At 61.7% G+C, this 42,968-nt stretch carries 33 protein-coding genes, 1 tRNA gene and 3 pseudogenes; 19 read left to right on the plus strand and 18 right to left on the minus strand.

All coding sequences use genetic code 11. The annotated features are described in order from the left end of the window. Positions 1–18 precede the first annotated feature (18 nt). A pseudogene (locus F3J14_RS16410) lies at positions 19–207 on the plus strand (cation-efflux pump); the annotation flags it as partial. A gap of 27 nt (positions 208–234) precedes the next feature. On the opposite strand, the gene F3J14_RS16415 reads toward F3J14_RS16410, so the two are convergent. The 3 genes from F3J14_RS16415 to F3J14_RS16425 form a co-directional block, all read right to left on the minus strand. Further along, positions 235–705: an Lrp/AsnC family transcriptional regulator gene (locus F3J14_RS16415; RefSeq protein WP_006477376.1), complete on the minus strand. Its 471-nt coding sequence runs from the start codon at positions 703–705 to the stop codon at positions 235–237. Between the two features lie 79 nt (positions 706–784). Next, complete coding sequence (locus F3J14_RS16420) at positions 785–1,444, minus strand: exonuclease (protein ID WP_006760444.1); 660 nt, start codon at positions 1,442–1,444, stop codon at positions 785–787. After that, positions 1,441–2,085 carry an MBL fold metallo-hydrolase gene (locus tag F3J14_RS16425; RefSeq protein ID WP_166723902.1) on the minus strand — a complete coding sequence of 215 codons (645 nt, stop codon included), beginning with the start codon at positions 2,083–2,085 and terminating at the stop codon, positions 1,441–1,443. The genes F3J14_RS16420 and F3J14_RS16425 overlap by 4 nt, the downstream gene beginning before the upstream one ends. 658 nt (positions 2,086–2,743) lie before the next feature. Here F3J14_RS16425 and F3J14_RS16430 point away from each other — a divergent pair. Next, positions 2,744–3,355 (plus strand): septal ring lytic transglycosylase RlpA family protein, encoded by a 612-nt coding sequence (locus tag F3J14_RS16430; RefSeq protein WP_166723903.1) that lies wholly within the window; start codon positions 2,744–2,746, stop codon positions 3,353–3,355. Positions 3,356–3,451: 96 nt separating this feature from the next. Here the strand turns inward: F3J14_RS16430 and rsmI are convergent, their stop codons facing one another. Then, complete coding sequence (rsmI, locus tag F3J14_RS16435) at positions 3,452–4,330, minus strand: 16S rRNA (cytidine(1402)-2'-O)-methyltransferase (protein ID WP_166723904.1); 879 nt, start codon at positions 4,328–4,330, stop codon at positions 3,452–3,454. Positions 4,331–4,376: 46 nt separating this feature from the next. Between rsmI and F3J14_RS16440 the strand changes: the two genes are divergently transcribed. The 11 genes from F3J14_RS16440 (at position 4,377) to vsr (ending at position 19,785) form a co-directional block, all read left to right on the plus strand. Beyond that, on the plus strand, positions 4,377–4,805 hold the full coding sequence (locus F3J14_RS16440; protein ID WP_211080362.1) for a YraN family protein: 429 nt from the start codon (positions 4,377–4,379) through the stop codon (positions 4,803–4,805). Between the two features lie 126 nt (positions 4,806–4,931). Then, positions 4,932–5,516, plus strand: coding sequence for an SIS domain-containing protein (locus F3J14_RS16445; RefSeq protein ID WP_105832030.1), 585 nt, complete (start codon positions 4,932–4,934; stop codon positions 5,514–5,516). 17 nt (positions 5,517–5,533) lie between these two features. After that, positions 5,534–6,331 (plus strand): BON domain-containing protein, encoded by a 798-nt coding sequence (locus F3J14_RS16450; protein ID WP_166723906.1) that lies wholly within the window; start codon positions 5,534–5,536, stop codon positions 6,329–6,331. Next, complete coding sequence (locus F3J14_RS16455; RefSeq protein ID WP_166723907.1) at positions 6,328–6,687, plus strand: c-type cytochrome; 360 nt, start codon at positions 6,328–6,330, stop codon at positions 6,685–6,687. The genes F3J14_RS16450 and F3J14_RS16455 overlap by 4 nt, the downstream gene beginning before the upstream one ends. A 66-nt stretch (positions 6,688–6,753) precedes the next feature. Continuing rightward, positions 6,754–6,829, plus strand: a tRNA-Ala gene (locus tag F3J14_RS16460). Positions 6,830–7,004: 175 nt separating this feature from the next. Then, entirely contained in the window at positions 7,005–8,216 is a 1,212-nt protein-coding gene (locus F3J14_RS16465) for an integrase arm-type DNA-binding domain-containing protein (RefSeq protein WP_166723908.1), read from the plus strand. A 584-nt stretch (positions 8,217–8,800) separates the two neighbouring features. Then, positions 8,801–10,126 (plus strand): DNA cytosine methyltransferase, encoded by a 1,326-nt coding sequence (locus tag F3J14_RS16470; RefSeq protein ID WP_166723909.1) that lies wholly within the window; start codon positions 8,801–8,803, stop codon positions 10,124–10,126. A 14-nt stretch (positions 10,127–10,140) separates the two neighbouring features. Continuing rightward, positions 10,141–12,273 carry a hypothetical protein gene (locus tag F3J14_RS16475; RefSeq protein WP_166723910.1) on the plus strand — a complete coding sequence of 711 codons (2,133 nt, stop codon included), beginning with the start codon at positions 10,141–10,143 and terminating at the stop codon, positions 12,271–12,273. Further along, entirely contained in the window at positions 12,270–13,802 is a 1,533-nt protein-coding gene (locus tag F3J14_RS16480; RefSeq protein ID WP_166723911.1) for a hypothetical protein, read from the plus strand. Before F3J14_RS16475 ends, F3J14_RS16480 begins: the two co-directional genes overlap by 4 nt. Continuing rightward, the gene (locus tag F3J14_RS16485; RefSeq protein ID WP_166723912.1) at positions 13,799–19,342 is read left to right on the plus strand and encodes an ATP-binding protein; all 5,544 of its coding nucleotides are present in this window, start codon (positions 13,799–13,801) and stop codon (positions 19,340–19,342) included. Before F3J14_RS16480 ends, F3J14_RS16485 begins: the two co-directional genes overlap by 4 nt. 11 nt (positions 19,343–19,353) lie before the next feature. Continuing rightward, entirely contained in the window at positions 19,354–19,785 is a 432-nt protein-coding gene (gene vsr / locus F3J14_RS16490; RefSeq protein ID WP_166723913.1) for a DNA mismatch endonuclease Vsr, read from the plus strand. 116 nt (positions 19,786–19,901) lie between these two features. On the opposite strand, the gene F3J14_RS36200 is transcribed toward vsr, so the two are convergent. From F3J14_RS36200 to F3J14_RS16520, 6 genes are all read right to left on the minus strand, one after another. Continuing rightward, positions 19,902–20,867, minus strand: coding sequence for a site-specific integrase (locus tag F3J14_RS36200; RefSeq protein ID WP_211080361.1), 966 nt, complete (start codon positions 20,865–20,867; stop codon positions 19,902–19,904). Next, complete coding sequence (locus F3J14_RS16500) at positions 20,854–21,069, minus strand: hypothetical protein (RefSeq protein WP_166723914.1); 216 nt, start codon at positions 21,067–21,069, stop codon at positions 20,854–20,856. The genes F3J14_RS36200 and F3J14_RS16500 overlap by 14 nt, the downstream gene beginning before the upstream one ends. A gap of 141 nt (positions 21,070–21,210) precedes the next feature. After that, a complete protein-coding gene (locus F3J14_RS16505; protein WP_166723915.1) occupies positions 21,211–22,320 on the minus strand; it encodes a hypothetical protein in 1,110 nt (369 codons plus the stop codon). A gap of 138 nt (positions 22,321–22,458) precedes the next feature. After that, positions 22,459–22,992 (minus strand): hypothetical protein, encoded by a 534-nt coding sequence (locus F3J14_RS16510; protein ID WP_124668256.1) that lies wholly within the window; start codon positions 22,990–22,992, stop codon positions 22,459–22,461. Positions 22,993–23,290: 298 nt separating this feature from the next. Beyond that, a complete protein-coding gene (locus F3J14_RS16515) occupies positions 23,291–23,653 on the minus strand; it encodes a restriction endonuclease (protein ID WP_166723928.1) in 363 nt (120 codons plus the stop codon). Between the two features lie 53 nt (positions 23,654–23,706). Then, positions 23,707–25,320: a hypothetical protein gene (locus F3J14_RS16520; protein ID WP_166723916.1), complete on the minus strand. Its 1,614-nt coding sequence runs from the start codon at positions 25,318–25,320 to the stop codon at positions 23,707–23,709. A gap of 200 nt (positions 25,321–25,520) precedes the next feature. On the opposite strand from F3J14_RS16520, the pseudogene F3J14_RS16525 reads away from it, so the two are divergent. Further along, positions 25,521–25,742, plus strand: a pseudogene (locus tag F3J14_RS16525) (transposase); the annotation flags it as partial. A gap of 833 nt (positions 25,743–26,575) precedes the next feature. On the opposite strand, the gene F3J14_RS16530 reads toward F3J14_RS16525, so the two are convergent. From F3J14_RS16530 to F3J14_RS36205, 4 genes and pseudogenes are all read right to left on the minus strand, one after another. Next, the gene (locus tag F3J14_RS16530) at positions 26,576–27,007 is read right to left on the minus strand and encodes a hypothetical protein (RefSeq protein ID WP_166723917.1); all 432 of its coding nucleotides are present in this window, start codon (positions 27,005–27,007) and stop codon (positions 26,576–26,578) included. Positions 27,008–28,304: 1,297 nt separating this feature from the next. After that, positions 28,305–29,429 (minus strand): annotated as a pseudogene (locus F3J14_RS16535) (IS3 family transposase). A 1,389-nt stretch (positions 29,430–30,818) separates the two neighbouring features. Next, on the minus strand, positions 30,819–32,279 hold the full coding sequence (locus F3J14_RS16540; protein ID WP_166723918.1) for an LAGLIDADG family homing endonuclease: 1,461 nt from the start codon (positions 32,277–32,279) through the stop codon (positions 30,819–30,821). Positions 32,280–32,971: 692 nt separating this feature from the next. Then, entirely contained in the window at positions 32,972–33,937 is a 966-nt protein-coding gene (locus tag F3J14_RS36205; RefSeq protein WP_348771999.1) for a hypothetical protein, read from the minus strand. 137 nt (positions 33,938–34,074) lie between these two features. Between F3J14_RS36205 and F3J14_RS16550 the strand changes: the two genes are divergently transcribed. Further along, entirely contained in the window at positions 34,075–34,410 is a 336-nt protein-coding gene (locus F3J14_RS16550; RefSeq protein ID WP_166723901.1) for a hypothetical protein, read from the plus strand. A gap of 94 nt (positions 34,411–34,504) precedes the next feature. Then, positions 34,505–35,533, plus strand: a complete 1,029-nt coding sequence (locus F3J14_RS16555) for a hypothetical protein (protein WP_166723920.1) — start codon at positions 34,505–34,507, stop codon at positions 35,531–35,533. A 515-nt stretch (positions 35,534–36,048) separates the two neighbouring features. Here the strand turns inward: F3J14_RS16555 and F3J14_RS16560 are convergent. Then, positions 36,049–36,729 (minus strand): CGNR zinc finger domain-containing protein, encoded by a 681-nt coding sequence (locus F3J14_RS16560; RefSeq protein ID WP_247682228.1) that lies wholly within the window; start codon positions 36,727–36,729, stop codon positions 36,049–36,051. Between the two features lie 79 nt (positions 36,730–36,808). On the opposite strand from F3J14_RS16560, the gene F3J14_RS16565 reads away from it, so the two are divergent. Next, a complete protein-coding gene (locus F3J14_RS16565; RefSeq protein WP_166723921.1) occupies positions 36,809–37,801 on the plus strand; it encodes an arginase family protein in 993 nt (330 codons plus the stop codon). A gap of 48 nt (positions 37,802–37,849) precedes the next feature. On the opposite strand, the gene F3J14_RS16570 is transcribed toward F3J14_RS16565, so the two are convergent. The 3 genes from F3J14_RS16570 to F3J14_RS16580 form a co-directional block, all read right to left on the minus strand. Next, positions 37,850–39,250, minus strand: coding sequence for an enolase C-terminal domain-like protein (locus F3J14_RS16570; RefSeq protein ID WP_166723922.1), 1,401 nt, complete (start codon positions 39,248–39,250; stop codon positions 37,850–37,852). Between the two features lie 67 nt (positions 39,251–39,317). Beyond that, entirely contained in the window at positions 39,318–40,658 is a 1,341-nt protein-coding gene (locus F3J14_RS16575; RefSeq protein ID WP_166723923.1) for an MFS transporter, read from the minus strand. A 209-nt stretch (positions 40,659–40,867) separates the two neighbouring features. Beyond that, on the minus strand, positions 40,868–41,791 hold the full coding sequence (locus tag F3J14_RS16580; RefSeq protein ID WP_166723924.1) for a LysR substrate-binding domain-containing protein: 924 nt from the start codon (positions 41,789–41,791) through the stop codon (positions 40,868–40,870). 91 nt (positions 41,792–41,882) lie between these two features. Here F3J14_RS16580 and F3J14_RS16585 point away from each other — a divergent pair, with 91 nt between their 5' ends. Together F3J14_RS16585 and F3J14_RS16590 are read left to right on the plus strand one after the other, a co-directional pair. Continuing rightward, positions 41,883–42,614: a glutathione S-transferase gene (locus F3J14_RS16585; protein WP_166723925.1), complete on the plus strand. Its 732-nt coding sequence runs from the start codon at positions 41,883–41,885 to the stop codon at positions 42,612–42,614. Between the two features lie 126 nt (positions 42,615–42,740). Continuing rightward, positions 42,741–42,968, plus strand: a 228-nt coding sequence (locus tag F3J14_RS16590; RefSeq protein WP_166723926.1) for a DUF2239 family protein, incomplete at its 3' end; no start/stop codon positions are given.

Genomic DNA, 42,968 nt, shown 5'->3' on the forward strand with positions numbered 1-42,968 from the left:
TTCAGGTAGTGCAGGTTGCGCGGGCTGCGTCCGGCCGCGATCAACCTGCACTACCTGAGTACGGGGCTCGAGATCGACGTGACGCTGGACGCCGCCGCGGGCGATACCGACGCGGCGCTGGCCGGCCGGCTCGATGTCGACGCGCTCAAGCGCCAGTTCGGCGCGCGCCGGATCGGTTTCACGCGCGAGCTGCCCGCGCAGCCGTGAGCGGCGCAGGCGGCCGCGGGCCGCGCGTTACAGCGGCAACTGCGTGTCGAACTTGATTTCGCGCAGCACGACGCTCGTGCGCACCTGCGACACGGCCGGGATCTTGAAAATCCGTTCGTGCAGGAAGACGTCGTAGGCCTTGATGTCGGGGGCGACGATCTTGAGGATGTAATCGGCTTCGCCCGTCGTGCTGTAGCACTCGGTGACTTCCGGGCAGGTCGCGATTTCGCGCTCGAACTGCTCGACGCCGCCTTCGTTGTGGCGGGTCAGGTGCACGTGCGCGAGCGCACACACGTGCAGGCCGAGCTTCTCGCGATCGAGCAGCGCGGTGTAGCGCTGGATCACGCCGGACTGTTCCATGTCCTTGATGCGGCGCCAGCACGGCGTGCTCGACAGGCCGACCTGGTCGGAGATTTCCTGTACGGAACGGCGCGCGTCGAGCTGCAACAGGCGAAGGATTTTTTGCGAAAAGGAATCGAGCGTCACCTGCGCCTCCATGCGGCAGCTACAACATGCTCAATGTTAGAGGGCCGGGAAAGGAAAGGCAATCTGGCGGCGTGCCGCTGAGCGAGATTCTCTAATTTGCGCGCGGATCCGTGGGATTTTGTCCCGCCCCCGCCTGTTCCGACCGGTCGGTATCGGCCACCGCGAGGCCCGCCAGCGCCGCCTGCTGACGGCGCAGGTCGGCGAGCATGTTGCAGAACAGCGTGCCTTGCTCGATCGCGTCGTCGAGCGCGACGTGCGTGTGCGGATGATCGTCGAACCAGTGCTTCGGAAAGCGCGGCTTGATCGCCTTGCGGTACGGCAGGCCCGTCATCGCGAACGCGAGCGTCTTGATGTCGAGCGCCGACCACGAGAACGGGCAGCGTCCGGTGAAGCGCATCATGTACCAGAACATGAACGTGAAATCGAAGCCAGCCGGCATCGCGACGAACACCGGCTTGCCCGGCAGCGCCTCGACCCACTCGACGTACGCGACGAGCGCGGCCTCGGGCGCCTGCAGGTCGCGCCGGCACGCGGCCCACGCTTGCGGTTCGGTCTTCCACCACGCTTCCTGCACCGGATGGGCCTGGGCGCCGGGCAGCGTCTCGAGGTTCGCGGAGAACGTCGCGATCAGCTGCTTGTCCTCGGTATAGGCGGCCGACGCGAAGCTCAGCATCGAGTGCGGGCCGGGAATCGGGCCGTCGGCCTCGACGTCGGTGCTGACGTAGATTTCGGGAATGGCGGTCTGGTTCATCCGAACACCTTGTCGGACACGAACGGATTCGTGCGGCGCTCGTCGCCGAAGGTCGACACCGGGCCGTGGCCCGGCACGAACGTGACGTCGTCGCCGAGCGGCCACAGCTTCTCCTTGATCGAGCGCACGAGGTCCGCATGGTTGCCGCGCGGGAAATCGGTGCGGCCGATCGAGCCGGCGAACAGCACGTCGCCGACGATCGCGACGCGATGCGCGCGGCTGAAGAACACGACGTGGCCGGGCGTGTGGCCCGGGCAGTGATAGACCTCGAGCGTCTCGTCGCCGACCTGCACGGTGTCGCCGTCGTTCAGCCAGTGATCCGGCTCGAACGTTTCGGCGGCCGGGAAGCCGAAGCGCTGGCTCTGCATCGGCAGTTGCTCGATCCAGAAGCGCTCGTCTTCCTGCGGCCCGACGATCGGCACGCCGTAGTGCGTCGCGAGTGCCTTCGCGCCTCCGCAGTGATCGATGTGGCCGTGCGTGAGCAGCACCTTCTCGACCTGCACGTTCTGCCGCGCGATCTCCTGTTCGATCCGTTCGAGATCGCCGCCCGGATCGACGACGGCGGCGCGGCCGGTCTTTTCGCAGACGACCAGCGAGCAGTTCTGCTGGAACGGCGTGACCGGAATGAGCGTGACTTTCATGGAGGCACCGGCGGCTAAAAGGAGCGATTGTACCGGTCGCGCGCACGGCCTGCCGCTCCTGCGGTGCAGCGCCGGACGCGCGCGTGCGGGCAATCCCCGGGCATCCCGATTCTTACCGCCATAGTGAGAATCAATGGTCCGGGCGGGGGCCTTTTCGAGATGACCTTTTGATTTATGTATAATGCCGCCCATTGCGCGTGAATTTCACGCAATTCGCTGGTGTTTCGGCCCCGTTAAATGAGGGCGTCGGATTCACCGTCAAGCATCGACCGCCGGGGAGTCCGGCGGTGTATCCAGCACCGAGCATTCGGTGCTCACGTCTTGTCCGGCCGGGTGCTGCGCGCCCGTCTGCGGCCTTGCTGCCGCGCCGCCGGATGAGGCCTGTGCCGCCGTTCCTGTGCGTTGGCTGTACGCGACGCGCGCGAACGTGAAAGCCATGTTCGATGGCGGCATGTGGGGTCTGGTCAGGCTGCCGGGGACAGGTTGCGCCAGACGTGAAAACTAATCAGGACGGTTGCGGCAGAGACGAAAGCCGCGCCCATGCTAGCCGCCTGCTCGCATCCGAGCGGGGCGTGCCCGCATTTGCCGTCCGGGCCGTGTATCCGCGTTGTTGAGCAGCGTTGTATCGGTGCGGCCCGAACCACAAGGCGACACGTCGATGAATTTCCGTTTTCCGACTCGATTCGGGACCATTGCATTATTTTTTGCGCTGACGGGCTGTGCGGTGCCATCCAGCCAGACCACCGGCAGCGCCAACCAGAAGAACGCGGTCAGCAAGACGGCCGCGGCCGCCAAGGCGGACGACGACAAGCAGCAACTGAGTTTCGATTCCGCGCTGGCGTCGATGCCGGCTGCCGACAGCAAGGACGCGAAGAAGTCGTCGCTGGCGGATGCCGAGCCGATCGACGGCAAGGACGTGTCCGACTTCCGCCAGACGGGCCGGGCATCGTGGTATGGCCGGGATTTCCACGGCCGCCGCACCGCGAACGGCGAGCGCTTCAACATGAACGCGCTGACCGCCGCGCACCGCACGCTGCCGCTGTCCTCGTACATCAAGGTGACGAACTCGTCGACCGGCAAGTGGGTCGTCGTGAAGGTCAACGATCGCGGGCCGTACAAGCGTGGCCGCGTGCTCGACCTGTCGTATGCCGCCGCCCGGATGATCGGCCTCGTGCACTCCGGCACGGGTCGCGTGAAGATCGAAGGGCTGTCGCCGCAGGAAGCGCGCGAGGCACGCGACGAAATGCTCGCGTCGCTATCGTCGAAGTAACGCGGCGGTTCGTCCGCTCATGCAAAAAGGGCTGCCTTCAGGCAGCCCTTTTGCGTTTTCGCGGGTCGGGCGGCGGGAGCCGCCCGCGCTCGCCTGTCAGCCTTCCTTCAGCACGAGTGCGCGCGCATACAGCGTGTTGCGCGACGCGCCCGTCAGCGCGGCCGCGAGTTTCGCCGCGCTTTTCACCGGTACTTCTTCCAGCAGCAGCTTGAGCAGCGCGTCGTGCGCGGTGTCGTCGGCTTCGCCGACGTCGGCCGGCGCGCCTTCGACGACCAGCACGAACTCGCCGCGCTGCCGGTTCGCATCGCCGTCGAGCCAGCTCTGTCCTTCGGCCAGGGTGCCCTGGAACAGCTGCTCGTGTAGCTTGGTGAGTTCGCGCGCGATCAGCAGCCGGCGCGCGGGGCCGAACGCGTCGGCGAGGGCGGCGACGGTGTCGGCGATCCGGTGCGGCGCTTCGTAGAACACCAGCGCGTACGGGTGCCGCGCGAGCGCCTGCAGCGCGTTCGCGCGCTGCTTCGCCTTCGGCGGCAGGAAGCCCGCGAACGTGAACGCGCCGGCCCAGTCGCCCGCCACGCTCAGCGCGGTCACGGCCGCGCTCGCGCCCGGCAGCGGAATCACCGGGAAGCCGGCCGCGCGCACGGCGTCGACGAGCCGCGCGCCGGGGTCCGAAATGCCGGGCGTGCCGGCGTCCGACACGTACGCGACGCGTTCGCCGGCGCGCAGCAGTTCGATCACGCGCAGCGCCGCTTCGCGTTCGTTGTGCTCGTGCACGGCGACGAGCGGTTTCGAGATCCCGTAGCGGGCCAGCAACTGGCCCGTGTTGCGGGTGTCTTCGGCCGCGATGCGGTCGGCGAGGCCGAGCACGTGCAGCGCGCGCAGCGTGATGTCGGCGGTGTTGCCGATCGGCGTCGCGACCACGTAGAGCGCGGCGTCCGGGTAGTGCTGCGTTTGCGCGAGTTCGAGGAGGGCAGTCATGGCAGGCAATGCGCGCAATCGCGGCGCAAGCGGAACAAGGACGGCATTGTGCCACGCGGCGCCGGCCGCGCCGGGCAGCGGGCGCGGTTTGCCGCCCGGCGGCGGCAACTTTTCCGGCGCGGCGGGATCCAGATCGGTCGGCGCGACGTTCGAGCAGCGCGCGCGGCAGTTCCTTGAACGCCGCGGTCTCGCGTTCGTCGCGGCCAACGTGACGATGCGCGGCGGCGAGCTCGATCTCGTGATGCGCACGCCCGACGGCACGCTCGTGTTCGTCGAGGTGCGCGCGCGGCGCAGCAGTCGGCACGGTGGTGCGGCCGCGAGCGTCGGCTGGCGCAAGCGGCGGCGTCTGGTCGCGGCCGCGCTCTATTTCTGGGTGCGGCACGGCGCGGGTGCCGCGTGCCGTTTCGACGTCGTCGCGTTCGAGGCCGGCCGGCTCGAGTGGCTGCGTGACGCATTTCGTACCGACGATGTGTAGCCGCGAGCTGTGACGAGATGTAAAGAGTTCTTGCCATACCGCTGGAGACGGTGCCGGAGTGCGGTAAACTCGCCGCACCCATGACGTTGCGTGCTGCGTGCCACGCGCCCAGTTCACCAGGAATCGATGTCAGTCGAACGTATTCAGCAACATTTTCGCGACAGTGCCGCGCTTCACGCCGAAGCGGCCGATGCGCTGTCGCTGCCGATCGCAGCCGCGGTCGATGCGATGTTCGCCGCGCTGGCGAATGGCAACAAGATCGTTGCATGCGGTGACGGCCTGTCGGCCGCCGCCGCGCACTACCTCGCCGTGTCGCTCGTCGGCGGCTTCGAGCGCGAGCGTCCGGGCCTGCCCGCGATCGCGTTGGCCACCGATGCGTCGCAGGGCGGCCTCACCGGGGCAGCCGCTGCCGATCAGCTGTTCGCGCAGCAGGTGCGCGTGCTCGGGCAGACCGGCGACATCCTGCTGGTGCTCGACGCGAGCGGCGCGTCGCCGCGCGTGCTGGCCGCGATCGACGAGGCGCACGAGCGCGAGATGACCGTCGTCGCGCTGACGGGCGGTGACGGCCACGCCGTCGCGGCCGCGCTGTCCGATACCGATATTCCAATCAGCGTGCCCGCCTCGCGTGCGGCGCACGTCCACGAAGTCCATCTGCTGACCATCCACTGCCTGTGCGACGGCATCGACGCGATGCTGCTGGGTGAGGATTGAACGAAGGAGAGCCGTCGATGAATCAAAGCCGCGTCAAACAGACGCTCGTCAGAACCACGTTGCTCGCCGCGCTGACGGCGGGCCTCGCGATGTCGCTGCAGGGCTGCGTGCTCGGCGTGCTCGGTGCGGCGGCCGGCGGCGGCGCGCTGATCGCGACCGATCGCCGTACGCTCGGCGCGCAGACCGAGGATCGCGAGATCCAGGTCAAGTCGCTCACGCAGATCAACAACGGGCTGCCGGACCAGTCGCACGTGAACGTCACGGTGTTCAACCGCCGCGTGCTGCTGACGGGTGAAGTGCCGAATGACGCATCGAAGCAGCGCGCCGAGGAAATCGTGCGCGGCATCAACAACGTGAGCGCGATCGTCAACGAGCTGTCGGTCGAGCCGGCGTCGTCGCTGTCGTCGCGCGCGAACGACTCGTACCTCGAAGGGCGCGTGAAGTCCGAGCTGATCGCGACGAAGGGGCTGTCGGCGAACTACTACAAGGTCGTCAGCGAGCGCGGCAACATCTACCTGCTGGGTCTCGTGACGGTCGACGAAGGCAATCGCGGCGCGGATGCTGCGAGCCAGGTGCCGGGCGTCGAGAAGGTCGTGAAGGTGTTCCAGTACATCAAGCCGCAGGACGCGCAGGCGTTGCAGGCTGCGTCGCCGAGCACTGCGTCCGGCGCGCAGGCCGCCGCCGCGCCCGCGGATGCCGCGACGGTCGGCGCGGTGCCCGATGCATCGGTCCAGTCCACCCCGCTACAACCGCCCGCGCCGATCTCGAATTCGTCGAGCGTGCATCCGGGCAACCCGAAGGCAACGCCGCAATGAAGTCGACGCAGATGACGATCAGGCAATGGATCGTGCAGGGCGCTGCGGCCGCGGCGCTCGCGGCCGGTGCGCTCGGCGCGGCGCACGCGGACGTCGGCGACGGCCTGAAGGTCGCGCGCAGCAATGCGTGCATGGGCTGCCACGCGGTGGACCGCAAGCTCGTCGGCCCGTCGTTCAAGGACATCGCCGCGCGCTACAAGTCCGATCCGCAGGCCGTTGCGAAGCTGTCGAAGAAGGTGAAGGATGGCGGTTCCGGCGTCTGGGGCGCGATTCCGATGCCGGCGCACCCGCGCCTGAGCGACGCGGATCTGCGTTCCGTGGTCGAATGGGTGCTGGCCGGTGGACCGTCGAAGTGACGCGTCGGGGGTGAGGCAAGCCCTATTGCCAAGCGCGGAAATGCATGTGTATGATGGTTGTCTGTTGGGGCGGTAGCTCAGCTGGGAGAGCGTCGCGTTCGCAATGCGAAGGTCGGGAGTTCGATCCTCCTCCGCTCCACCAATAGATTATCTAGACGAATCCTGATGTATCCGCAAACCCCGCAGCCAGTAAGGCTCGCGGGGTTTTTTCTTGCCTATAATATCCAATGGAGACCGTTTGAATCCACTGGCGAGTGGGGGCAACGTTGGGGATAACTCACCCGCCCCCGCAAGCACTTGCCCCCAGGAGGCGTGACATGCCCCTTACCGATGCTGAGATCCGGAAGGCAAAGCCCGGCGAGAAGCCGATCCGCCTGTTCGATGGTGGCGGCCTGTATCTGGAAATCTCGACCGCGGGCGGCAAGTGGTGGCGCCTGAAGTACCGCTTCGGCGGAAAGGAAAAGCGCATCTCCTTGGGCGTCTACCCGGATATCGGATTGAAAGATGCGCGGGAGCGGCGGGATGCCGCCAGGAAGCTCTTGGCAAACGGTGTGGATCCGGGGGAAGCCAAGAAAGCGAAAAAGGCAGCGAGTCAGGAACGGGCTGCCAACTCGTTCGAAGTGATCGCTCGCGAGTGGTTCGCGAAATACGCTTCTGGTTGGGCCACCAGCCACGCCGACAAGATCATTCAGCGGCTAGAACGGGATGTCTTCCCCTGGCTCGGTGGACACGCCATTGCCGACATTGCCGCGCCCGAATTGTTGACCGTGGTGCGTCGCATCGAGGAGCGCGGCGCACATGACACGGCTCACCGGGCACTGCAAAATTGCGGGCAAGTATTCCGGTATGCCGTGGCGACGGGCCGTGCCGAACGCGATCCTTCCGGCGACCTACGAGGCGCGCTCCCGCCACTCAAGCACGAACACTATGCCGCCATCATCGATCCCACTCAGGTTGGCGAATTGCTGCGTGCAATCGACGGGTTCCAGGGGACCTTCATCGTCAAATGCGCGTTAATGTTGGCCCCGGTGCTGTTTGTCAGGCCCGGCGAACTGCGCACGGCGGAATGGTCGGGGTTTAACCTCGACAAAGCCGAATGGCGCTACCTCGTGACCAAGACCAAGACGGAACACCTCGTCCCGCTGCCCGCCCAGGCGTTGGCCATCCTGCGCGAACTGCAGGCCCTGACGGGGCAGCGGCAACATGTTTTTCCTGGTCGCGATCCCCGCAAGCCGATGAGTGGGGCGGCGATCAATGCCGCGCTGCGGCGTATGGGGTACGACACCAAGACTGAAATCACGGGCCACGGCTTTCGGGCAATGGCACGCACCATCCTTCACGAAGAATTGCATGTTAAACCTGAGGTGATCGAGCACCAACTGGCCCACCGGGTGCCCGACAACCTCGGCACCGCCTACAACCGAACGAAATTCCTCAAGGAACGCCGGATGATGATGCAGCTGTGGGCGGACTACCTTGATCGGTTGAAGCAAGGGGCGCACATAATTCATCTTTCGGTCCAGGGTTAGTAGTCGAGGTGTCGCTATGCGTGCCCCCGCACGCTTTGTGCCGATGCTTGCAGCACTGACACCTCAGCCGGGGTGGCGGTAAATTGCATGCCTTTGAGTGTCATAAACGCACATATAATTCTCGCTCTCTGAGTCCCTGACACGCATACGTTGCTGGACCCATTCACCTGCACGGTCGCTCTCTTCCTAGGCCCGAGAATTGGCGCCGAGGGAGTTTCTGCATTCGGGAGTCGGGCGTCAGTTGATCGGGCATTCCCGTGACTTCGCCAGGAGGCAGGACAAGCCCTTGCGAGTGGCGCGTGCGTGTGTGGCCGAACCAGTCAGCGCACCCCCTGCTTCCGAGACAGCGCTCATGTCAGTTGCAGTGGCCGAGCAAAGCGGCGAAACGGTCATGCTGTAGCCGAAAGCCCTATGGGGGCCTTGGAGATGTCCGATTGAATGCTCATGGCCCTGGCGCAATGAGATCAGGAACGGTAGGCTAGCCAGCACGACGTGCTGGCTGCTGAGAACACCCTCCAAGTCGGAATCTGGACAAATGCCTGTCCAGACTCGCTACTTCTGTTGCCAGGAAAATAATTTCAACCATGCCCAAATTCAAGTTCGTTGACCTCTTTTCAGGCTGTGGCGGCCTTTCACTAGGGCTGTCCATGGCCGGGCTTCAGGGCGTGTTCGCCGTCGAGCGCGATCCCATGGCGTTCGAAACGTTCTCAGACAATTTTCTAAGTGACCGGGAAGTACCGGTCGCGAAATTTGCGTGGCCGGCCTGGCTTACGAAACAAGCTTGGGGCATTGACGACCTGTTGGAAATGCACCATCAAGATCTCAGTCAGTTGCGAGGTCAAATCCAACTCCTGGCGGGAGGACCTCCATGCCAAGGGTTTAGCTTTGCAGGTCGGCGAGATGAGGCAGACCCACGAAACCTGCTCTTCGAAAAATACGTTCAGGTCGTGGATGCTGTTCAACCGTCAATTCTGGTGCTCGAGAACGTACCAGGAATGAAAGTGGCGCACACGACAAAGACGGGCGACGACGCCCGTGAGCAGCCATCAGAGTCATATTATGAAAAGCTCAAGCGGAGTCTCGAGACCATTGGCTATCAGGTTCATGGCGAGATCGTGGATGCATCGCGCTTTGGCGTACCGCAACGCCGGTCCCGGTTAATTGTCATCGGGTTACGGAAGGACCTCGCTTCCAAGCTGACTGGCGGAGTCCTGCGCGCGTTCGAACTGCTCGAGTCGAAGCGGCTCGAATTGCTCGCCAAGCATGGTTTGCCAAAAACGAAGATGGTCACCACACAGGACGCTATATCGGATCTCCTGGTCAATCGATCCGTCACCAAGCCTTGCACCGACCCGCTCTCCCCAAAGGGATTTGAGGAAGTCCACTACCTTGGTCCGACAAGTCCTTACCAGCGTTTGATGCACAAGCATTGCCGAAACGATGCTATGGACAGCATGCGTCTGGCCCGCCACGGTAACGAAGTCAGGCAGCGCTTCGAGAAAATAATCAATGAATGCGCTCAGGGCGTCAGGATGAATGATGAAAGCCGTGCGAGATTCGGTCTCAAAAAGCACCGAATCTACCCTATGTCGGCCTGGGAGCCGGCACCTACGATCACAACGCTACCAGACGATATCCTTCACTATTCCGAGCCGCGGATCCTTACCGTGAGAGAGAGTGCTCGTCTACAAAGTTTCCCGGATTGGTTTCGATTTCGCGGCAAGTTTACGACCGGCGGTGAACGGCGTACCAAAGAGTGTCCGCGCTATACCCAGGTAGGCAATGCTGTTCCGCCATTGCTTGCGGAGGCCATCGGTCTCGCTGCCGTCTCGATGCTCATCGAACTTGAGAAGGCGGACAAACGAAACCGCCTAGTGAGCCAACGCCAGCTCATCGCTGCAGCCGCATAGGGAAGGTCGGCATCATGGAAAACTCTTCACATCAAGCCCCCAACTTTCCGAAGGATCTTATCGAATGGGCCGGCCACCGCTCTGGAGGAGTCAAGCGTCTCTTTGATCCCCACAGCGGTCGGCCCAGCAAGCAATTGCTGAAAACCAGCCTGATAACCCGGCTTGAACTCTGGGCAGAGAATATTGCGCTAGGAATTTCAGGCACACCCCGAATTCTTTTGCTCGTGGGTGGGCCTGGAAATGGCAAGACGGAGGCAATCGAACATACAATCAATTGCCTAGACAGGGGATTGGCCGCCGAGGGACGCCTTCTTGACACGCTATCAAGGTCGTTCCACCCACCGATCGGGCAAGCCGTTCCTAGAGTAATTAGGGTCGACGCGGGCAGACTGGCTTGCTCTCCACGCACGCTTGAACTGTCCATCGTTCAAGACGCGTCTGCAACGGCAGGGCATGAAGGGCGTGGCGCCCCAGATCTGCTGATTGAGGAACTGCTCGGGTTAATGGACGGCCCGCCTAGTGAGCATTATTTGTGTTGCGTCAATCGCGGCGTCCTTGACGACGCTTTGATCCGCGCCCTAGACGACAATCATGGCAAGGCCTGCGACCTACTGGAAGCCGTTACCAAGTCTGTCAGCCTTTCAGCGTACGCCCCATCCTGCTGGCCACTTGATGGATTTCCCGACATTGCCGTCTGGCCAATGGATGCCGAATCTCTGCTGGTCAGCCCAGGAGATGGTTCCCCCTCCCCTGGCTCAGTCCTGCTTGAATATGCGACGGATCCAGCACATTGGGAAGAACAAGGTAAATGTCCCGCCGGCGATAGCTGCCCGTTCTGCCACAGCCAATCCCTCCTATCCCGCAATGAGACACGATCGTCGTTGTTGCAAATCCTTCGATGGTACGAACTCGCCAGCGGCAAGCGCTGGAGCTTCCGGGACTTGTTCACCCTAATTTCCTACATGCTTGCCGGCAACCGGCCTTCCGGACATGAATCGCACGGTGATCCGTGCAGAACGGCAATGCGCTTGTCCGAGCTGGACAAGGCCGGGCAACAGGCACGAGATCCGAACCGGCAGCAATTGGCCGCCATATTCCATCTCGCGACGTCTAGCTACCAACATGCGCTTTTCCATCGCTGGGATCCGCAGGCTGGCAGCACGTTACGAGAGGGAATCAAGGATCTTGGGCTTGACAAGGGAACAACCGAAACACGCACCTTACTTGGGCTTCAGCACTTCCTACAGGAGCGCAAGGGCACGTATCTGCCGGCAACGATCGGATCTTTGCTCGAAAGCCTTGTTGATTTGCTGGACCCGGCCATGGCTAGCCCAGACATCGAGGTTGCTGTCAGTGCCCGAAGCAAGGTGCTCCTCGGTGAACTGGACACGAGGTTCAGTCGATCAGTCGCCGGTGGCATCGAGTTCATCCGCAAGCATCAGGTTCTGGCGACTACCGAGCTCGAGTTGCTACGACGGCTAGGCGCGGCAGACGAGATCCTTTCAGCGCCGTCCGTTCGTCGTAGAAATCCTGCCGCGGCAAGCCGTCTGCAACGCATTCTTCGCGATTTCGCATGTCGGCTCGTGCGACGTAGTGTCTGCATACGTTCGGCAGTGGTGGCAGATCTCAAAATACTGAAGGCTTACCAACAAGTGGTGGAGGAAGACGGCACCGGCAAGCGGCTCTTCGAGGCAGCCAAGCAGGTTAAAAACCTACTGAACCACGGTCAGTATTTTGAGGTTTCCCTGACGACCACTTTCGGGCAACCTATCCCGCCGCAACAAAGACAAGCAATCCTTGTGGTGCCAGCCCGGAAGGTTGACATGCTTCGTCTTCCCACGGACGGCCGACCGCGCTCTCCCATTTGTTTCCTCGAGGTTGGTCGCGGTCAATCTCGACAGCCTGTTGCGTTGACATACGACCTTTTCAAGGCGGTGAAAGAAATGGAACGCGGACTTTCTCCGGCGTCCCTGCCCAGTGCCGTCGTCGCGTTGCTTGATACGACAAGGGCGAGATTGTCCGGACCGATAGTGCGCGATCAGGAACTAATTACGGAAGCGAAAATCAGGATCGGGGCGGACGGAACTGAGATCGAGACCTACTGGGACGGCCGCTTTATCGCAGCTCAAGGGGAGGGGCGAGCATGACGTTGGCGGATTTTAAGCAAGAACCTTGGAGAGGCTCCCATCAGGCGTACAGAGAATCCGCACTCGCCATAAATCCAGCCCCGGAATATGCGAATTCCGAGGTGTTATTGGCGTCGCTCTATCGCACAATTGGCTTCGAATCTGTCCGCGAGAGTGACGTCCCTCTAGCCGGGCGCGACGTCGAAAGGGCGATACAACGGCTTCGAGGCAAGCCATCGAGTGCACCGAGTGGTGCAACGTTAGGAGTAGATGCCTGGAACGCGGTTCTGCATGGGGTACTCGAAAGCCCGAAACTACCGAATCAATCAGCCAAGCGCTTCCTGCAAGTGACTCCGCTGGTTCCATCTCTCGCGTTTTTTTCAGGGTCTGCTCGCCTAAAAGGAAATCCGTGGGTACCCGGTAAGTTGATCCGGCGAATGATTTGGCTTGGATCCAAGGACCCCGATTCCGCTCTAGCCCTCTGGGAAGACCTATTTTCCGCGCTCAGCGTTAGCGATCAGGATGATGTCTTCGCCCGCTGGCTCGAGCAGGAAACTGGGGCTTGGGTTCATCATCCAAGTTGGCAATTTGCTCCGATACCTAGCTCTGAGGTCGCCAACCTTGAATGCGACGACTTTGATGGTGTGAAATTCATGCCTGCGAGGCAATTCACGAAAGATTTGCGCGCGCTCATTCGCGCCAAGCCTGCGATGACTCGCCGGCAGTGGATCAGCCTGTTGGAGGCGGTCCTTCGCCTGGCCGCCGTGTCACACGTTACTTGGCTATGTGATGTGCAGGCGCGAATGTGGCGTTGCCTATCCGAAGCGCTTGCTGGGAAGGGGCCGAGTGGGTGCGATGCCACTCGAGCGGCGATGTTCCCGAACAATCCCGTATATATGGCATACGGCGGGAAAGCGCTGAATGGATTCAAGGACAAAGTCTCCGCCTACCTGACGGCGCGTCTGGGCATCAATACAGTTCTCTGGTCGCTGCAGGACATCGATGCTCCGTATGTCGGAGCTATCTCGTCGAGCCACGACGTCGCCAAGCTATGCCAACACATCCGGGACAACCAACTGGATTTGGAGCGAGCAGGCACCCAGGCCGTGCTGGCTGAAATTCGCGAACAGGAGGCTCGCGCGTTGAACTGTAGCAAAGGCATTGGTGCCAACATGCACGAGTTTGCGCGACACGTACTTGGTCAACGCCTGCCAGCGATCCAATTACTTAGAGGATATGACCAAGGGTACGTGCTCAAAAAGCGAGGTAATAGCTCATCTAGTCCCTGGATCGTGTCGCTTGGGCCTGTCGCTGTGCTCGCGCTCGTCCACTGCGCTCTTGCCGGCATGGGCGGGCCGCGCTCGATCCACCGACTGGGCCAACATCTTGCAGCGTATGGCATCGTTGTCGATCGCCACGACATCTCCGAAAACGATCTGGGCCACCAGCTTAGGATGCTTGGTCTCGTGCTGGATAGCCCGGACGCTGAGAGTGGAATGTTGTTGCTGCCTCCCTTTCTAGCCAATCAAGCAACGGGCATAACTGAATGAATCGCCTCGTACATTTCCTCGGCAACATTGTCCGACGCAAGGTTCAGGACGCTGCGCTGCAGCAGCCTGCCGATAGGCTCGAGTCGCGCTTTATCTTCCATGGCCCGCCACTCGATCTCCTTGAACAGGTCTTCAACGAACTTGTCATCGATGGGGGCATAAAGATAGTACATGGTCAGGACGCTGTCGAAGTCACCCTGCCGGTGTTGCTGCAGCTCCCGCAGAGCAATTCGTTCGGTTCCAATCCCGGCATCGGTGAGTCGGGCAAGTGCAACGAGAGCCACCTCCTGCACATCCGCAACGACCCCAACATCGCCAGCTTTGTTGCACTCATGCCACCTGGGCAGCATAACAACAGGTCGGTGGCCTCGACTACCGAGGAATTCGGACTAAGTGCCTCGAGCAATACCGGTCATGCGACATTCGAAGAGTGGTGGGAGGATGAATTTGTCCAGCTACTTGTAATGCGAGGATTGGAGGATGCGCATGTAAGCGCAGAATCGCTTGCGGAAGCAAAGCTAATCGTCAAGCAGGCTGCTGCTGCAGTCGATGAAGTTGACCCCAGCGAGGGCTGCCGGGTGGCCGTCTGGCGGCTACTGTCGCGCCTCTACTCGATCGGGGGCAATGCGCTCGGATTGCCATCAGGTTCGGCATTGGCGCTCGCGTGCGGTACGCCTCCGATGCCGAGCGGCGGCATTGACGCTAAGTCGCAGGTAGGCATACTCGAAAAGGTTGCCGATGAGTTGGCCGATGGATTTAAGACAAGCATCGATCGGTTGGTTGCCGCGGCCACGAGCGAGTCGATCAGGCACGCGCTATTCGCCTTTCTAAGCCACGTACAGGGAGCGTGCGAGGTACCCACTGCCTTCGGACGTGCAACTCCGGCCTTCTACTTGCCATCGGATACCTTCGAGTTGGCCCCGCCCCCCCAATGGTGGCGGGTGCTGACGAGCGAATGCTGGGCTGAGCTTTTGGCGGAGGATCCTGATGGGTCGGTGGAAGACCTCACGATTCGCTGCACCAATCCCATCCTCCCTATTGTTCGTGGGATGCCGGCGATCGTTCGTACCGGGGTCGAGCTCTGCATATCCACTGGATCTATACCGAATGGTGAGACCGTCGAGGTGCTACTTTCGGGCGGATCTCACGGCAAGGCCGGAATTCCGATCCATGTCGCGGGTGAGGTAACACACCACGATATACCGCCGGTAGTCGCGCAGCGGTCCCCAATCAGCTACAAGGCGACCGCAAATAGCGGCAAGGCCGCCACCTGCAGAGTCATTTCGCTTGCTGCCTGGCTCCCGGGCATTCTCGTCACGGCTCGGATGGCAACCAAGCTATCCCCACCCAAAAAGCCGAAGAGGGGCGGCGCCAGAGCAGATTGGGAAACTGCGCTTTCTCTTCCTGGCTCGGGGCGCCACGAGCTGATGCTTCTTGTCTCACCGGATGCCACCATTACGAAGGCCGAGGGTGTGCCCGATGACGCAACCGAACAATCCGCGGATCCACGTCAAGTACTCCAGTTGCATCAATCGAGGGAGGGGGAATACCAGATTGAGATAGAGGCAGAAGGAAAGTATCAACTTGAGATTTCTTTCCGGCCACCGGGACGTGATGGGATCGAAACATGTAAGGTCTACATTACCTGTGAGGAAACCAAGGAAGAGGGGTGCCGGAGCGAGTTCGAGCGTCTAATCAAGGCCAATCGGCGTCATCTCGAGAGGTTTGATACGAAGGCCGTCGTACAGGTTGATCGTCATGCTCGTTCGTCGAGTATCCAGGCATGGATACTCGACGAGCAAAACGTCGACAAGTCCTTCGTTCCGATGGTGCTATCTGACGACTACGTAACCAAGTGGATGTCGCCGGACTGGAGTGGATCTGTTGGTCCAGTCCTTTCGGACGCTCGGTTCCTGCACGATCCGCGGCCCATAGCCTCGCAATTCGTGCCCCCGCAGGGATTTGTAGAAGCCCGGAAGGAAATCGCCAAGCGAATAAGGGCGACTAGCGATTTCGCAGGTCTTGTCGAATCCGCGCCCCTTGGGAAATGGATGGCACAAGAACCTGACTTCCGCAGCTTGGTCGAGAAATATCTTGAATCGTACACGGCATGGCTCGCCGCCGACCGCGATGTCGCGTGCTGGGTCGATGTCGTCGCGGTGTGCCCGCGGGAAGCAGATGGTCGTACGCTTGCGCGGGTTCCCGATGCTATCTTGCTTTCCCCTTTGCACCCCTTGCGATTGGCTTGGCACTGCCTTGCGCAACAAGTTCTATACGAGTCGGCCGAAGGCAGCACTCCGCACCCTTGCCCCGCCGCCAGCATCCTGGATCCGGACTGCATTCCTGACTTGTTGGTAATGTCACTTCAGGCTCCGGGGGGACCCTCTGGCATAGACCAGACTCCTTTCCTCTCCGTCGAATGCAGCTCCGACTATTGGTCGGTGCTTTGGAATGGATTGCGCCTCGGGCAGATCGCCGAAAAGTCAAGCCAAGCCCCATTCGACGGTACATTTGGGCTGGTTGTGGGCGGCATCTCGAGTGGTTTTAGCCCTGCACAAGTGGCCCGAGCACTCGAAGACGTTTCGGACCTTCTATCCGCGAAGCCAATTGTGAGTCTGGTGGTGTCCAGCGGTGGTGCCCCTACCGATGCCTGCAACGAGGGGCTTGCAGTATGGTGTGCCAAGCGATTCGGCAACGGAGAAAACGCGTCGCAGAGAGAAAGCGTAGGCACGCGCGTGCTCGAGATCTTCGATGTGAGGCCCGAGAGTTCACGCCCGGATCAGGCCGCGATCGCAAGCCTGTCCGAAGACACGGCTAATAATGTCCGCTGGTTCGACGACCAACCACCAGACACAAAGCCCGATCTCGGCATTATTGCCCAGCTCGACTCGGCACAGCCGGAATACAGCGTCGTTGGGGTACGCTCTCCGCTGGGGACCGGCGGCCTGATCCGACATAGAGTCAGGCGCCAGTTGCATGGCACATTTCTCAGCGAGTCGCGGCAAGCGCGGCCCATGCCCCCGTCGGGCGAAGTTTTCGCTGACAAGGTTGCCAATTGCATAAGCGTTCTGGAAGGGGGGTATGGCGAATCGACCGGCCTACAATTTGCGCCCAACGTGCATGCCGTATCCGGCATGCTCGAGGAGCAGAAGGCCGATTTCGTCGCAGTTTCGTCCTCCGCGATCGACCCAGCCTGCTTTTTGGGGGGATGGATCAAGGGCACTTATCTGTGGGACTACGATTTGCCGTCATATTCCCATCGCGCTGGCGATACGAGTGGCTACTATTTGCTATCTCAAGTGAGGGATGCCGATCGCGATGCCTTGAGCAGGGTTCTCCAACCTTTGCGACGCGATAGGGCGCTTAGCGACGGCCAAGTCGAGCAAATCCTACTCGAGGTTGCCAGGCGGGGGATTCCAACGGTGCGTGGCCTTTCTGGCGACGACACTGGAGCCACTGGAGACCTCGGATTGTTCCTGGCGGTCAGACTGCTGCAGGACCAGTTCCGTACGACAGGCAATTTGGAGAGCATATTACCGGTGCTGTCCGGCTCACCCGAAGATGCCTGTATTGCGATCATAATTCCTGTCGACCCCTTTCGTGGCTACCTCTCGGACATCGCTCGATCGCTGGGCAAGGAGCGTAGGGAAGCCTCGATGTCACGCCCGGACCTATTGGTCGCTGGACTTCGTGTCAGCGAGAACAATGTTCGCATTCACCTAACCCCAATCGAGGTCAAATGCAGGCAGCGATCCACTGTACTCAGTCCCAATGAGGCCAAGGACGCACTCGCGCAAGCCCGAGCATTATCGACACTCCTCACCGCAATGGAAGAGCGAGCCTCGATGTCATTGGTCTGGAAGCTCGCGTACCAACATCTTTTGTTGTCGATGATTGGGTTCGGTTTGCGCGTATACAGCCAGCACGAACTCGTCAAAGCGCAGGCCCCGCGGTGGGCCGGCTACCACGAGCGTATCGCTGGCGCAATATTGGGCCCAGCACCCGTGATTACCGTAGATCCCAGCGGGCGGCTCATAGTCGCAGATGGGTCGTCACTCAGCGACGCGCACGACCGTGACGACGATGGCTTTTGCGAGAGCATATTTGTTTCTCCCGGTGACGCAGGGCGAATCATCGGTGACGATGCTCAGGAATTCTACGATGCTGTCCGCTCCAAGGTCGGCGATTGGCGGCTCCTCCCCTCATCCGCAGGCACAATCAGGCTGGACACCGAGGACGCCGCTTGCGTCTCTCCGCCCGCATACGAGGGTAGCTCGAACATCGAGGCGAGTACGGCGGATTCTCTCGCCGTACCCGATGCCGCGCGTCGCGAAATGAACGCCCAAGGTACTAGTGCAGCCTCTCAACAAGCAACGACTGAAGTAGCGGAAGACGCAAGCTGTAGTGGCATCATTCTTTCCGTCGGCAAGACCGTCGACGGATTCGAGCCTCGCCCGATTTCACTGAATATCTCGGATACGCGGCTTAACCAGCTCAATATTGGCGTTGTCGGCGATCTCGGCACCGGCAAGACTCAATTGCTGAAGTCGCTGATATACCAAATCACTTCCGCGAGCAGCGAAAATCGCAATATCAAGCCACGATTCCTGATATTCGACTACAAGCGGGACTACAGTAATCCAGAATTCATCGAGGCAACCGGTGCACGTATTGTCCGGCCTGTACACTTGCCGCTTAACCTATTTGACACATCGTCAATGGGGGAGTCTGTGGCCCCCTGGCTCGACAGATTTCGCTTCTTCGCCGATGTCCTCGATAAGGTGTATGCCGGTATCGGGCCGGTGCAACGTGACAAGCTCAAAGGGGCCGTCCGGAACGCCTATGAAGCAAGCTCCATACGAGGTGGTCAGCCGACCATCTACGATATTCATGCTGAGTACCGGGAGCTACTGGGCGGGAAGTCTGACTCTCCAATGGCGATTATCGACGATTTGGTGGACATGGCCGTCTTTGAGCGTGATCCGACCAAGACGAAGCCGTTCGACGAATTCCTCGACGGCGTGGTAGTAGTGTCGCTCGATGCGATGGGGCAGGATGACCGCAGCAAGAATATGCTGGTGGCCATCATGTTGAATATGTTCTATGAGAATATGCTTAGAACACCAAAGCGCCCATTCATTGGAAATGATCCGCAGCTGCGCGTGATTGACTCGTATTTGCTTGTCGACGAGGCGGATAACATTATGCGCTACGAGTTTGACGTGTTACGCAAGCTCCTGCTTCAAGGACGTGAATTCGGAACCGGCGTGATTCTAGCGTCGCAGTACCTTAGGCACTTCAAGGCAAGTACTACGGACTATCGAGAACCGTTGTTGACTTGGTTCATCCATAAGGTCCCCAACGTCACTCCGGCCGAATTGGGCGCGCTTGGCTTCACATCAGATCTGGGGGAGTTGTCCGAAAGAGTAAAGACTCTGCGCAACCATCACTGTCTCTACAAATCATTCGATGTCTCTGGCGAAGTAATTAGAGGTCTCCCCTTCTATGAGCTTGACAGAGACTCACGGCAATCCGCGTAGGGGCGCGTGTCATGGTTGACTTCCTCTCGCCAAGCGAGCGCTCTGAACGAATGTCCCGGATTCGTGGCAAGGATACCCAGCCCGAGCTTGCACTACGTCGGGTGTTACACGGGCTTGGGCTGCGTTACCGCTTGCATGGTGCAGGTCTTCCCGGCAAGCCGGATCTTGTTTTCCCTCGCTACAAGGCAGTTGTCTTTGTCCACGGCTGCTTTTGGCACAGGCATGCCGGATGCAGTATCGCGACGCTGCCGAAGAGCAATACGTCCTTTTGGATTGAAAAATTCCAAAGGAATGTTGCGCGGGACACAAGAGTTGTCGCCCAGCTAGAGGTGCAGGGGTGGAGGGTCTTTGTAGCCTGGGAATGCGAGCTCGCTACCCCAGCAAAGGCATCGCAGACTGGCGCGAGGCTTGCGGGGCAAATTAAATCGCGCGCTGCCAAATAAGTCGGCCAGTAATGCCCGTTTTACGGATTGCGTGGTGACTACCCATGTCGGCAGGGCGCCCGATTGCAATTGATTGCAACCACCAGTACTGCTTTCCTTGCGGCAGGGCGTTCCGCTTACAGCACGCTAGCCGCGTTGTGTTCGAACAGGTTGGCATCGCGGATGTACCGCGCGAGCATCTCGAGCGAGCGATGCCCGGTCTGTTGCTGGATCTTGTAAGACGGGATGCCGGCCCGCGCGGCACTGGTGGCGAGGCCCGCACGCAGGCTGTGCGCAGACAACGCGGACGGATCGAGTCCTGCGGCCCGGGCGCGCGCCTTGACGACGAGGGTCACCGACTGGGCGGTCAGGCGGTCGCCGCGTAGTACGCCACTCTTGTCGATTGCGCGAAACACCGCGCCGTCATGCAGGTGCGAGTGCTCGAGCCATTTGGCGACTTCCGTCACCGGACAGGCGCGGGGTCGCCCGAATGGCACGCCGATTTTTCGGCCCACTCCCGCTTGATCGGTCTTGCTTCGGCGTAGCGTCAGCACCATGCCTTGGTCGACAAAGGCGAGGTCGCGCACGTCCAGTGCCACCAGTTCCGACCGGCGCAGCGCGGCCGCAAAGCCCGTGAGGATCAGCGCGCGATCCCGCTGGCTCCTGAGATCGGTGCCGACGGGGAGCAGCGTGATCATCTCGTCCGTCAACAGCGGCGCGGCCTGGCGCTGGGGGCCGCCATGTTGGCGCCGGATACCACGCAGCACGGTGCGGACCAGGTCGCTCCGGGCGGGATCAGCGAATCCCTGGCTTAGATGGGCCCGGCTGATGCCGACGAGCCTGCGGGCGATCGTATGCGGGGAGAGGGTCGGTGCGCGGTCCACGAGGTACGCGGCGAGGATCGTTGGCGTGCAGGGGATGGTGCCGCCCCAGTGGAGGAAGTCCGTGAGATCGCCCCTGTACGCTCTGCGGGTATTGTCTGAGATGGCGGCGGCGACATAGGAGCCAACGGTGTCCGGCAGAGTATCGGCGGGCCATTCTTTGACCAGGGCAGCGGGTGCTGCAGGATATCGGCCGCATGGCAGGAGTTCAGCGAGTTCCACGTGAGGGTCCCTTTTCTGCGCGACGGTACAGGAAATGGGTCACGACATTCAGCAGGATCTCTCGCGGCACGCCTTGCGGGTACGACGCGCACGCCAAGGTATCCGCGCGCCAATGGATACATGACAGGCACTTCGGGATCACCGTCTCGTACTGGACGTCGTCCCAGCGGCTGGTCGATTCAACCTCGATGCGGTGCTCCATTCTGTCGCTCCTTTCATGGTTGGGCTGGCGGGGTGGGCCGGCGGCCTGGCGTTCTGGGACATGACTGGCGTTGTACTAGTGCCCTGGTTAGGTAGCGATAAGTGGGTGTTATCGCTAGTAAAGCGCGGGCGACGAGCCGGGTCATGCCAGCGCCTGCGCCCGCAGCGCGTTCAGCGCATCCCGCGCGTCGCGCAACAACGCGGTCAGCTCGGCGGCCGCGTCCGGCTGCAGGCCGACACTGGCAAAGAACGCCTGTTCGAATCGCCGACGCAATGTTTCGCGGCCATCGAACATCAGCTCGCGGTCGAGCCGGGCGCCTTCGCTGACGAACGCGGCGCAGCCGAGGGCGGCGACCGGATCGGTGCCGGGGTGGTCGCGGAAGAAGCGGCACAACGCGACCGACTCGGCGAGCAGCGCGGCAAAGCAGCGCTTGCCCACCCGCGTATGCCGGTCCAGCGCCGCATACAGGATCCCATGCCGCCCCTCGAAGCCGGTCGCCATCGCGCGATGCACCGGGCGCTGTGCGCGCACGAGCTCGGCAATGACGGGCACAGGGACGTTCAACGAGTCGGTCACGCCGTTGCCGCAGATGTACAACGCGTGCTCGTTTGGGGAAAGCTGCATCCGATCGCAGACCGCCCCCATCAGGTCGCGACGCGGTCCGGCGACCGTGTGCCAGGCGCCGCCGCAGAAACGACGGTACCCGCAAATCTGTCGCAGGCAGGCCACGCGATGGACCACGTCGGCGGTGGGCGCCGCGATGGCCTCAAGCAACTGGGCGTCGTCAAGCACCGACACCTGCTGCTCGAGTCTCGACAGCTCGGGCGAGAACTCGAGCGCCGCGATGGCGTCGCAGAGCGCGCGGCTCTTGGGGGCATCGCAGAGCCGGCGGACGAGGTAGCCGGCGACGCGCATGCTGCCGAAGCGCCGATGGAGCGCGGTGCGGCGGAACAGCTGCAGCACTTCGAGGCAGCGCTCATGGCTTCCCGCGCCCACATCCTCGTAGGCGACCACGGGAAGCCGCCGCCAGAGATATGATTCGTCGACCTGGAGCAACTTCACCGCCGTTGCCAGCGCGACCTCCGTCAGGCCCAGGCGGATCGCCTTCTGCAGGTTGGAGGCGAGCAACCAGCGGTCGCTCACCTCAAGCAGGGGAAGCGCGCCGACGTCGACCGATGACGATGCAACGTGTTCGAGGATTGCAGTTAACGCAGGCGGAGCATAGATACGCACTGCTTGCTTGGCTTGCATGAGCGGGTATGGAGATGTATTTGGATATTATTAAATCGTAGTCCTAATACATTTAATGTAAAGCTTTATTGTGATCGGTTAATTTTTTGTGGAATTTGATCCGTGGTGCGCTGGTGGATCACTGTCTCAGATGCCTGATTATTGCTTGCCCACGATCGGATTGAATCGGTCACGCAAGGCTGCCTCAAGTGCCGGGGCGATGAGGTCATAGTTTTCAACGCGCAGCTCGAGTACGTGCAAGCGAAATGCACGCGTGGCCATGGTCGGCCGCGCCCGGAGCTTCAGCGCGAAGGTCGTTTTGTCGAGCCCGAGATTGAGATGCTCCAGGACTCGCGCGCCCACATTTCTTGATTTCCCAAGATAAAGTGGGAGCCACTCTGGCATGGAACGGTGGCGATTGATCCGCTTCTTCTTGAGGTTCGGCGTGAACTTCTTCTTGTAGTCCTCGTGCTCCCACTCCGCGCGAAAAGCTTGCATCCATGCAGAGACGCTGGTGTCGGGCGTGGCGAGGGTCGCGATGTCAATGCGGTAGATTCCGCTATAGGTCAGGCGGCTGATCGGCGCGTCGTCGGAAAGATCGCAGATCAGTGGCAGATCGATTTCGTCTGAGATCGCCGCGAAGTCCGCGAAGGCCTTGCTCAGTATTTTATCCAGCGCGTAGAGACGTTCCATGACTAGTTTCTAGGATTGATCGGACAGTGGTCGCAAGCATGACGGCACGTTCAAGCTAAAGCCCCCGGTGGGAACCGCGATATTGCCGGCGGCCGTTTTCGGCATCACTTGCTTATCGCACTCAAAGTATTCAGCATGTCCAGCGATTTGGACGAGTTCACACTCGTGCGACGCAGCAGGGGACACCGCGTTGTCGCATCCGTGCAATTGATTGCAATAGTCGAGACTAGAGCGGCCTGTGTCGACCATCATAAACAGCAGGTAGAATCTCGCGTCGACCTCGCCGTTCACGTTTTTTCTACACCGACGGCGCGTAGAAGTAGATCGGCGTCAGCGGGAGCATCACCTTGTCGTCCTCGGCGAGCTGCGGGTAAAACTGCTGCCACAACGCGATGAGCCGATCCAAATCGATCAACTCGACTTGGGCGTGCGAACTGCGGGCCGTGGCTTTGGCCTCGGGCGTGAACCCACCCGACGCCACGAAGATGCCGACATCGCCGTCCTTCTGGAGCAGCCCCATCAGCTCGCGGATTTCCTGGACTCTCGCTGCCGTGTCGATCTTGTGCTTGACCTGCACCTTGATTCGCGGAGAAACCGTGCCTAGCGGATCTCGATACGCAATGATGTCGACTTCAACATGGTCCGGTCTTCTAAATAGGATTTAGCTATTTCTCGCGGTCGATAGCGCTGACCCATGCAAAAAATCAACGGTGGCTACGGATGGCGCTTTCGGCGGGGCCGCACTTCATACTTGACGTAGTAGCCCCGTCTTGCCACAAGAAACGGTTGCCCGTGACTGAGCATCACGCGCATATGGATGTCAGTGAGTTGGTCGCCAAAGAACTCACGGACTTTGGCTCCACGGAGGCGATCTTCAAAAGGCTGATACCCAGACAGCATCTTGGGTATCACCGTTTCCCGAAATTCCGAGCCGTTTTCGTCGATCCAGTCACAGATTTCCCGGCCGACGATCTGGTTAGCATACGGCGCGTTGCTTAGGTTAACGTCAATGATCTCCAGATCCATGCCATCAAAGTAGGCTAGGACGTTCACATCTGGGCGGAACGAGTAATGGTCGCAGATGCCTATCACCAAGTTTGCATCCCCGTCGTCGTTGCCCCATCTCTTGCCTTCGAACACCAGGTTGTAAGTCTTGTCCCCAAACTGCATCGGGTTGTAGTCTTTCCGGTCGGCGCTGATAAACGAGATCCGAGTAATCGCCACTCGCGCCCAGCCAATCGCCCCCGTATCCTCGAGCAGGCAGAGGTACCGGAACTCCCTCTCGAGCGATGTCGGCTCGCCGTTGGCGGTCCATTCGAGCAACGTATCGTCAACTCCCGCCATCAGGGAGTACAGCCTCGACAAGCTCTCTCCGGAGTATCTCGAACTGACGGTACACGTGATCTCTTCGCCGGGCACGCGATCTATGGTCACATATTCGTGCGTTCTCGACCAGCCTTCGTGGAGTGTCAGGCTGCGCTGCCGAGCCTTTTCTGCGATGCGCTGATCCTCCTCAGTCCGCTTGCGCTCCTCCTCGGTCCGGCGCTGTTCATCTTCAAGCTGGCGGCGCAGTTCTTCCTGGACGCGACGTTGCTCGGCGGCGATCTCTCTCCGACGCTGCTCAAAGCGTGCCTGCGCTTCCGCAGCTTGCGCCTGGGCACTCTTGAAGGCCGGGAAGAGCGCCTTAACTTCTTCTTCCATGGCAGCTAGCAGTTCGCTCGTGATCTCCCAGGCTTCCGCGAGCCAAGGGTCGATCATTCTTAAGATTGCAGCGGGGGCGCGGGAGTCCGTGAACGTCGCGGTGATTTCGCGTCTGCGGGTGCCTGCCTGCGTCAGGTTCTGGCTCCCGATGCTAGCGAACCCTTCGGGTGCCATGACAATCTTCGCGTGCAGGTCGGGAAGGCAAAAGACCTTGTGCCCGGCAGCCATCAAGGTCTTAACGGTGGCGAGAGACGAAGACCCGTTCCCGAAGATGTCTGCATCGAAGAGGGTGTAGATTCGGCTTTGCCCAGCCTTCGCTAGTACTTGTTCTGCTGTGCGGGAGGTGAGGTAGGGCGACAGGACAATCAGGCCGCCTCCGGCGGTGGCCTGACGCCAGACGCGGGCGACGCCTTTGCCGTAGAGCGTCGTGGTTAACCTCTGGATTCGACGTTTGTCTGACCTTCCCATTGTGCACGCACCCCGATGCCGCCTCCCGGCGAAGCATAGAGCATTTGCGACGCCCTTACCAAGGATGCGGTACCGGCTCATGCGTATTTCGGAGATCGCGCACACCGCGAACGGAAGTCCATTGTCTTCGATCGACAGCTGCGACGGTGTCGTGAACACTGCGCCATCGGACAGATGTCGGCCAGAAGGCGACGTTGGCTACCGCCCCCGAGAGCCGACATTCAAGTACCACGCGAGAGTCGCGGCTCGTCCTCGTGACCGCCTTACGACGAGGGGCTACCCGCTAATTCGGTTCGGTAGTCATCGCTGACGGGGCCGAGGACGTTGTAGAAAGAAGCTCACGGAACGGCGCCACGGTCATGAAACGGCAGATCGGTTTTGCAGAACCGGAAAGTCTGGGCAAGAAGCGAGTGACGAAGCGGCAGCGCTTCCTTGCAGAGATGGAGAAGGTGGTGCCGTGGGAGCGCCTGCTGTCGGTGATCGGGCCGTACTACCCGAAGGGCGAACGGGGCCGGCCGCCGGTCGGGCGGGAGCGGATGCTGCGGATCTACTTTCTTCAACAGTGGTACGGCCTGTCGGATGCCGCCTTCGATTGCAATTGATTGCAATCGGGCGGCGCGCTCGTCGATTACCAAATTGTATCGTCAAGATTCTACGCTTCTACATGTAGAACGCGTAACGGGCGTCAAGCTTCATCGCATGCGGCAATACGGGACTCGGCGGATCGAGGCGTCAACTGGGCAATTAGTCCGTACGGCGTCACGATTTTTGTGATTTGGACCGATCCTAGTATTGCGCAGCCATTGATGTAGAAGGTCTACGTGGTATGCGTGCTGCCCAATGATCGGGATCAACGTGTCGCGACTACCTTGCTCGGCGCTGTTTCAAGCAACTTGAGATTTGCAGCCCGACATGGCCACGGTAATGAGTGTGGGGGTGTCCATCCAACGGTGCGCGCCCAGCAGCCGGCGAGCGGGATCGCTGACAACGATTCGCTTGTGCCGCGGCCTGCGCTTCGACGCTTTCCTTGCTCCGTTCCGGCGAGTTGCGCTCCACCGTTGCACTAACTCTATCCGGTGACGTGTTGCAATCAATTGCACTGGCGGGGCGGCAGGTCCGGGGACGTTGGGGCGGGCTCGAGTCCGAGGGTACCTGTGAGGATGTTGGTTTGACGCCAAAGGTGGAGGCGCTCGCTGCCATCGAGCCGACGCACGGTCACCCGGCTATCGGTGCTCGTGCCTCGTAATCGCGGGGGCTCGCCGCCGGAGGCACTCGGACGCATAACAGGATTTAGTACGGTCGGTGTCATCGTTAGCTGAGATTCCGTCCGTATCCCGCCGCATCCTGCAATCAAGTGCACGGCTCGTTTGCCGACTATCCCTGAAACTGCCCGATCCAGATCGTGACTTAGTAATTAGGCTGCCAGCCAAGCCATAATCAGCCATTCGCGGAACTTCAACAGATACCCGATGTGCGGGCGGGCAGGTGATCGCGGGAGATGTTCCTCCTCCCGAATCATCGCGGCAAATGATTCCCAGTTCTTCAGCGCAAATGCCATCAGCGTAGCAGGATCGAGGCCAGTGCTCGACACCGCATTGCTGAAGGCTCGTAGCTGTCCATACTCTTTCCCGGTCCACTCCGTGACCGGCTGCACTGGTTGCAGTGCCGCCATGTGCTCTCGCCAAATCCGCGCAAGCTCAGGCACCCCCGTTTTGAACGGCTTGACGTCTACCGCAGCGAACAGACGGTTTGGGTATTTCGCATAATCTGCGTGACGCATACTGGCTCCGCGAATGAAGATGATTTCAGGATTGCAAAATAAATGACGAAAAGTCCAGACTGACACATCGAAATCGAGACTCGGCCCACGTTCACCTGATAAGGGTGTGGGTCATCTGACTCCATTCCCCAAAAGCTCAACTTCAAACCCTAGCGCTGCGCGCTATGGCCCCCTCCGCTACGCTCCGGGTGCTCCTCGGCTTGCGCCTCGGTGAGAATGCGTGAAACCAACCCCAAAACCCAAAACCAGAAATCCTGAAAGTCCTATGTTCAACCTAGATTTCGACATAACCATCCCAAGCGATCCTCGCTCAACGAGGAAAGCTCGGGTGATTCTGGAACAGGTGTCAACCTGAGTTCCGCCTCGTGCTCTTGAGAGAAGTCGTCACGAGTCAGCAGACTTGAACGCGCTTCGTTCCGCGCCCCGCTATGGTTCTGCCGGTGCGACACATTACGTGAATTTTGATCCCGGAGCTTTCGCCGTACCCCACGCGTTCAGGTGCGCGCTGGTGCCGTGATCGTCCTCGCTGCTGCTCTACCTCACGTGATGCCGCTATCACCCCCACCACTGGCCCGTGCGCCCCGGTTGGCCCCAATCTCGAAATCGACTACCTGGCTGGTTATCCCCGCTATAGCCGATCCGGTTCGGCGCGCGCGCAAAAAACCCCGTAAAGGACTTTGATTGGGGCTTGGGCTTGGCGAGCCACGGCAACCGGTCCAGAGAGAATTGAGAAGATCAGGGACAAGTTGCCGTACACAAGCCCCAATCGAAATCCTCGGCGGGGTTCGGGTACAACAAAATCAATTCTCTCTAGATTCGGATGCCAAGCCGAACGAAACAATAATACCTCACTCTGTGAATTCTTGTCTGAGCCTTGACTATGTAATTAGGAATGCGGATGTATTGTTGATGTCAGGGCAAGGGAGGGAAAAAGGAGGGCGGCGGCTCTTCAATACGCAACGACGAAATGTAATGTAGGCAAAAGATTTGCGCTATGTCGTTGAGTCGTGGCTAACAGGAAGGCGCGCCAATGTTGGACTGAGAGCAGCCTCGACGGACATTAGGATGGCGCATCAGCCGTCGTTGCAATCAATTGCCAGAGATGACCGGTATCGAGCAAGTGCCTTCACGCTTTCTTGAGCGTAGCTTTGTGATGCCGTTTCGCCACCGGAAATGACGATTTTCTGCCACCCCAAAATTGTCGGGGAACGTCCGACACCGGGCGGGAAGCGATTTACGTTGGACCCCCTCTGTCAGTCTTGCATCGATAACCACCTGTCCAAAAGTATCCAGACATTTCCTGCAATTGAATGCACTGGCCGGTGGTCTTTGGGCTCGAAGCGCATCATCAGCTTCTGTGACCTTACCCCTTCGAGTAGACCATTCGTAAGTTAGTGAGCTCGCCGGTTTTCGGTTGATGCAATTGCCGGAATTGGTCCGGCGCCAACTGCCCCAAGGCACTGACGCACCGAGTTGTAGTCTGTGCGCCACGCTTCGATTCGCCTACGTGCATCGTCGAGACTGACGAACGCGTGCTGATTCAAGCACTCTTCACGCAGTCGGCCGTTGAAACTTTCGATGTGTGCGTTTTCCACCGGCTTGCCTGGACGGATGAACTGCAGCTTGACGCCATGTTCGTGCGCCCAGGCATCGAGAGCCTTGCTGACGAACTCCGGCCCGTTATCCACCTGAATCAGATTGGGACATCGTCCTCGTTGTCGCAACTGCTCGAGTACACGCGCCACGCGTGCACCCGTTAGAGAGAAGTCGACCTCGATGTGCGGGCACTCGCGGTTCCACGCGTCGATGATCGTCAACATGCGTATGCGTCGGCCATGCACCAGCGCGTCAGCAACAAAGTCCATCGCCCAGCTTTCGTCGGCGCCATTGGGTGTCGGCATGACCACGCGTAGATGACTCGGGCGCTTCTTTCGACGTTTCAGGCGAAGCGACAGGCCTTCTGTGCGGTACAGCCGCTCAGTGCGCTTGTGGTTCTGGACTAGGCCCTCCCGGCGCAGCAAGACGTGCAGGCGGGGCGAGCCAAACCGTGGCCGCTCCTGTGCCAGCTCGCGCAGCCGTTGCCGCACTTCCTGGTCGGCGTCTGGTGAGGCCGGCCGACGGAACGTCCGGCGATTCAGACCAATGAGCGCGCACGCCCGGCGCTCCGAATAGTCGTGCTGTTCAATCACCTGCTGCACAACTTCCCGGCGCTGCGCGGGCGAACTCACTTTTTTCCGAGAACGTCCTTCAGAACCTGGATGTCCAGCGCCTGGTCTGCAACCAACCGCTTGAGTCGCTGGTTTTCCTCTTCCAACTGCCGCAATCGTCGCGCTTCCGACACATCCATGCCACCGTAACGGCTACGCCAGTTATAGAACGTCGCATCCGATATGCCGTGTTTGCGGCACAGGTCTGCGACCTTCATGCCTGCGTCGGCTTCCTTCAGCACCCCGATAATCTGCTCTTCACTGAACCGCGACTTCTTCATGACAAGGTTTCTCCTGCGGCCTTGCCACTAACTTTACAGTGGGATACTTCAGAGGGGAAAGGTCATCTGCTGTAGGCGGACGACACGCATACGTTGTTTAATGTGCCGCGCTCGCTGGTCCTGGCGCGGCACATGTGCCTTTATTGCCGCTCCAAGAACTCTCGGACCGTCGACGTTTTCCAATAAGGCCTCGGATCACGACCATCGGGAGGGGGAATCCGCTTGAGCTTCAGCCGCGCATAGAAGGCCGAATGCGAGAGGTCACCAAGCAGTGCCTGAAAATGCGTGACTCGGATGAGCCCCGGCTCGTGCAACGAGATTTGCGGGGCCCTCGGCTTCGTGTGACCCGACCTCCGCTTCTTACCTTGATCGTCCTGATCATTCGTATTGCAGATTATCTTAGCTGACATTTCTTCGGTCTCCCTTCGGACGGGAGGCGCACAACACGATCCCGCCCGGTTGACAAAACCCAGCGACCGAAATCTCGTCAAGGAGAGCCCGAGCGCCGGAATGCACTCTGCCCATTGCGGGCGATCCGTCCGAAGTCTGGTGCATTCACACCGGACCTCACGCTCTCCATAGCTCGGGACTGGATATCATCGTATCGTGGCGCACGCAGCCGTGCAAATTAGGAGACTTTGACAAAGGGGCGCGGGCCGTTGAGAGCGTCGTGGGCCCGATTTTGCCGGGATGCGGTTTGGGAGTGTTCCGGGTGGCAGAAGAGAGCGTCCATCATGAATCGGTCGCGCCAGAAGGGCGCCGGATTGCTTGCCAGCGGGCAGCGGCTATTGCACCGCAGGGGTCAACCCATTGCCCCCTCGCGCGCAATCATATACAGAGACTACAGCAGAGACTGTGGCGAACGCGTTCGCGATGGCACGGGCGGTTGCCCGTTCTGCATCCGGCACTCCCTGACTCAGAGTTCACCCAGAGCCGACAAGTAGAAGAGCGCGCGTGTCGGATTGAATCACATGGTCGGGCCATCCAACGACGCTTGTGAGGGAGGTATTCTTCCTCGGGACCAGGCGTGTGCCGATGCGTGGGGGCCGTTGCATGCGGTAACCGCGACGAGCCTGTCGTCGGAGTACTGGTCTCAAGCGTTCAATCGCCACATTTGCTGCGGCTACGGGTCACCGCCAGCAATCAGCTTTGAAACGGCATTCAATATGCGCCAGAACGCGCAACGCTGAGACTCGACAGGGCGTGTGTTTTTGCAGCCAAGCAAACGCGGCTACAATCGTTTCAGAACTGAGATCAGCGTTAGGTGGCTGCACGCCGGCTGCCATAGAGCGTCAGCAACAAGCGGGATTGCAATTGATTGCAATCGCAAAAGTGTGGTTGTTGAGCGGCACGTACCACGGGGTGGCTCTCGTGGATCCGCTTCGCCCACTACGCGTGCTTGGGGAATGTGTCGTGTACGATCATGCCGTTTGCAATGAACGAATGGCTGCCAGGCACCGTGAAGTCGTAGACCCAGTCATCCGGCGTTGGCCCGACCGACTTAACTTGCCAGCAGCGCGCACGCGAGCGCCCTCCGACGCCATATGTTTGCGGTTCGATGTTACCGTGCAGTCGTAGCGCGGCAACAACCTCTTCGGCCGCCTTGCCCGACCACTGTATGAACTTCGTGCCGCGTGATTCCACATGCGCGTAGCCGCAATGGAGCCCCAGCGCGATCACCATCTGCTGTACCGTATCAGTCAGCTCGTGACTGAGGCTCGTGAAATTGACGACGAGCCGGCGCCCTCGATGTCCCGACTTCGCGATATGGACGCTGCCGTCGCCGCGGAATAGGCCGCGTAAATAGTCGGCCGTGAATGGCGAACACAGGATCGACCTCGGCACGCGCTTGTTGCGCGCACGGCTCTCGCCCTTGACCTCCATCAGATGCAGCCACCAGCGCGTGAAGACCTGAGAATAGACGTTCACGCGGTGGGCATTGATCTCGGCCTTCAGTCCCCAGCCGCGCAGGATCGACAGCACGCGCTGCTGGCATTCGGGAATCGTCGTGGCCCACAGCACGTAGTCGCGTTTGAAGCCGGCCGTCGCCGAGCCTTCCGCCGTCCAGAACCCCATTAGCCAAGCGAGATCGGTCGTCAGTGCACCGGGGACGTAAAACTCCCTTCGTTTCGCACCCTTGTTAAACCAGAGATGTTGCGTGGGTACTGTGCGAATGATCGTCGGAAGTGCAGATGCGCGTAGCACGATCTGTCCGACTTGCAGATCGTCGGCCTTCAACCAGCCATCCTCGGTCAGGAACGGATGGCCGCGCGTGCAGCGCACGTTCATGCCACCACGCAGCGTTATCTTGCGCAGCTCCGTCGCGAAGTGCTTGAACGTCTGGCTCGTAGTCTCGAGCCCGTTCATCGTGACCAGGTCGATCACACGCTCATGCACGCCCTCGTCTGTCACGAGGTCGGCGATCCGCTGCTGGCCCGTCGGTGTCCACACCAGCGTATCGCCGCTCACGCACTGAAACTCCGGGTCGTTGGACGAGAGTTTCGTCTGACTCGTCTCAGTTTCCGTAGGCTGCTGTAACGTGCGAGTGCCCCCAACTGTTGCCGCGAGTTGGTTATGCGGCCATGGCGCGGCGCCAGATGTCGCGCGTTTTGCGTTCGGCTGCTGCTGCATCACGAGCAGCGATCCACAGAGTCGATGTCGAGCAATCGGAACTGCGGCAGATAGCTGGCGCGCTACATGCGCGGCCCAAGCGTTATTGCGGTTCACACTCGACGTCAGCGCAGACTCGATAAGCGAACCGTTGGTCGCGAAGTGCTTGGGATGCCCCAATGACACTACCTCGGAGGCCATGCCGTTGCCAAAGGGTCTTCGGACGATGGTGATGGCCATGGCATTTCCTTTCTCAAATAGCGAGGAAGGCGCACGCGGCCACCCCGCCGGTTGATCAGCCGGCGGCGATATTTCTTTGGGGAATCCCGTGCGCCGGAGTGCGTCGCGCCGCCAATTGCAGGCAGGCGGTCCATCGAGAGCATCGCTCTCCTCGCACTCCACTGGTACGGACAAGTACAGTCTAGGCGACGGAAAGGATAATGCCAGGTGACTAGGCGATGGGCCGTAGCCAGTCCGATGGCGAGTCAGTTGTCACGATTGGCAGCCCCCCACCTTTTCTTCGATTGGATACCGCTCAGCACGTGGATGTTGCGGGAAGAAATCATCGGTTCACTACCAGCACCGCACGACCTTTTGCAGACGTCAGGCAAACGACCGGAGCTGACCGGGGCCTGCCAAACGCGTCGGAGCGGTTTCGATTTGTACTAGTCGTTCGGTCTTGAACCGGGAGCGGCAGATCCCACGCAAATATCAGATAGACATTCTTGTCAATCCGTTGGCGGATCTTTCAGTAGACGCTTACGTCAGCACTCTTGTCGTGTTGACCTCCTCTTGCTCGGATCCGACAAGCAAATGAGAGAGCAAAGACATGTCCAGTTTCCGCATAGACATCAAACGACCAGCGTGGCCCCGGAGTGCGGAGAGGCTTGCTGCTGGGGAACCGGCGCGGACAACAATTCCGACGCGTTTGGTCAGGTTAGTCGAATGCCGCGAGCCGCCGCTGAGATTTTTGCCTGCTGCTTCTCTTCATCGTCTTTGGCTTTGCAGCACCATTTGTATTTTTTCCCTGACCCGCACGCGCAAAGAGCGTACGGATTTCTGACTGCTGCGCGGGCCGCGCTGGTAGGATCCATGGCATGGAGCATCATTCTTCCAAACATTGCGAGCTGGTTGGCGATTATCTCCGTACCACCGTTGACCTCTAGGGCTAAATAGGCCCGCGCGTATCCGTGGCCCATTTCGCCGGCCCTGCCAAGAAGGTCTCTCGCCATATCAATGTTTTCGTCAATGCCCAAGCCTTCGCTGTAGCACCGCCCTAGGCAATACATGCAATCCGGATCGCTCTGCTCGACACCGAGCCTGAGATAGTTGATTGCCTTTACCGGATCCGGCTCGCACGCTTTGCCATCCGTGTAGTAGTGCCATATAGCGACGTAGGCCCTTGGGGCGTTCCTTTGCACGGCAAGCAGCCAGAAGCGCAAGGCGCCAGCATAGTCGGCCTCATCCTCATACAGGATGCCGCCATAGTGGTCGCAGGCCCGACCATGGCCGGCCTTTGCCGCGGCTGCAATCATGTCGACCGCCTGTTTTTCGAGATGGCCGTCAATTTTCCCCAATGTGATCAGTCTGGCATATCGATAGCTAGCGTCGACATTTGGTCGAATGGAGTGCGAGTGCTGATAGAAAGTCGCGGCTAGTCGCTTTAGAAAAGTCTGCTCGTTTGCGAACTCGTCCGACGCAATCAATCCCTTGAATTCGAATTGCCGTCGCTCCGCCTCTCCTTCGCACCAAAGGCCGGCCTTGTATTTGACGTCCGGGTCGGAAGTTGTCGTGGCGGAGAAGAGGATTTGTTTGAACTCTTGGGTTTCGATGGAAGCCATCGAGACGTCCGGCGCATCGACGGCGTTATTTTTTTCTGGAAGGAATGCAGCAGACACGAAACAACGAGCGAGCGAACGGCCTCCGCATTGCGGATCAGAGCATCTCTTACTGGTGATTCCGTGTTGGCTCCTGAGTCGGGATCACCCTGCTTTGGTGACTGATGAGCGCCGGAGTTGCACAGTTTCCGAGCCTCATGAAACGCATTTTTTACTTCGCGCGGAATGACTCTTTGGTCGCCGAGGAAATTGATTTTTTCGAACAAAGACGTTTTCCCGTCGTTCAAATCGTCAAAGCCGGCAAGCCTCGCGAGGCCGACGCAGATCTCGTCGAGGACGTCGCGGAACCGGACAAGGGAATGCGATGGGAGGACCCTACTAAACTCAACGCCTTCTCGATAGGCGAATCCTACACTGCAGGAGAAGTCGTCCGCGAGATCCAGGTCCGTATTGATCAATGGCGCCATTTTGTAATTTTCTCGACTGTATCGCGTAAGGAAATAGTGTGCACGATGAAGTTGGTTGGTCAATAAGAATAAAATCTGGAACGCCCCCAAAGGCTGCCCGAATGCCAGGGCGATGAGTTCTGTTGGGGCTGCGAATCGCACAAAATATAGGCACACTTTTATGGCCCCATCGGCACGCAAATCCCCCTCCGACATAGATCCTTATGAACGCCTGGAGGCCCAAAGGATCATCGAGGCTTATCGCGAGATCTTTCCGCGCATCACGCCGCAGCTGGCCCGCTACTTGGACTTCGGGCGAACACGTCCTTGGGGCTACCTGACCTCGGATTTCCACCGCGCCACGCTTAGTGAGTACGAGGCCTTCAGCGTAGCCGTAGAGAAACTTGAGGGCGAGGCGCGCAAGAACCATCCCATGCCGGCAGCGGAACTTGCCGCGCGCATGATCGCCTTGTGCAAGGCCTATGACCTCGGCTTCAGCTTTGGCATCTGTCCGTGGACCGATCATGCTTTGCACCGCACGTACGGGAGGGCGACGGGCCGTCGCTTGATCGTCATCGTCGGACACGACTGGTATCCCATCGTGCCGAAACGCGCACTGGAGCCACACAGCTTGAGCTGGCCCATGCGCCAAGATGGCCTGCATCGTATGCCTGAAGTTCTGCCCGGGCGCGAGAAGCTCTACTATGCGGCCGTGACCGAACCATTGCTCTCCGGCGAGCTCGGCACGCTCCTGTTCGTGAACATCTATCCTGATTACCGTGAGCCCGAAGAGAGGACGACCGGAAAGGTGAAGGCCGGCTACGACGGGTGTCTGGAAGGATTTGAGGCGTTGTTGGCAGCCACTCGCCCCCACTACAGGCCAGACGACGTGACAATCATTTCCTGGGGGGCGATGCCCTGGGATCTACTGAAGCAGCGCACGCTGGTTCGCCGCCCCGGAACGATTATGGAAGCCACTGAACAACTCGCCGGCGAGATCCTTGAGCTGCGAACCGGGGGCCATGCATACAGGTATCTGCCAGTTGCGCACCCTAGTGAAGGTCGTAACGCCCACATCGACTTTCACCTGGACCATGTGCGCTTGGGGTTGGCGAACCTGGGTTTCGGCACCCCGATGTCCGCACCCGCCCCTCGGCCACGGCCAGCCCACTGGCGTCGAAGGGCCCCGCTGGCGTTCATTACCGCCTAGGGGCGCTGCGGCTCTTTTGCACCGCCGTACGACACGGCCAGTCCTGAGCTTGGTACGTCGCCACACACGTGTGGCTGTCAATGCCTTCTTCTGGCCGACAACGGTCCAGTCGCGAGGATATGTTCGCGCTCGCTGTCGATCGCGACACTGCCATCGTGTGCCCCCCTTTACGAAGCTCGGCTTGGCCAGGATCATTAGTCGGATCGCCGTGGCCGCTGGCGCAGCGATGCTGCGCCAAGTTGAAGGAAGCACGACAGATGGTTACCGATGGATACCGACGGGTGCGCCGAGAGCATGTCAGTAACGAGGAAGGCATGGGGGCAACTATGGGGGCAACCATCCGCGACCGGAAACCTGGATCTCCTATCCACGGGATCTCCAGCCAAATATTCGATCCTCCTCCGCTCCACCAACGAAATTCGAAGGGCTCGGTCGCAAGATCGAGCCCTTTTTGTTTTCCAGCATCCCGCGCGTAACACCGGCGCCTCGTGCATCGCTTTCGACGCAGCCCGTTCCTATCCGGCCGCGTCGCGATCGTGCGCCGGCCCGGCCTGCCCGTGCCTCGTCGCGTGGTAGTGCCGTCGCGCCTTCGCGACGTTTCCGCAGGTTGCCATGTCGCACCACTTGCGACGCCCGGTCTTCGAACCGTCGATGAACAGCCACGCGCAATTCGGTCCCGCGCACATCCGGAGCCGGCCGTCCGGTATCGCATCGAGAAGCTTCACGGCGTCGAGCGCAAACCGCTCGGCGGGCAGGTGCAGGTCCGCGTCGACGCGCGTATCCGGCGCGTAGCCGAATGCCACTCGTCCGGCCGTCGCGACCAGCCGCTGTCTGCTCACCGCCCGCCGCCACGCGTGCTCCAGCATGGCGAGATCCGCCGCGACCGGCGATGCGTGGTGTGCGAGCGCATCGAAGATGCCGAACAACGCTTCACGCAGGCGCTTGGCATCGCGCAGCGCGCGGTCGGCCGCCGCAGGGGCTTCGGCCGCGCGGGCTGCGAGCCGCTTCAGGTCGAGCGCGGGGAGCAAGTTCGCCGACGGCAGCCACGCCAGATACGCGTCGTAATCGGGCAGCCAGTCGCGCGGCGTGTCGTCGCGGCCGGTCACCGTGTTGACGAAGTCGAGGACGGCGTGACCGCCGATGAAATCGCGTGCCACGAACGTGTGCGCTTCCATAACCGGTGAAGTGTTTGACATGGGTTAAATCGATGCTAACCTTTGATGGCCTTTTTACAGGTTATCACGCACGACGACCGCGATTGCGCGAGGAGAAGTCATGACGGAGCCGACCGCTTCATCCGACCTGCAGGCCGAACATTCGTCAACCGGCGTCATTCGGCCGATCGAACTCATCGCCGCGCCGAGCAGCCTCGGCCTCAAGCCGAACGGCGCGGGCCGCGAGCCCGACACGTGGCGCGGCCCGGACGCGCTGCTCGCCACCGGACTCGCCGCGCGTCTGGGCGCGCGCGTCGCGCGGCTTCCGCATCCTGCCTACGCGTTCGAGCCGCAACCCGGCACCCGCATCCGTAACGGCGTGTCGATCCGCGCGCTCTCGCTCGAACTTGCCGCGCACGTCGCCGGTGCGCTCGCGCGGGGCGCCTTTCCGATCGTGCTCGGCGGCGACTGCAGCATCCTGCTCGGGTGCCTGCTGGGCAACCGGCATACAGGCGGCAGCGGGCTCGTTCACGTCGACGGACACAGCGACTTCTTCCATCCGGGCAATTACGACACGTCGATGCGGCTCGGCTCCGCGGCCGGGATGGATCTCGCGCTGGCGACCGGCCGGGGCGAGCCGCTGCTGACGTGCTGGCCGGACCTGGACGGCCCGCTCGTCGACGATCGCGACGCATGCCAGGTCGGCGAGCGCGACGCCGAAACCGCCGAGTTCGAGGCTGCCTACGGCGATATCGTCCACACGGCGATCACACGCATGACGATCCAGCAGTTGCTCGCGCGCGGGCCTGCCGTGGTCGCTGGCGAACTCGTCGACTGGCTGCACAGGCGCGCGCTTCGGCGGGTGTGGTTGCACGTCGATCTCGACGTGCTCGATCAGTCGCAACTTCCTGCCGTGGATTCGCCCGGCTCCCCGGGGCTGGACTTCGATGGGCTCGATGCGTTGCTCGGGCCGCTCGTCGCATCCGGTCGCGTTGCGGGGATCGACTTCACGATCTACGACCCGGGGCTCGATCCGGAGTTGGTGCATGCGGACCGGATCGCGCGCAGCGTCGCGCGGAGCGCGGCCGCGCTGCCGGGTGCGCAGAGCCGATAGTGCGGGCCGCCGGAGGGTAGACACCCGGCCGCCGACGCGAACGCGTGCCTATTGGCGACGCCCGAAACTCGGCCGCTTCGGATCATACGTCCACCCCGGCACCAGATACCGCATCGCCATCGCATCATCCCGCGCCGTGCCGCCGACCTCCCGGTACAGCGCATGCGCGGCCTCGACCTGCGCCATGTCGAGCTCGATCCCGAGCCCCGGCCGCTCGGGCACGGCCACCTGGCCGCCGACGATCTCGAGCGGTTCGCGCGTGAGCCGCGCGTCGCCTTCCTGCCAGATCCAGTGCGTGTCGATCGCGGTGATCGTGCCGGGCGCGGCCGCGGCCGCATGGGTGAACATTGCGAGCGACACGTCGAAGTGGTTGTTCGAGTGGGAACCCCACGTGAGCCCCCAGTCGCGGCACAGCTGCGCGAGCCGCACCGAGCCCTGCATCGTCCAGAAGTGCGGATCGGCGAGCGGGATGTCGACCGCCTGCAGCCGCACCGCGTGATCCATCTGCCGCCAGTCGGTCGCGATCATGTTGGTCGCGGTCGGGATGCCGGTCGCCCGCCGGAATTCGGCCATCACCTCGCGGCCCGAGTAGCCGGCTTCCGGCCCGCATGGATCCTCCGCATACGCGAGGAGGTGGCCTTGCCTGCGGCACAGCGCGACCGCTTCGTCGAGCGACCACGCGCCGTTCGGGTCGAGCGTCGCGCGGGCGTCGGGAAAGCGCGCCTTGATCGCCGCGATCGCTTCCATCTCGTCCGCGCCGGCCATCACGCCACCCTTCAGCTTGAAATCGACGAAGCCGTAGCGTTCGACCGCGGCCTCGGCCTGCCGCGCGATCGCGGCCGGCGTGAGCGCGGCCTCGTTGCGCAGGCGGAACCACGGATCGGTTGCATGCGTCTCGTCGCGATACGGCAGGTCGGTGCGGCGCCGCTCGCCGATGTAGAACAGGTACGCGAGCATCGGCACCGCATCGCGCTGCTGGCCTTCGCCGAGCAACGCGGCGACCGGCACGTCGAGATGCTGGCCGAGCAGGTCCAGCAGCGCGGCCTCGATCGCGGTGATCACGTTGTCGAGCCGCAGGTTGATCTCGTGCGGCTGGCGTAGCACGGCCGCCTCGCCGGCCGACGTCACTTCGTGCTGGATCGTGCGGCCGGCGCCCGCCCCCGCGCCGGATAGCGCCGCGCGCACCGCGTTGAGCGTCGCCTGGTAACGCCCGATCGACTGGCCGACCACGAGGTCGGTCATCCGTTCGAGCGCATGACGGATGCCTTCGCCGCCGGGCACTTCGCCGACGCCCGTGTGGCCGCTGCTGTCGTCGAGGATCACGAGGTTGCGCGTGAAATACGGCGCGTGCGCGCCGCACAGGTTCAGCAGCATGCTGTCGCGGCCGGCGACGGGGATCACCTGCATGCGCGTGACGCGCGGCGTGCCGGCACGGCGGGATTCGGACATCGGTTCGCTCCAGGTTCTGGTGACGCACGGGCCGCCGGACGCGCCGGCGCGGCCCGCGCCGTTCAGTTCAGTTCAGCTCGACGCGGCGAATTTCGCCGACGACGAACAGGTAGCAGATCACGGCGACGAGCGCGTGCGCGACGACGTACACCAGCGCGCCGTTGAACGAGCCGCTGCGGTCGACGATATAGCCGATCGCGATCGGCGTCGTGATGCTGGAAAGATTGCCGCAGGTATTGAGCAGCGCGCCGCTCAGGCCGGCGATCTGGCGCGGCGCGGTGTCGGCGTTGACGGCCCAGCCGAGCGCGCCGAGGCCCTTGCCGAAGAACGACAGCGCCATGAACAGCACGACGAGCACGTGCGAGTCGGTGTAGTTGCAGACGATCATCGACATCGACAGCAGCATGCCGATCACGATCGGCACCTTGCGCGCGACCGACAGCGACCGGCCCTGCTTGAGCAGCGCATCGGACACGATGCCGCCGAGAATCCCGCCGAGGAACCCGCACACGGCCGGGATCGACGCGACCAGCCCCGCGTTGAGGATCGACATCCCGCGCGCCTGCACGAGATAGACGGGAAACCACGTGATGAAGAAGTAGGTGAGCGCGTTGATGCAGTACTGCGCGACGTACACGCCGACGAGCATCCGGTTCCTCAGCAGCGCCTTCACGTGGCGCATCGACGGGCCGCCGTCGCGCGCGCCGGTCGCCTGGTCGATGTTGACGAGCGCACCGCCTTCGGTGAGGTAGTCGAGCTCCGCATCGTTGACGCTCGGATGCGCCTTCGGGTCGTACATCGTGCGATTCCACACCAGCACGAACGCGAAGCCGAGTACGCCCATCACCGCGAACACCGACTGCCAGCCGAATGCGTGCACGAGCCAGCCCATCAGCGGCGCGAACACGACCGTCGCCGCGTACTGCGCGGCGTTGAAGATCGCCGATGCGGTGCCGCGTTCCGCGGCCGGGAACCAGGTGGACACGATCCGGCTATTGGCCGGGAACGACGGCGCCTCGGCCGCACCGACCAGGAAGCGCAACCCGAACAGCAGCGCGAACGCGGCCGCACCGCTGAAGAAGCCGATGCCGCCCTGCAGCAGCGTGAACAGGGACCAGAAGAAGATACTGAACGCATAGACGATGCGCGATCCGAAGCGGTCGAGCAGCCAGCCGCCCGGCAGTTGCGCGATCACGTACGACCAGCCGAACGCCGAGAAGATGAAGCCCATCTGCACATGGCTCAGGTGCATGGCGCGGGCGAGCGCCGGGCCCGCGATCGCGATTGCCGCGCGATCCGCATAGTTGATCGTCGTGACCGCGAACAGCACGGTCAGCACGAGCCAGCGCACGCGGGTGCGCCGGGCCGTTGCCGACACGGATGCCGGCAATGCGTGAAGCGGATTCATGACTGTCTCCTCCGAAGGGCGGAAGGTGCCGTCGTGCGGCTGCGCGTCGAGTGCGCGCGTTTTTTCGTGGTGGTATTGCCGGCCGGAGACCGGATGTCGATGCCCCCAGACCGGGCGTCCGGATCATTCTGTCATGGCGAAAATTGCGATTTCATGCCAATTGCTGACTTGATCGATTCAGCATTTGAATCGATCGGTCCTGCGCTCGCTCACACGTGCGAGTCGTCCGTTGCGGCGCCATGATGGTGCGCCACGTGCTGCGCGAGAAACTCGACCGCGGCGCGCACGCCGGGCAACTGGCCGCGCCGGTGCGGCATCAGCAGCGTCGTGGTGACGGTGCCGGCGCGCCAGCCGGGCAGCACGCGCACGAGCGCGCCGGACGCGAGCGCGGCGCCGGCGATCCAGTCGGGCAGGCACGCGATGCCGAGGCCGGCCGCGGCAGCCTGCAGCAGCAAGGTCGATTCGTCGGCCTGCAAGCACAGGCGCGGTGTCACGTCGACAGTGTCGCCGCCGCGCTGCAGCCGCCACGGCTGCTGGCCCGGGTGGAGGCCGTCGTGCCGCGCGAGATCGGCCGGCGTGTCAGGTGTGCCGGCTCGCGCGAGATAGGTCGGCGCCGCCACGACGACGATCGGCGATGTCGCGAGCGGCCGTTGGACGAGCGCGGAATCGGGCAGGGGCGCGAAATGGCTGCGCACCGCTATGTCGAAGCCTTCCTGCGCGATGTCGACGAGACGGTCGCTCGCATGAATCTGCAGCAGCAGCTTCGGGTGCGCGAGCGCCAGCGCCGGCAGGCATGGCGCGAGGATGTGCTGCGCGACGGGTACCGAACTCGTGATCCGCACGACGCCGGCCGGCTCGGCGGCCTGCCGCAGCACCGCGTCGCGCGCGCTTTCGGCCTCGATCACGGCCGCGCGCGCATGCTCGAAGAATTCGGTGCCGACCGGCGTGAGCCGGAAGCTGCGCGACGTGCGATGCACGAGCCGCGCGCCGAGCGTGCGCTCGAGTTCGGCAACGCGTTTGCTGACGGTCGATTTCGGCAGATCGAGCCGGCGTGCGGCCGCCGACATGCTGCCGGCGTCGACCGCCTGCACGAACAGATAGAGATCGTTCAGATTCACTTCCAGCGTCCACATGGAGAAACGACAGGTTTCGATTTTAGCGGCTACTGCGTCATCGTTCGCCGTGGGAGCATGATCGCTCATTCAACTTCCGCGGAATCTCCCGATGTCCCCGATCCTTCTCTACGGTATTCCCGCCGGCTGCTCGTTCGGCTCGATCGTCGCGCTCGAATGGACCGGTCGCCCGTACCGGCTGTCGCGCATCTCGATGCCCGGCGCCGTGACGAGCGACGCGTTCCTCGCGCTGAACCCCGTCGCCGAGACGCCGGCGTTCGTGACCGCGAACGGCGACGTGCTGACCGAAAGCCTCGCGATCCTCGGTCACATTGGTGCGCAGGCGCTCGACAGCGGCCTCGCGTTTCGCCAGGGAAGCGCGGATTTCGACCGGCTGAACCGCGTGCTGGCGTGGCTGAACACGACGTTCTTCCACGCGTTCGGTGCGCTCTGGTACGTGTACGAACACGCTACCGAGGGCGCCGAGAAGGCGACGTTGCAGGCGTACGGCTGCGGCAGGGTGCTGAAGGCGCACCGGCAGCTCGAGGCGATGCTCGAGCGCGGCGAAGGCCCGTGGCTGCTGGGCGAGCGGCGCACGCTGGCCGACGCATATTTCTCCGGGATCGCGCGCTGGGCCGACTATCACGCGGTATTCGAGCGCGATGCGTTCCCGCGCATCGCCGCGCTGCGTGCGCGGCTCGCCGACGATGCAGGCGTGCAGTTCGCGCATGCGATCGAGGAAAACCTGCCGCTGCCGGCGACGTCGGCGTTCGAAGGGCATGTGTCGCTCGACGATGCGCTGGCAAGCGCACGCGGCATCGCGATTCCGGCCCGGGCGATCTGACCGGCAACGCGTCGCCCGCTGGGGTGGAATGCGCTGGCGATATTTTTTTACCCGGATAATATTGACATTCCATTTATACCCGGATAAAAATAGCGTCATTCTGATTCCAGCCTGCGGGCGACCACGATGACACTCTCCACGCTCCTTCCTTCGTACACGGCCTTCGACGGCCTCCGGCGGCTCGTGTCGGGGCCGCTCGCGACGGTCGCGCTTGCGGTCCGGCAGGCTGCCGGCGACGCAACGCCCGGCACGATCCTGATCTTCGACGACGCGACCGGCCGCGCGATCGACCTCGACCTGCGCGGCACGGCGGACGAGATCCGCGCGCGATACGCGGCGACGCCAGCCGATGCG

Source organism: Burkholderia sp. Tr-862, from assembly GCF_011753085.1.
In the GTDB taxonomy this organism is placed as follows: Bacteria; Pseudomonadota; Gammaproteobacteria; order Burkholderiales; family Burkholderiaceae; genus Burkholderia; species Burkholderia ambifaria.

What these genes read in the sequence shown, in the direction of transcription:
- F3J14_RS16575 (WP_166723923.1), bottom strand. Translation starts at nt 40,658, where the DNA reads ATGAATCCGCTTCACGCATTGCCGGCATCCGTGTCGGCAACGGCCCGG.
- F3J14_RS16565 (WP_166723921.1), top strand. Translation starts at nt 36,809, where the DNA reads ATGACGGAGCCGACCGCTTCATCCGACCTGCAGGCCGAACATTCGTCA.
- F3J14_RS16560 (WP_247682228.1), bottom strand. Translation starts at nt 36,729, where the DNA reads ATGTCAAACACTTCACCGGTTATGGAAGCGCACACGTTCGTGGCACGC.
- F3J14_RS16550 (WP_166723901.1), top strand. Translation starts at nt 34,075, where the DNA reads ATGAAACGCATTTTTTACTTCGCGCGGAATGACTCTTTGGTCGCCGAG.
- F3J14_RS16420 (WP_006760444.1), bottom strand. Translation starts at nt 1,444, where the DNA reads ATGAACCAGACCGCCATTCCCGAAATCTACGTCAGCACCGACGTCGAG.
- F3J14_RS16470 (WP_166723909.1), top strand. Translation starts at nt 8,801, where the DNA reads ATGCCCAAATTCAAGTTCGTTGACCTCTTTTCAGGCTGTGGCGGCCTT.
- F3J14_RS16500 (WP_166723914.1), bottom strand. Translation starts at nt 21,069, where the DNA reads ATGGAGCACCGCATCGAGGTTGAATCGACCAGCCGCTGGGACGACGTC.
- F3J14_RS16540 (WP_166723918.1), bottom strand. Translation starts at nt 32,279, where the DNA reads ATGGCCATCACCATCGTCCGAAGACCCTTTGGCAACGGCATGGCCTCC.
- F3J14_RS16430 (WP_166723903.1), top strand. Translation starts at nt 2,744, where the DNA reads ATGAATTTCCGTTTTCCGACTCGATTCGGGACCATTGCATTATTTTTT.
- F3J14_RS16455 (WP_166723907.1), top strand. Translation starts at nt 6,328, where the DNA reads ATGAAGTCGACGCAGATGACGATCAGGCAATGGATCGTGCAGGGCGCT.
- vsr (WP_166723913.1), top strand. Translation starts at nt 19,354, where the DNA reads ATGGTTGACTTCCTCTCGCCAAGCGAGCGCTCTGAACGAATGTCCCGG.
- F3J14_RS16475 (WP_166723910.1), top strand. Translation starts at nt 10,141, where the DNA reads ATGGAAAACTCTTCACATCAAGCCCCCAACTTTCCGAAGGATCTTATC.
- F3J14_RS16555 (WP_166723920.1), top strand. Translation starts at nt 34,505, where the DNA reads ATGGCCCCATCGGCACGCAAATCCCCCTCCGACATAGATCCTTATGAA.
- F3J14_RS16505 (WP_166723915.1), bottom strand. Translation starts at nt 22,320, where the DNA reads ATGCAAGCCAAGCAAGCAGTGCGTATCTATGCTCCGCCTGCGTTAACT.
- F3J14_RS16445 (WP_105832030.1), top strand. Translation starts at nt 4,932, where the DNA reads ATGTCAGTCGAACGTATTCAGCAACATTTTCGCGACAGTGCCGCGCTT.
- F3J14_RS16485 (WP_166723912.1), top strand. Translation starts at nt 13,799, where the DNA reads ATGAATCGCCTCGTACATTTCCTCGGCAACATTGTCCGACGCAAGGTT.
- F3J14_RS16510 (WP_124668256.1), bottom strand. Translation starts at nt 22,992, where the DNA reads ATGGAACGTCTCTACGCGCTGGATAAAATACTGAGCAAGGCCTTCGCG.
- F3J14_RS16415 (WP_006477376.1), bottom strand. Translation starts at nt 705, where the DNA reads ATGGAGGCGCAGGTGACGCTCGATTCCTTTTCGCAAAAAATCCTTCGC.
- F3J14_RS16585 (WP_166723925.1), top strand. Translation starts at nt 41,883, where the DNA reads ATGTCCCCGATCCTTCTCTACGGTATTCCCGCCGGCTGCTCGTTCGGC.
- F3J14_RS16580 (WP_166723924.1), bottom strand. Translation starts at nt 41,791, where the DNA reads ATGTGGACGCTGGAAGTGAATCTGAACGATCTCTATCTGTTCGTGCAG.
- F3J14_RS16465 (WP_166723908.1), top strand. Translation starts at nt 7,005, where the DNA reads ATGCCCCTTACCGATGCTGAGATCCGGAAGGCAAAGCCCGGCGAGAAG.
- rsmI (WP_166723904.1), bottom strand. Translation starts at nt 4,330, where the DNA reads ATGACTGCCCTCCTCGAACTCGCGCAAACGCAGCACTACCCGGACGCC.
- F3J14_RS16425 (WP_166723902.1), bottom strand. Translation starts at nt 2,085, where the DNA reads ATGAAAGTCACGCTCATTCCGGTCACGCCGTTCCAGCAGAACTGCTCG.
- F3J14_RS16570 (WP_166723922.1), bottom strand. Translation starts at nt 39,250, where the DNA reads ATGTCCGAATCCCGCCGTGCCGGCACGCCGCGCGTCACGCGCATGCAG.
- F3J14_RS16480 (WP_166723911.1), top strand. Translation starts at nt 12,270, where the DNA reads ATGACGTTGGCGGATTTTAAGCAAGAACCTTGGAGAGGCTCCCATCAG.
- F3J14_RS16450 (WP_166723906.1), top strand. Translation starts at nt 5,534, where the DNA reads ATGAATCAAAGCCGCGTCAAACAGACGCTCGTCAGAACCACGTTGCTC.